Origin of the sequence: Enterococcus sp. DIV0901a, from assembly GCF_051711525.1 — a bacterium.
Taxonomy (GTDB): Bacteria; Bacillota; Bacilli; order Lactobacillales; family Enterococcaceae; genus Enterococcus_B; species Enterococcus_B faecium.
On sequence record NZ_JBIOMW010000001.1, the window covers coordinates 1,189,728 to 1,247,398 of the forward strand.

The 57,671-nt window shown below is 37.2% G+C and carries 59 protein-coding genes and 3 pseudogenes (2 of these 62 cut by a window edge); 45 read left to right on the forward strand and 17 right to left on the reverse strand.

Annotated features, from left to right (window positions below; genetic code table 11):
* The 24 genes from IGL70_RS05620 to IGL70_RS05735 all read left to right on the forward strand — a co-directional run.
* Positions 1-485 carry the end of an L-cystine transporter gene (locus tag IGL70_RS05620; protein ID WP_002295194.1) on the forward strand. The gene continues 907 nt to the left of window position 1, outside the view, so 485 of the gene's 1,392 nt are visible here — the last part of the coding sequence; the start codon falls outside the window, past its left edge; the stop codon is at positions 483-485.
* Positions 486-850: 365 nt separating this feature from the next.
* Complete coding sequence (locus tag IGL70_RS05625; RefSeq protein WP_002296407.1) at positions 851-1,219, forward strand: lactoylglutathione lyase; 369 nt, start codon at positions 851-853, stop codon at positions 1,217-1,219.
* A 180-nt stretch (positions 1,220-1,399) separates the two neighbouring features.
* Entirely contained in the window at positions 1,400-2,341 is a 942-nt protein-coding gene (gene trhO, locus IGL70_RS05630; RefSeq protein ID WP_113792387.1) for an oxygen-dependent tRNA uridine(34) hydroxylase TrhO, read from the forward strand.
* A gap of 68 nt (positions 2,342-2,409) precedes the next feature.
* Positions 2,410-3,141, forward strand: coding sequence for a metallophosphoesterase family protein (locus IGL70_RS05635; RefSeq protein WP_002338777.1), 732 nt, complete (start codon positions 2,410-2,412; stop codon positions 3,139-3,141).
* Between the two features lie 143 nt (positions 3,142-3,284).
* Complete coding sequence (locus tag IGL70_RS05640) at positions 3,285-5,465, forward strand: Tex family protein (RefSeq protein ID WP_104873814.1); 2,181 nt, start codon at positions 3,285-3,287, stop codon at positions 5,463-5,465.
* 19 nt (positions 5,466-5,484) lie between these two features.
* A complete protein-coding gene (locus IGL70_RS05645; RefSeq protein ID WP_104857866.1) occupies positions 5,485-5,967 on the forward strand; it encodes a SprT family protein in 483 nt (160 codons plus the stop codon).
* Between the two features lie 15 nt (positions 5,968-5,982).
* On the forward strand, positions 5,983-6,744 hold the full coding sequence (locus tag IGL70_RS05650) for a YdcF family protein (protein ID WP_104873813.1): 762 nt from the start codon (positions 5,983-5,985) through the stop codon (positions 6,742-6,744).
* Between the two features lie 130 nt (positions 6,745-6,874).
* On the forward strand, positions 6,875-8,209 hold the full coding sequence (murC, locus tag IGL70_RS05655) for a UDP-N-acetylmuramate--L-alanine ligase (protein ID WP_002324015.1): 1,335 nt from the start codon (positions 6,875-6,877) through the stop codon (positions 8,207-8,209).
* A gap of 794 nt (positions 8,210-9,003) precedes the next feature.
* The gene (locus tag IGL70_RS05660) at positions 9,004-9,489 is read left to right on the forward strand and encodes a MaoC/PaaZ C-terminal domain-containing protein (RefSeq protein ID WP_002296398.1); all 486 of its coding nucleotides are present in this window, start codon (positions 9,004-9,006) and stop codon (positions 9,487-9,489) included.
* Positions 9,482-10,165: a Bax inhibitor-1/YccA family protein gene (locus IGL70_RS05665; protein WP_104857490.1), complete on the forward strand. Its 684-nt coding sequence runs from the start codon at positions 9,482-9,484 to the stop codon at positions 10,163-10,165. The genes IGL70_RS05660 and IGL70_RS05665 overlap by 8 nt, the downstream gene beginning before the upstream one ends.
* Before the next feature lie 125 nt (positions 10,166-10,290).
* Positions 10,291-12,936, forward strand: a complete 2,646-nt coding sequence (gene polA / locus IGL70_RS05670) for a DNA polymerase I (RefSeq protein WP_010724176.1) — start codon at positions 10,291-10,293, stop codon at positions 12,934-12,936.
* Between the two features lie 44 nt (positions 12,937-12,980).
* Positions 12,981-13,817, forward strand: coding sequence for a DNA-formamidopyrimidine glycosylase (mutM, locus tag IGL70_RS05675; protein ID WP_002300666.1), 837 nt, complete (start codon positions 12,981-12,983; stop codon positions 13,815-13,817).
* Positions 13,781-14,410, forward strand: coding sequence for a dephospho-CoA kinase (gene coaE, locus IGL70_RS05680; RefSeq protein WP_104874039.1), 630 nt, complete (start codon positions 13,781-13,783; stop codon positions 14,408-14,410). The genes mutM and coaE overlap by 37 nt, the downstream gene beginning before the upstream one ends.
* Positions 14,411-14,459: 49 nt before the next feature.
* Positions 14,460-14,792 carry a hypothetical protein gene (locus tag IGL70_RS05685; RefSeq protein WP_002319136.1) on the forward strand — a complete coding sequence of 111 codons (333 nt, stop codon included), beginning with the start codon at positions 14,460-14,462 and terminating at the stop codon, positions 14,790-14,792.
* A gap of 312 nt (positions 14,793-15,104) precedes the next feature.
* Complete coding sequence (nrdR, locus tag IGL70_RS05690; protein ID WP_002288327.1) at positions 15,105-15,596, forward strand: transcriptional regulator NrdR; 492 nt, start codon at positions 15,105-15,107, stop codon at positions 15,594-15,596.
* A 22-nt stretch (positions 15,597-15,618) separates the two neighbouring features.
* Positions 15,619-16,992, forward strand: a complete 1,374-nt coding sequence (locus IGL70_RS05695) for a replication initiation and membrane attachment family protein (protein ID WP_104857491.1) — start codon at positions 15,619-15,621, stop codon at positions 16,990-16,992.
* Positions 16,992-17,918, forward strand: a complete 927-nt coding sequence (gene dnaI / locus IGL70_RS05700) for a primosomal protein DnaI (RefSeq protein ID WP_002288331.1) — start codon at positions 16,992-16,994, stop codon at positions 17,916-17,918. The genes IGL70_RS05695 and dnaI overlap by 1 nt, the downstream gene beginning before the upstream one ends.
* 128 nt (positions 17,919-18,046) lie before the next feature.
* On the forward strand, positions 18,047-18,487 hold the full coding sequence (locus tag IGL70_RS05705; RefSeq protein ID WP_002323022.1) for a hypothetical protein: 441 nt from the start codon (positions 18,047-18,049) through the stop codon (positions 18,485-18,487).
* Between the two features lie 143 nt (positions 18,488-18,630).
* A complete protein-coding gene (locus tag IGL70_RS05710) occupies positions 18,631-19,332 on the forward strand; it encodes a tRNA (adenine(22)-N(1))-methyltransferase (RefSeq protein WP_002317743.1) in 702 nt (233 codons plus the stop codon).
* The gene (locus IGL70_RS05715; RefSeq protein ID WP_002288338.1) at positions 19,329-20,450 is read left to right on the forward strand and encodes a Nif3-like dinuclear metal center hexameric protein; all 1,122 of its coding nucleotides are present in this window, start codon (positions 19,329-19,331) and stop codon (positions 20,448-20,450) included. The genes IGL70_RS05710 and IGL70_RS05715 overlap by 4 nt, the downstream gene beginning before the upstream one ends.
* Positions 20,451-20,464: 14 nt before the next feature.
* Positions 20,465-21,697, forward strand: a complete 1,233-nt coding sequence (gene pepT, locus IGL70_RS05720; RefSeq protein WP_104874040.1) for a peptidase T — start codon at positions 20,465-20,467, stop codon at positions 21,695-21,697.
* 131 nt (positions 21,698-21,828) lie between these two features.
* Positions 21,829-22,737: a diacylglycerol/lipid kinase family protein gene (locus IGL70_RS05725; RefSeq protein WP_002338327.1), complete on the forward strand. Its 909-nt coding sequence runs from the start codon at positions 21,829-21,831 to the stop codon at positions 22,735-22,737.
* Between the two features lie 34 nt (positions 22,738-22,771).
* Positions 22,772-23,044 (forward strand): DUF1294 domain-containing protein, encoded by a 273-nt coding sequence (locus IGL70_RS05730; protein ID WP_002288344.1) that lies wholly within the window; start codon positions 22,772-22,774, stop codon positions 23,042-23,044.
* Between the two features lie 10 nt (positions 23,045-23,054).
* Complete coding sequence (locus IGL70_RS05735; RefSeq protein ID WP_002288347.1) at positions 23,055-24,101, forward strand: lysylphosphatidylglycerol synthase transmembrane domain-containing protein; 1,047 nt, start codon at positions 23,055-23,057, stop codon at positions 24,099-24,101.
* 105 nt (positions 24,102-24,206) lie between these two features.
* On the opposite strand, the gene IGL70_RS05740 is transcribed toward IGL70_RS05735, so the two are convergent.
* Positions 24,207-25,556 (reverse strand): MFS transporter, encoded by a 1,350-nt coding sequence (locus IGL70_RS05740; RefSeq protein ID WP_002338326.1) that lies wholly within the window; start codon positions 25,554-25,556, stop codon positions 24,207-24,209.
* 130 nt (positions 25,557-25,686) lie between these two features.
* On the opposite strand from IGL70_RS05740, the gene IGL70_RS05745 reads away from it, so the two are divergent.
* The 4 genes from IGL70_RS05745 (at position 25,687) to clpB (ending at position 29,847) form a co-directional block, all read left to right on the forward strand.
* Positions 25,687-26,106 (forward strand): MarR family winged helix-turn-helix transcriptional regulator, encoded by a 420-nt coding sequence (locus IGL70_RS05745; protein WP_002338325.1) that lies wholly within the window; start codon positions 25,687-25,689, stop codon positions 26,104-26,106.
* Between the two features lie 13 nt (positions 26,107-26,119).
* Positions 26,120-26,692 carry a YcdB/YcdC domain-containing protein gene (locus IGL70_RS05750; RefSeq protein ID WP_002338324.1) on the forward strand — a complete coding sequence of 191 codons (573 nt, stop codon included), beginning with the start codon at positions 26,120-26,122 and terminating at the stop codon, positions 26,690-26,692.
* 15 nt (positions 26,693-26,707) lie between these two features.
* Positions 26,708-26,923, forward strand: coding sequence for a hypothetical protein (locus IGL70_RS05755; RefSeq protein ID WP_002338323.1), 216 nt, complete (start codon positions 26,708-26,710; stop codon positions 26,921-26,923).
* A 314-nt stretch (positions 26,924-27,237) separates the two neighbouring features.
* Entirely contained in the window at positions 27,238-29,847 is a 2,610-nt protein-coding gene (clpB, locus tag IGL70_RS05760; protein WP_029485961.1) for an ATP-dependent chaperone ClpB, read from the forward strand.
* 150 nt (positions 29,848-29,997) lie between these two features.
* Here clpB and IGL70_RS05765 read toward each other — a convergent pair whose 3' ends face one another.
* From IGL70_RS05765 to IGL70_RS05775, 3 genes are read right to left on the reverse strand one after another with little or no spacing between them, the layout of a single operon-like run.
* The gene (locus IGL70_RS05765) at positions 29,998-30,684 is read right to left on the reverse strand and encodes a hypothetical protein (RefSeq protein ID WP_179131894.1); all 687 of its coding nucleotides are present in this window, start codon (positions 30,682-30,684) and stop codon (positions 29,998-30,000) included.
* Complete coding sequence (locus tag IGL70_RS05770) at positions 30,662-31,156, reverse strand: nucleoside 2-deoxyribosyltransferase (RefSeq protein ID WP_104874041.1); 495 nt, start codon at positions 31,154-31,156, stop codon at positions 30,662-30,664. The genes IGL70_RS05765 and IGL70_RS05770 overlap by 23 nt, the downstream gene beginning before the upstream one ends.
* Positions 31,157-31,175: 19 nt before the next feature.
* A complete protein-coding gene (locus IGL70_RS05775) occupies positions 31,176-32,396 on the reverse strand; it encodes a GNAT family N-acetyltransferase (protein WP_002288353.1) in 1,221 nt (406 codons plus the stop codon).
* 146 nt (positions 32,397-32,542) lie between these two features.
* Between IGL70_RS05775 and lepA the strand changes: the two genes are divergently transcribed.
* A complete protein-coding gene (gene lepA, locus IGL70_RS05780; RefSeq protein ID WP_002317740.1) occupies positions 32,543-34,378 on the forward strand; it encodes a translation elongation factor 4 in 1,836 nt (611 codons plus the stop codon).
* A 1,308-nt stretch (positions 34,379-35,686) separates the two neighbouring features.
* Here the strand turns inward: lepA and IGL70_RS05785 are convergent.
* The 3 genes from IGL70_RS05785 to IGL70_RS05795 all read right to left on the reverse strand — a co-directional run bounded on the left by IGL70_RS05785 (position 35,687) and on the right by IGL70_RS05795 (position 37,021).
* Positions 35,687-35,989 (reverse strand): hypothetical protein, encoded by a 303-nt coding sequence (locus tag IGL70_RS05785; RefSeq protein WP_002324900.1) that lies wholly within the window; start codon positions 35,987-35,989, stop codon positions 35,687-35,689.
* 419 nt (positions 35,990-36,408) lie between these two features.
* Positions 36,409-36,588, reverse strand: a complete 180-nt coding sequence (locus IGL70_RS05790) for a hypothetical protein (RefSeq protein ID WP_010829649.1) — start codon at positions 36,586-36,588, stop codon at positions 36,409-36,411.
* Between the two features lie 178 nt (positions 36,589-36,766).
* Positions 36,767-37,021 carry a hypothetical protein gene (locus IGL70_RS05795; RefSeq protein WP_104874042.1) on the reverse strand — a complete coding sequence of 85 codons (255 nt, stop codon included), beginning with the start codon at positions 37,019-37,021 and terminating at the stop codon, positions 36,767-36,769.
* Between the two features lie 97 nt (positions 37,022-37,118).
* On the opposite strand from IGL70_RS05795, the gene IGL70_RS05800 reads away from it, so the two are divergent.
* From IGL70_RS05800 to IGL70_RS05820, 5 genes are all read left to right on the forward strand, one after another.
* Positions 37,119-37,334, forward strand: coding sequence for a hypothetical protein (locus IGL70_RS05800; protein ID WP_002298666.1), 216 nt, complete (start codon positions 37,119-37,121; stop codon positions 37,332-37,334).
* A gap of 261 nt (positions 37,335-37,595) precedes the next feature.
* Positions 37,596-37,793 carry a cold-shock protein gene (locus tag IGL70_RS05805; RefSeq protein ID WP_002293041.1) on the forward strand — a complete coding sequence of 66 codons (198 nt, stop codon included), beginning with the start codon at positions 37,596-37,598 and terminating at the stop codon, positions 37,791-37,793.
* Between the two features lie 278 nt (positions 37,794-38,071).
* Positions 38,072-38,425 (forward strand): ArsR/SmtB family transcription factor, encoded by a 354-nt coding sequence (locus tag IGL70_RS05810; RefSeq protein ID WP_002324895.1) that lies wholly within the window; start codon positions 38,072-38,074, stop codon positions 38,423-38,425.
* Positions 38,403-39,080 (forward strand): type 1 glutamine amidotransferase domain-containing protein, encoded by a 678-nt coding sequence (locus IGL70_RS05815; protein ID WP_086300047.1) that lies wholly within the window; start codon positions 38,403-38,405, stop codon positions 39,078-39,080. The genes IGL70_RS05810 and IGL70_RS05815 overlap by 23 nt, the downstream gene beginning before the upstream one ends.
* Complete coding sequence (locus tag IGL70_RS05820; RefSeq protein ID WP_002331713.1) at positions 39,081-40,004, forward strand: NAD-dependent epimerase/dehydratase family protein; 924 nt, start codon at positions 39,081-39,083, stop codon at positions 40,002-40,004.
* Between the two features lie 81 nt (positions 40,005-40,085).
* Here the strand turns inward: IGL70_RS05820 and IGL70_RS05825 are convergent, their stop codons facing one another.
* The 4 genes from IGL70_RS05825 to IGL70_RS05840 form a co-directional block, all read right to left on the reverse strand.
* A complete protein-coding gene (locus IGL70_RS05825; RefSeq protein WP_002323082.1) occupies positions 40,086-40,478 on the reverse strand; it encodes a VOC family protein in 393 nt (130 codons plus the stop codon).
* Between the two features lie 171 nt (positions 40,479-40,649).
* Positions 40,650-41,441 carry a TraX family protein gene (locus IGL70_RS05830; protein ID WP_081156661.1) on the reverse strand — a complete coding sequence of 264 codons (792 nt, stop codon included), beginning with the start codon at positions 41,439-41,441 and terminating at the stop codon, positions 40,650-40,652.
* A 490-nt stretch (positions 41,442-41,931) separates the two neighbouring features.
* Entirely contained in the window at positions 41,932-42,222 is a 291-nt protein-coding gene (locus tag IGL70_RS05835) for a hypothetical protein (RefSeq protein WP_025480068.1), read from the reverse strand.
* Between the two features lie 117 nt (positions 42,223-42,339).
* A complete protein-coding gene (locus tag IGL70_RS05840; RefSeq protein WP_002322258.1) occupies positions 42,340-42,600 on the reverse strand; it encodes a hypothetical protein in 261 nt (86 codons plus the stop codon).
* 162 nt (positions 42,601-42,762) lie between these two features.
* On the opposite strand from IGL70_RS05840, the gene IGL70_RS05845 reads away from it, so the two are divergent.
* Complete coding sequence (locus IGL70_RS05845; protein WP_002336308.1) at positions 42,763-43,722, forward strand: IS30 family transposase; 960 nt, start codon at positions 42,763-42,765, stop codon at positions 43,720-43,722.
* A gap of 79 nt (positions 43,723-43,801) precedes the next feature.
* Here the strand turns inward: IGL70_RS05845 and IGL70_RS05850 are convergent, their stop codons facing one another.
* The 3 genes from IGL70_RS05850 to IGL70_RS05860 form a co-directional block, all read right to left on the reverse strand.
* A complete protein-coding gene (locus IGL70_RS05850; RefSeq protein WP_002299276.1) occupies positions 43,802-44,215 on the reverse strand; it encodes an Hsp20/alpha crystallin family protein in 414 nt (137 codons plus the stop codon).
* A gap of 455 nt (positions 44,216-44,670) precedes the next feature.
* Entirely contained in the window at positions 44,671-45,156 is a 486-nt protein-coding gene (locus IGL70_RS05855) for a hypothetical protein (RefSeq protein WP_002324037.1), read from the reverse strand.
* Positions 45,157-45,294: 138 nt separating this feature from the next.
* Positions 45,295-45,510: a DUF378 domain-containing protein gene (locus IGL70_RS05860; protein WP_002289418.1), complete on the reverse strand. Its 216-nt coding sequence runs from the start codon at positions 45,508-45,510 to the stop codon at positions 45,295-45,297.
* 223 nt (positions 45,511-45,733) lie between these two features.
* Here IGL70_RS05860 and IGL70_RS05865 point away from each other — a divergent pair, with 223 nt between their 5' ends.
* The 7 genes from IGL70_RS05865 to IGL70_RS05895 are packed head-to-tail and all read left to right on the forward strand — an operon-like array spanning position 45,734 to position 51,555.
* The gene (locus tag IGL70_RS05865) at positions 45,734-46,534 is read left to right on the forward strand and encodes an SDR family oxidoreductase (protein WP_002289420.1); all 801 of its coding nucleotides are present in this window, start codon (positions 45,734-45,736) and stop codon (positions 46,532-46,534) included.
* Between the two features lie 18 nt (positions 46,535-46,552).
* Entirely contained in the window at positions 46,553-48,421 is a 1,869-nt protein-coding gene (locus tag IGL70_RS05870) for a BglG family transcription antiterminator (protein WP_081156662.1), read from the forward strand.
* Positions 48,414-48,905, forward strand: a complete 492-nt coding sequence (locus IGL70_RS05875) for a transcriptional regulator GutM (protein ID WP_002299268.1) — start codon at positions 48,414-48,416, stop codon at positions 48,903-48,905. Before IGL70_RS05870 ends, IGL70_RS05875 begins: the two co-directional genes overlap by 8 nt.
* Positions 48,893-49,447, forward strand: a complete 555-nt coding sequence (srlA, locus tag IGL70_RS05880; protein ID WP_002289423.1) for a PTS glucitol/sorbitol transporter subunit IIC — start codon at positions 48,893-48,895, stop codon at positions 49,445-49,447. Before IGL70_RS05875 ends, srlA begins: the two co-directional genes overlap by 13 nt.
* Before the next feature lie 17 nt (positions 49,448-49,464).
* The gene (gene srlE, locus IGL70_RS05885) at positions 49,465-50,460 is read left to right on the forward strand and encodes a PTS glucitol/sorbitol transporter subunit IIB (protein ID WP_002331718.1); all 996 of its coding nucleotides are present in this window, start codon (positions 49,465-49,467) and stop codon (positions 50,458-50,460) included.
* Positions 50,461-50,477: 17 nt separating this feature from the next.
* Entirely contained in the window at positions 50,478-50,876 is a 399-nt protein-coding gene (locus tag IGL70_RS05890) for a PTS glucitol/sorbitol transporter subunit IIA (protein ID WP_002296624.1), read from the forward strand.
* Entirely contained in the window at positions 50,860-51,555 is a 696-nt protein-coding gene (locus IGL70_RS05895; protein ID WP_058140390.1) for a fructose-6-phosphate aldolase, read from the forward strand. The genes IGL70_RS05890 and IGL70_RS05895 overlap by 17 nt, the downstream gene beginning before the upstream one ends.
* Positions 51,556-52,148: 593 nt before the next feature.
* On the opposite strand, the pseudogene IGL70_RS05900 reads toward IGL70_RS05895, so the two are convergent.
* The 3 genes and pseudogenes from IGL70_RS05900 to IGL70_RS05910 form a co-directional block, all read right to left on the reverse strand.
* Positions 52,149-52,859 (reverse strand): annotated as a pseudogene (locus IGL70_RS05900) (peptidyl-prolyl cis-trans isomerase); the annotation flags it as partial.
* Between the two features lie 37 nt (positions 52,860-52,896).
* Complete coding sequence (locus tag IGL70_RS05905; protein WP_043921381.1) at positions 52,897-54,264, reverse strand: ISL3 family transposase; 1,368 nt, start codon at positions 54,262-54,264, stop codon at positions 52,897-52,899.
* Between the two features lie 91 nt (positions 54,265-54,355).
* A pseudogene (locus IGL70_RS05910) lies at positions 54,356-54,553 on the reverse strand (rotamase); the annotation flags it as partial.
* A 184-nt stretch (positions 54,554-54,737) separates the two neighbouring features.
* Here IGL70_RS05910 and IGL70_RS05915 point away from each other — a divergent pair.
* The 3 genes and pseudogenes from IGL70_RS05915 to IGL70_RS05925 all read left to right on the forward strand — a co-directional run.
* Positions 54,738-55,577 (forward strand): CPBP family intramembrane glutamic endopeptidase, encoded by an 840-nt coding sequence (locus tag IGL70_RS05915; RefSeq protein WP_010727724.1) that lies wholly within the window; start codon positions 54,738-54,740, stop codon positions 55,575-55,577.
* A gap of 195 nt (positions 55,578-55,772) precedes the next feature.
* The gene (locus IGL70_RS05920) at positions 55,773-57,044 is read left to right on the forward strand and encodes a cell wall anchor protein (protein WP_104873882.1); all 1,272 of its coding nucleotides are present in this window, start codon (positions 55,773-55,775) and stop codon (positions 57,042-57,044) included.
* A gap of 509 nt (positions 57,045-57,553) precedes the next feature.
* A pseudogene (locus IGL70_RS05925) lies at positions 57,554-57,671 on the forward strand (helix-turn-helix domain-containing protein) (its annotated part continues 107 nt past the right edge of the window); the annotation flags it as partial.

The window sequence follows — 57,671 nt, forward strand, 5'->3', positions numbered from 1 at the left end:
CGTTTACTTCACGTTCAAGTGCTGGAGCTTTGCCATTGAATATCGAGACTCAGACAAAAGCTTTAGGAGTAGATGATGCAACAGCTAATTTCTCAGCAAGTTTTGGTTTGTCTATTGGACAAAACGGCTGTGCTGGCGTTTATCCAGCTATGTTGGCAACGATCGTCGCACCAGCAGCTGGAGTGAATGTCTTTAGTTTGGAATTTATTTTGATGCTTGTGGCAATTGTAACAATCAGTTCTTTTGGTGTAGCTGGAGTCGGTGGGGGCGCAACATTTGCTTCACTGATCGTTTTAGGGGCAATGAACTTGCCAGTAGCAATCGTTGGGTTAGTTATCTCTGTTGAACCATTAATCGATATGGCACGTACAGCAGTAAACGTCAGCGGTAGCATGGTAGCTGGTATCGTGACAAGTGCACGCATCAAAGATTTAGATCGCGATGTCATCAATGATGATTCTAAAGTGATCGATGTGAATGCATAGTCAAAAAGAGGTTGTGATAGAAGTGGTCAGCTTTAAGAAATAAGAAGAAGTTTCCTAAAAATAGTTTCTCATGTTTGTTGAATATTGTGTCTTGTGACCGAGGAGTTGTCAGGAGAACACCGTTTACCAGAGGTTGTGACTTGTTTTTAGTCACGACCTCTTTTTTTATTTATTCCATATAAATACACATTATTTATTCCGAAAAGTGAAAGCGTAAATAACAAAAACAACCAACTTATTTATTATTAAAGAAAAGCGTATTTAAGTAGGACGATTCTGTTGAGAGCTTTCGTAGATTTTCCCATTTTCCTATGGTAAACTGACAAAGTTGAGAATGTTAGAACAGATCGTTTAGGAGGAAACAGATGTTTACGAATGAAATAAAAATCATGCTTTATGTGGACGATGTAGAAAAAAATGCAACGTTTTGGAGAGCAGTTGGCTTTGCAGAAAAAGATCGTCAAGAAATGGATGGGACGCTTATAATTGAAGTAGGAGTTGAGGATAGTCAAACCTCATTTCTGTTATATGATCGAGCATTTGTTGAGTCCCATTCACCTGGCACAGCTACTAGTGCCCCATCTTTGATGTTTTACAGTAAAGATATCTTTGGACTATATAAAAAAATGCAGACGCAATCAGTCACATTAGGTGATATGGTACAGCTTGGAGAAGAATATGTCTTTAACTTTGCTGATCCCGATGGCAACTACTTTGCGGTTACAGGTAAATAATAGAAATAAAGACTTTGTTTTTCTGTGCGAAACAGGAAAGCGAAGTCTTTTTAATTCAAATAATAATATTATGTAAACAAAAAAACTTTCCATGCGTAATTATACACAAGCAAATAAATCGTCAAATGCGAACGCCTTCTTTATAATGTTTAGGAACGAAAAGAAGGAAGGAAGAAATACATGGATTATCAAGTACTGCTTTATTACAATTATACAAAAATCGAAGAACCAGAGGAATTTGCCAAAAATCATTTAGCCTTTTGCAAATCTTTGGATCTTAAAGGTCGTATTCTAGTAGCTGAAGAAGGAATAAATGGTACTGTGTCTGGAACCGTTGAAAACACAACTGTCTATATGGAAGCAATGAAAGCTGATCCTCGATTTGCTGATACGATGTTCAAGATCGATCCAAGCGAAGGACATGCCTTTAAGAAGATGTTTGTAAGATACCGTCCAGAGCTTGTAAGTTTAAAGCTAGAAGAGGACATTGATCCAAACCAAGTGACAGGTGCTTATCTTTCACCGCAAGAATTTAAAGAAGCTATTTTAGATGAACAGACAGTGGTGATTGATGCACGGAATGATTATGAATATGACTTGGGACATTTTCGAGGGGCTGTACGCCCAGATATACGCAGTTTTCGAGAGCTTCCAGACTGGATCCGCGAGCACAAAGAAGAATTTATGGAAAAACGGGTAGTGACCTACTGTACTGGTGGCATTCGTTGCGAGAAGTTTTCTGGTTGGCTTGTCCGTGAAGGATTCAAAGATGTCGGACAGCTGCATGGCGGTATTGCTACTTATGGTAAGGATCCTGAAGTCCAAGGAGAATTATGGGACGGCAAGATGTATGTGTTTGATGAACGGATCGCTGTCGATATCAACCAAGTAGATAAACAAATCGTCGGTCGCGACTGGTTTGACGGAACACCATGTGAACGATATATCAATTGTAGCAATCCTGAGTGCAATCGTCAGATTCTTGCTTCCATTGAAAATGAAGAAAAACATTTAGGAGCATGTAGCATAGAGTGTGCGAAACATCCGCGCAATCGCTATGTTCAAGACCATGGAATCTCTCCAGAAGAAGCAGAACTGCGGTTTACAGCTTTAAGTAAATAGAAAACAATAGTTTTGATTGTCGACCATTTCCAATATGCGCTATACTAGCGTTGAGGATGGTGATCTATATGAAATCATTACTTTATGCTATTGGGGATGTCCATGGCAAATATGAGCTTTTTGAAAAACTTATTCACTATTATGATCCAAAGATCCATCAGCTTGTTTTATTAGGGGATCTCAATGATCGAGGTCCTCGTACAAAAGAATGTTTTTTATTAGGAAAGCAATTAGTCGAAGAAACAGGAGCCATTTACCTCCGGGGAAACCATGAAGAATATTTTTTGCAATTTTTGCAATCACCGGAGGACTGGTATGCGCCTTATATGAGAAATGGTGGAAAAGAAACGTTTGAAAGCCTGCTTCACCCAGGGGCATCGGAGGAATACTCCCCAACTGAAATTTCGATGATGATCCAATCGAGATATTCAGAACTGATTAAATTTTTAGTCCAGCGCCCCTTGTATTATGAATGGGAAAATTATCTTTTTGTCCATGCCGGTGTGGATTTGACAAAGAAAGACTGGCGTAAGACAAGTCCAAGAGACTTTATTTGGATAAGGGAACCATTTCATGAAGGGAAAAACAATACAGGTAAGACAATCGTATTTGGACATACGATTACACCAATGCTCCATGGAGATATGCAGACAACAGACCTCTGGATCCATGATCATAAAATCGGCATGGACGGTGGAGCTGTATTTGGAGGGTCATTGCATGGGGTTGTTTTTGACAAGGAAGGTATTCTTCAAGACATTGAATATCAGAACAACGAAGGACCTTGGCATGGAATCTGACTAATGGAAAGAATGAAGGAGCTGTGACTTTGTTGCGGCTCTTTTTATTTGTATAGAGAATATTGTTTCTTTCAGTAGTTTAACCCAGGATAAAAAGTATGATAGAATAAAGAAGCAATTTTTAGCAGAAAAGAGGCATTTTAATGACGGAAAATTTGAACCAGACGATCATTCAGCTTGTACAAAAAGAGCTTTCAGACTATCGTCCCAAGCAGCTGACTACTGTACTTAATTTGTTAAATGAAGGAAACACTGTTCCTTTTATCGCGCGTTACCGAAAAGAAATGACTGGAAGTCTTGATGAAGTCCAGATTCGTGAAATCGAAGAGCGGTATGCATATCTTGAAAACTTAGAAAAACGTAAAACTGAAGTGATTCGGCTAATCGATGAACAAGGGAAACTGACTCCCGAGTTAGAAGCAGAAATCACCCAAGCCGTGAAAATGCAACAAGTGGAAGATTTGTATCGTCCATACAAACAAAAACGACGGACAAAAGCAACGATTGCTAAAGAAAAAGGACTTGAACCACTCGCAAAGTGGCTGATGCAGCTTACAGATGGAGAGGTGCAATCTGAAGCAGAAAAATATATTGACAAAGAAAAAGAAGTTTCTTCTGCCGAAGAAGCGTTGCACGGTGCTCATGAGATTATTGCTGAACAAGTCAGCGATAATGCAAAATTTCGGACTTGGATTCGGTCTTATACGTATAACAAAGGTATGTATGTCAGCAATGTCAAGGATGAGCAAGCAGATGAAAAAGGCGTATATGAAATGTATTATGACTTTGCAGAACCCGTCCATAAAATGGTTTCTCATCGAATATTAGCTACTAATCGTGGAGAAAAAGAAGATATTCTGAAAGTATTCCTTCAAGTAGATGAAGCAGCAATTTTAGCTTACTTGGATCGCCAAATAGTCAAAAATCCTGCCTCTCCTTCTTCTTCATTCGTCAGAGAAGCCTATCAGGATAGTTATAAACGCTTTATTCAGCCAGCAATCGAGCGAGAACTGCGCAATGAATTGACTGAAAAGGCAGATGAGCAAGCAATCGCTATTTTCGGCGAAAACCTCCGTAATCTTTTGTTGCAACCGCCACTAAAAGGTAAAGTTGTCCTGGGATTTGATCCGGCTTATCGTACTGGATGTAAACTAGCAGTCGTAGATGCGACAGGGAAAGTTTTAGCAATCGAAGTTATTTATCCTCATAAACCTGCAGCGCAAGCAAAAAGAGAAGCTGCTGGACCAGCTTTTATCCAATTAATTAATAAATATCAAGTAGATATGGTAGCTATCGGAAATGGTACAGCCAGTAGGGAATCTGAACTTTTTGTGGCTGAGCAGTTGAAATCCGCCGACCATAAAACCTATTACGCTATCGTCAACGAAGCAGGCGCTTCTGTTTACTCCGCTAGCGAAATTGCACGAAAAGAATTTCCGCATCTACAAGTTGAAGAAAGAAGTGCTGTTTCTATTGCCCGTCGCCTGCAAGATCCTTTAGCTGAATTAGTCAAAATCGATCCTAAAGCTGTCGGAGTAGGCCAGTACCAACATGACGTTTCTCAAAAACGTTTGGCTGAACAATTGGATTTTGTTGTGGAAACAGCGGTTAACCAAGTAGGCGTGGATGTGAATACAGCAAGCCCGCAGCTCTTGCAGCATATATCAGGATTGAATAAAACAACTGCCCAAAACATTGTCATTTATCGTGAAGAAAACGGAGAATTCACCGCACGAACTCAATTGAAAAAAGTGCCACGCTTAGGACCAAAAGCATATGAACAAGCAATCGGATTCTTGCGAGTCCCTGGTGGGAAAAACATTTTGGACAACACAGGTATCCATCCCGAAAGCTATTCTATTGCAAAAGAAATATTAACTTCAGTCCAACTTTCAGAAAAAGAGCTTGGTACAGAAGAAGCAGTAGAAAAATTGACACGATTATCCGTAGAGAAACTGGCTGAAAGCCTATCAGTCGGAGAAGAAACGTTAGCCGATATTTTAGCTGGGCTGACACAACCTGGACGAGATATGCGTGATGAGATGCCAGCGCCCTTATTACGTACAGATGTATTGAGTATGGAAGACTTGAAACCAGGGATGGAATTGACTGGAACGGTCCGTAATGTCATTGACTTCGGCGCATTTGTTGATATCGGTGTGAAGCAAGACGGACTTGTCCATATATCGAAACTCAGCAAAAAATTCGTCAAGCATCCTACAGATGTCGTGTCAGTAGGAGATATCGTAACAGTTTGGATAGAACAAGTCGATACGAAAAAAGGCAGAATCAGTTTGATGATGCTTTCCCCTTATGAAGAGTAACAATGAGGAGTAACAAAAATTGACACAAGAAGAACTGCAGCAGTTAGTAGAAGAGATATCATTAAAAAGCTTCCAGCTTCCTTTCAAGCACCAAGCAATGTTCAATCCACGCTTACGTACAACTGGCGGGCGCTATCATTTAAACGATCATCATTTAGATTTTAATGCGAAGCTATTTGAAGAGTCAGACGAAGAGACGATTGCAGGAATCATCAAACATGAACTTTGCCATTATCATCTTCATCTAGCTGGAAGAGGGTATCAGCATAAAGATATGGATTTCAAGTATCTTTTGAAAAAAACAGAAGGGTTGCGCTATGCGCCAGCCTTGACGAAAAAACAGATAAAGATGGAGTATTATCGATGCCAAGATTGTTCTGCCACGATCTGCCGCAAGAGAAGAATCGATGTACGCAAATATCGTTGTGGAAGATGTCATGGGGAAATCAAATGGATTGAGACAAAAAGAGAAGACTTTAATGAAGCACAAAAAATCAGATGAAAGGATGGAAGGCCTTTGGAAAAAAGTGAGCAGAGGAATCTAAAAGACTGGAATCAGCTATTAAATTTTTTAGCCGCACCTGAAGAGGGAAATTTTGAGGAACTGACGGCACCTACACTTATTTTAGCTGGAAACTGTCTTCCTATCTTAGCTGATAAAGCAGCACAAATGTATGTAAATGGTCAAGTAGAACGTTTATTTTTGGTCGGCGGTGTGGGTCATGCGACTAGGATCCTTTATGAGAATTTTGAAAAGCAAGGATTTCATTTTGAAGAAGGCATGAGTGAAAGTGAAATCTGTCGTCAGTATCTAAAAGAAGTCTATGATTTGCCCGATAAGGCTTTCCTGATAGAATCGAAGTCTACAAATTCTGGAGAGAACGCCACTTTTTCACTGGAGATTCTTCATTCCTTAGGAGCTGTACCAGAAAAAATCTTATTGATGAATGATCCGACACTGCAACGCAGGACCCGAGCAACTTTTGAGAAAGTATGGCAAAATGAACAAACTGTTTTCGCGAATGCTGTGCCATTTGTGCCGGAAATCCTTCACTTTTCTGAAGAGATCATCTTTACAGCAAAAGAACTGAATCATCAATGGCCTAAGGAATATTTCCATGCGCTAGTATTAGGAGAAATGGAACGACTCCATGACGATGAGAACGGCTATGGTCCGAAAGGAAAAGATTTTATTCCTCACATTGATATATCAGACGAAGTTTGGTCTTCTTACACCAGAATTAAAGAGTCAATAAAAATGGATTTTTCCCGTACGTGACCATTTTAGCAAGCGAATCCTCCTTTCCAAATAAATTTGGTTGAAATTTTCAATCGTTTATAAGATAATGAGGAGCGTGTTGAATGTAATAGCTAAAAGAATGGACGCTAGATAAGAGAAGAGGATTCAAATGGAAAATCAAAATAAATTGTATCATTTTGTTGGTATCAAAGGTTCAGGAATGAGCTCCTTGGCTCTTGTTTTACATGAACAAGGTCTAAATGTCCAAGGATCAGACATTGAAAAATATTTCTTTACACAAAGAGATTTAGAAAAAGCAAATATCACGATTCTGCCATTTAACGCAGATAATGTAAAACCAGGGATGACGATCATTGCAGGAAATGCATTTCCTGATTCACATGAAGAAATCCAGCGAGCAAAAGAATTAGGTTTGGAAGTGATTCGCTATCACGACTTTATTGGTCATTTTATCCAAAACTATACGAGTATCGCTGTAACAGGCTCTCACGGAAAAACAAGTACGACTGGACTGCTCTCTCATGTATTGAGTGGTGTCCGTCCAACAAGTTATCTAATTGGAGATGGAACAGGACATGGTGATCCGCAAGCGGAATTCTTTTCATTTGAGGCCTGTGAATATCGCCGTCATTTCCTTGCCTATTCACCAGACTATGCAATCATGACCAATATCGATTTTGATCATCCGGATTATTATACAAGTATCGACGATGTATTTACAGCTTTCCAAACAATGGCTGGACAAGTGAAAAAAGCTATTTTTGCGTATGGTGACGATGCTTATTTACGCAAATTAAAAGCAGATGTGCCGATTTATTATTATGGTGTCACAGAAAACGATGATATCCAAGCACGAAACATCGAACGCACAACTTCTGGTTCTGCTTTTGATGTCTATCATGGAGATGAATTTGTTGGGCACTTCACTGTACCAGCATTCGGTAAACACAATATCTTAAATGCTTTAGGTGTTATTGCAGTAGCTTATTTCGAAAAACTGGATCTGAAAGAAGTTGCAGAAGAAATGCTGACTTTCCCAGGAGTAAAACGTCGATTCAGTGAAAAGATCGTAGCAGACATGACCGTAGTCGATGATTATGCGCATCACCCTGCAGAGATCAAAGCAACGATTGATGGCGCACGCCAAAAATATCCAGATAAAGAAATAATTGCAGTTTTCCAACCCCATACGTTTACGCGTACGATTGCATTGATGGATGAATTTGCAGAAGCACTTGATTTAGCTGATAAAGTTTACTTATGCGATATTTTTGGTTCGGCTCGGGAAGAACAAGGAAATGTTAAGATCGAAGACCTTGGAGCGAAAATCAAAAAAGGTGGAGAAGTCATCAAAGAAAATAATGTATCTCCATTGTTAGATTATCATGATGCAGTAGTAATCTTCATGGGTGCTGGAGATGTTCAAAAATTTGAACAAGCGTATGAAAAACTTTTAAGCAGCACGACGAAAAATGTACTGTAATACAATTACTGCAGTGTCCTTATAAAAATAGAAAGAGGGGGAGTGGCAAAAATCTTGCCAAGCTCCCTTTTTTGCAACTTATGATAAACGGCGTTCAAAAACTTGCATCTGCGGTAATAAGTCCAGCCAAATGAAAAATATGAGGAGCTATTTTTATTTGACCATTCTTATTACTTGATGCAGGGCAGCTTTTTCACAACCTCTGATAAACGGTGTTCAAAAGCTTACATCTGCGGTAATAAGCCCAACCAAATCAAAAACATGAGAAGCTGTTTTTTCTTGACTGTTCTTATTACTTGATGCAGGACAGCTTTTTCACGACCTCAGATAAACGGTGTTCAAAATCTTGCATCTGCGGTAATAAGCCCAACCAAATCAAAAACATGAGAAGCTGTTTTTTCTTGGCTGTTCTTATTACTTGATGCAGGGCAGCTTTTTGACGACCTCAGATAAACGGCGTTCAAAAGCTTGCATCTGCGGTAATAAGTCCAGCCAAATGAAAAATATGAGGAGCTATTTTTATTTGACCATTCTTATTACTTGATGCAGGGCAGCTTTTTCACGACCTCAGATAAACGGTGTTCAAAATCTTGCATCTGCGGTAATAAGCCCAACCAAATCAAAAACATGAGAAGCTGTTTTTTCTTGGCTGTTCTTATTACTTGATGCAGGACAGCTTTTTCACGACCTCTGTAAACTATAGGAATCTGTTAAATCAAGGGAGCAGAACTTGCCTTTTACGCTACTTTTGGTACAATAATGTATGATTAAAAATAAACTGGAGGGTTTCTATCTTGAACATAGGTAAGCCGAGAAAACTAGGAAAAACAATAAATGAAATCGAGGAAGGCGACTCGTTATCCTTAACAGAATCTATTGAAGATAACCAGCTTTTGCTGTATTTGGGATTGACGAATGATGCAAATCCTTTGTATATCCAACATGACTTTGCACAAAAAACAGAATATCAACAGCCAATCGTTCCATCAGTGATGCTGATGGGGATCATCACAAGTGCAATTTCAAAGCATCTTCCTGGACCAGGATCACATGTTGTCAATTTTTCTGTCAATTTTATTGAACCGGTTTTCCATTATGAAACACTGACTTTTCAGTTTGAGGTCATAAAAGTAGATAAGATGAAGGATGTGGTGACGATTTCTGTAGAAGCGGAAAATACGAACGAAGATCGTGTGTTGGATGCTGTCGTTATGGTCCAACCGCCACAAGTTCCTGAATTGGAAATAGCAATCGAAAGTGAAGGTGAATTGAATGAATAATCCAAGTACATCAATGTCAGGTATCAATCGTTTTTATGCAAAAGTTTATGGATTTTTAGGTATGGGACTTGCCCTTAGTGCAGTTACTTCTTACTTGGCTCTTTGGGTATTTCCTTTGCAATTAGCAACTTTTATCAATAATTTTCCACTAGGCTTTGTGGGTCTGTGGATCGTTGAACTGATTTTAGTAATGGTTCTAGGCGTAAAAGCACAAAAGAATCCGAGCTTAGCAATCGGTGGATTTATTGCCTACTCTCTTTTGAATGGCATAACATTAGCGGTTACTCTTGCATACTACGATATTGGAACAGTAACGCAAGCTTTCTTGACAGCTACTTTGATGTTCATGGGGATGTCTGTTGTCGGAGTAACAACAAAAAGAGATCTTAGCGGGGTTGGAAGAGCAGGACAGGCAGCTTTAATCGGAGTGATCATTGCACTAGTCTTGAACATCTTCATTTTGAGAAGTAGCGCAGTTGAGCTGTTCATCTCCCTACTGTTAGTCATCATCTTTGCAGGGATCACAGCTTATGATAACCAAAGCATCCGTAATATCTATGTCCAGACAAACGGAACAGCACATAGTGGAATTGCTGTATTCATGGCATTGAAGCTGTATTTGGACTTTATCAACTTGTTCTTGGCGTTTCTGAGAATCTTTGGACGGAACAACTAAAAAAGAAAAAAATTCATCAGTTGGGGCTATACCGAATTATTTGGTATGGTCCCGCTTTTTCTTTTCGCATTCCGCAGGATTCTTTGTTAGAATGAATAAGAACTTTACAGTAAGGAGTTAAGAAGATGACAAAAAATAAATTATTACTCGTTGATGGGAACAGTGTGGCTTTTCGCGCATTCTTTGCGCTTCACAATTCTCTTGAACGTTTCAAAAATAGAAACGGTCTTCATACAAATGCAATCTATGCATTCAATACGATGTTTGAAAGTGTTATGCAAAAAGAGCAACCGACTCATGTTCTGGTTGCGTTCGATGCAGGAAAAACGACTTTTCGGACAGAAATGTATGCGGAGTACAAAGGTGGAAGATCCAAAACACCTGGCGAATTCAAAGAACAAATGCCATATATACGTGATTTGTTGACAGGACTAGGGGTACAGTATTACGAATTGCCCAATTATGAAGCAGATGATATTATCGGTACTTTGGCAGAAAAAGTAGACAAAGATCAATTTGATGTCGTCGTGCTTTCAGGTGATCGGGATTTGACTCAATTAGCTAGTAAAGAAGTAAAAGTGGATATCACTGTAAAAGGTGTCAGCGATATCGAAAGCTATACACCAGAACATGTAGCGGAAAAATATGATGGGTTGACGCCAAAACAGATTATTGACATGAAGGGACTAGCCGGAGATGCCTCTGACAATATCCCCGGTGTGACTAAAATCGGTGAAAAAACAGCTATCAAGCTATTGAAACAATATGGCTCAGTCGAAGGAATTTATGAACATATCGATGAAATGAAGCAAAGCAAAATGAAAGAAAATCTGATAAATGACAAAGAGCAGGCTTTCTTATCGAAAAAATTGGCGACCATCAATACTTCAGCGCCTGTGGATGTCTCTATCGACTCATTGAAGTATGAAGGGAAAAATCTCGATAAACTCGTTCCGTTTTATAAAGAAATGGATTTCAATCAGTTCCTTTCTAAATTGAATATCGTAGAAGAAGAAGTAAAAATGGATGATATTTTGTTTGAAGTCGTTCATGAATTCAAAGAGGAAATGTTTACTACGGATATGGCGTTGTACGTGGAAATGATGGGCGACAATTATCATACAGAGGAAATCGTCGGAGTAGCGTGGGGGACAGAAAAGAAAATTTATGTCACGAACGATCTATCTGTATTCGAAAACCGAGCGTTCCATTCTTGGATCACTGATCCGACTCGGCTGAAAAAAGTATATGATGCGAAACGAACTTATGTTGCTTTAAACCGCTATACTGGAAAAACGAAAGGAATCGATTTTGATGTCTTGCTAGGTGCATACCTTCTCGATACGAATGAAAAAAGCACAGATATCGAAGGAATAGCTGCTCATTACGGATACAACGATATCCAATCAGATGAAGCTGTATACGGCAAAGGGGCGAAAAAAGGTTTACCAGAAGAAGAGGAACTCTTTTTTGCTCATTTAGCGCGAAAAGTAGCTGCAATCAATGCGTTGACACCAAAATTGAGCCAAGAACTGGCAGATAAAAACCAAGAAGATCTTTTCCGGAAAATGGAACTGCCATTGTCTATCATTTTGGCAGAGATGGAAATAAGCGGGATCAAAGTAGATGCGACTCGCTTACAAGAAATGAAGGGCGAGTTCTCTGCTCGCTTAAGAGAGATCGAACAAAAAATCTACGAAGAAGCCGGCGAAGAATTCAATTTGAATTCACCAAAGCAATTAGGAGTGATCTTATTTGAAAAAATGGGATTACCCGTTATCAAAAAAACAAAAACTGGATATTCCACAGCTGTAGATGTACTGGAACAGCTTCGTGAACAAGCACCAATCGTAGAGGATATCCTCACCTATCGTCAAATTGCAAAAATTCAATCTACCTATGTCGAGGGACTGCTGAAAGTGATCCAATCAGATGGAAAAGTGCATACCCGTTATGTCCAGACATTGACCCAAACAGGACGATTAAGCTCTGTTGATCCTAATTTGCAGAACATCCCGATTCGATTAGATGAAGGGAGAAAGATACGTCAGGCATTTGTTCCTAGAGAAAAAGACTGGCTGATTTATTCTTCTGACTATTCACAAATCGAGTTACGCGTACTTGCGCATATCTCAAATGATGAACATTTGAAAGCTGCCTTCCTAGAAGGTCAAGATATCCATGCCAGCACAGCGATGCGTGTATTTGGAATCGAAAAGGCAGAGGATGTCACACCAAATATGCGTAGGCAGGCAAAAGCAGTGAATTTTGGTATCGTGTATGGCATCTCTGATTACGGACTTTCACAAAATCTAGGAATCAGCCGAAAAGCAGCACAGCAATACATCGATACGTACTTTGAAAAATACCCAGGTGTCAAAGAATATATGGAAAGAATCGTACGCGAAGCAAAAGATCAAGGCTACGTCGAAACGCTGTATCACCGCCGTCGATATCTGCCAGACATCAATTCAAGAAATTACAATATCCGTTCTTTTGCGGAACGAACAGCTATCAATACACCAATCCAAGGAAGTGCTGCTGATATTTTGAAAATCGCGATGATCGAATTGGATAAACGATTAAAAGAAACAGGTCTTCAAGCTACGATGCTGTTACAAGTTCATGATGAACTTGTCTTCGAGGTACCGGAAAAAGAACTTGAATCATTAGATAAATTGGTGAAGGAAGTTATGGAACAAGCTGTTTCTCTTCATGTACCACTGATCACTGACAGCAGTTGGGGAAAAACGTGGTACGAAGCAAAATAAACATTGTTTAAGACAGAGCAATATAATGAAGGTGAAAAGAAAAAATGCCAGAATTACCAGAAGTAGAAACCGTTCGTAAAGGATTGGAACGGTTAGTAGTAGGAAAAACGATTCAAAAAGTTCAGGTCTTGTGGCCCAAGATCATCGAGCAACCAGAGACACCCATCTTTGAGGCTTCTCTTGTTGGCGAAACCATCCAATCCATTGGACGTAGAGGGAAGTTTTTAATTTTTCATCTCGATCATTATGAACTGATCTCACACTTGCGAATGGAAGGAAAATATCAATTTACGAAAGAAAATACACCAATCGATAAACATACGCATGTACTTTTCTTTTTTGAGGATGGAAGCCAACTTCGCTACAACGATGTACGAAAATTTGGTCGTATGACAATCGTCGAAAAAGGAGCAAGTGCAACTTACCGAGGAATCATGAAATTGGGACCTGAGCCTTTGCCAGATAGCTTCTTATTAGCAGATTTCGCAAATGGACTGAAAAAGTCCCACAAAGCAATCAAGCCATTGCTGCTAGACCAACGTCTGGTGACTGGTCTAGGTAATATTTATGTAGATGAAGCATTATGGGAAGCGAAGATCCATCCAGAACAACCGGCGAACACACTGCGCCCCAAAGAGGTAGAACAATTACGTCTATCGATCATTGATGTTTTGGATCGTGCAATAGAAGCCGGAGGTACCACGATTCGCAGTTATTTGAATGCATTAGGAGAATCAGGCGGATTTCAAGTAGCACTGCATGTCTATCAGCAAACTGGCAAACCATGTATACGTTGTGGGACGCCGATCGTGAAAACAAAAGTGGCACAAAGGGGGACGCACTATTGTCCGAATTGTCAAAGGCTAAAAATCGCAAAGTAGGATTTGTTTTAGGTTTGACGGGTGGAATAGCTACCGGTAAAAGTACGGCAGCCAAAGTCTTTCAGTCTCATGGATTTCCTTTGATCGATGGCGATGTGATTGCCAGAGAAACTGTTGAGCCTGGAACGCTTGCTCTGAGGAAAATTGTATCAGTGTTTGGCCAAGAGGTATTGCAGTCTGATGGTCAGCTAGATCGAGTGAAACTTGGGATGATTGTTTTTCCATCAAAGGAAAAACGGCAAAAACTTGATCAGCTATTAGATCCGTTTATCCGAAAAGCGATAAAAGATCAAATCGCCTCTCTAAGTTCCAATCATCCTTTAGTAATTGTAGATATCCCATTGCTCTACGAAGGTCATTATGACCACTATATGGATGCAGTAGCTGTCGTTTATACTACGCCAGAAACTCAGCTTCAGCGTTTGATGAAACGTAATCAACTGACGCTAAAACAAGCGCAGCAGAGAATTAGTAGTCAGCTTCCAATCGAAGAAAAAAAGCAGCGTGCGGATATTTTGTTCGACAACAATGGAACAAAAGAAAAACTTGTGGGACAAATCGAAAATTGGCTTTTTGCTAATCGCTTTCTTTGAGTATCTGTGTCAATTTTGCTATCCTGAGTATAGAAAGTGAGGGATAGCGATGGGATCATTAAAAAATCAAAAGGATAAAGTCGTAGGTAACGCAAAAGAAAAAATCGGCGAGATACTCAATAAAGAAAATCTAATCGATGAAGGTCGTACGCAATCAGAAACAGCAGAAGAAAAAGAAAAGCAGTACCAAGCAAGAATCGATGAAATAGAAGACCAGCAGGCAGAAGAAGAAGCGAAGCGGCAAGATTTGACTCAAGAACGAAAAAATCCGACACCTGATCGTAGTAAAACACCGCTCCCAGAAAGTGACCACATTCCCGATGAGCAAAAAATCGAGGAACAGCGAATGAAACACTATACAGGAATCGAAGAGAAGTTATAAAATAGTAAAAAATCGAGATGTGACTTGAAGCAGATGAGAAGGTGTTCATCTGCTTCAAGTTTTTTGTGCTAGATGACTAAATCAGCTTTTGTGTAAGTTATTTCTCAGTAATCAAGGTGATCAGTATTGGAAAATTGAAATTTGGTAAGGACAGGGGACACAATTACGCATGAAAGTAGAAAAAATTGTTCTTATATCCGTGTTTTTTGGGTAGGACAGTCGCGTTTGTGATTTGTTTCGTGTTATAATACAACTAGTTGTAAAGAAAGACACATCCTTTATATAAAAATGCGATGCAAGAGGTGAGACAAAATGAGATGTCCCAGATGTCAACATAATAATTCACGAGTAATCGACAGCCGTCAAGCAGATGATGGACGTGCGATCCGTCGCCGTCGCGAATGTGAGAATTGTTCGTTCCGATTCACTACATTTGAACGAATTGAAGCTGCTCCGTTATTAGTAATCAAGAAAAACGGGGAACGCGAAGAATTCAATCGCGATAAAATTTTAAGAGGACTCATCCGTTCAGCAGAAAAAAGACCTGTAGCTATGGAACAAATGGAACAAATCGTCAACCATGTCGAAAACCGCGTACGCAGTCTCGGAGAAAACGAAGTATCGACGAATCTAATTGGTGAATATGTGATGGAAGATTTAGTTGATTTAGACGAAATCGCTTATATTCGTTTTGCAAGTGTTTATCGCCAGTTCAAAGATATGTCTGTTTTCTTAAAAGAATTGCAAGATATCGTGGATAAAGCAAAAGAAAATAATAAAGAGAACAATAAAGAAAACAATTAAGAAACAAAAAGGAGGCATTTCCTTGGAAAATGCTTGGAAAGAGCTTCAACCAAAAAATATTTACCAAGGAAGAAAAGCGGCTCCGCTGAGAGAAGACAGCAAGAACGCCTTGCTGTATCTTTATCAGCCACTAATCGGCGGAGAAGCCTTGAGTATCTATTTCACCCTGTTATCAGAAATCTCTCAAGAATCTGGCAAAGGTCCTGAAGGGATGCATGCAGATCTGCTTAGTAGTCTAGGCTGTGGTATCCCGCAATTTTATGATGCAAGAAAAAAGCTAGAAGGAATCGGCTTACTGGATGTTTATTTTAAAGAAGATAGTGATCTGGGACCTCGTTTTATTTATGAGCTGTTAGAACCACTCATTCCTAAAGCATTTTTCAAAGACTCTGTTCTGGCTTTTCTTCTTCTGGAAAAAGTTGGTGAACGACGATTCCAGAAGCTTACCAAATTGTTTGAACCTAAAAGGCATACAGCAGAGGGATATCAAAAAATCACAAAAAAATTTTTAGATGTTTATCGCTTCAATGAAGCAGTGTACGCTGCTAATCAAGAAAACATCGAATCACTGAATAAATCTTTTGAAGAATCTGAATCAGTAGCATTACTTGAAGCAGATTCGACATTCGATTGGCAGTTTTTGAATGATTGGCTGGCAAAAAAACATATTGCAAGTCTTGATGATCCAATCATCAAACAAGTCGACATGTATCATCAGCTTTACGGTTTCGATGAATTGACACTTGGCGAACTGATCAGTCAATCTTATGACTTTAGTGAACAAAAAGTATCTGAAAAAGAACTGCAAAAAGCCATTTTGGCAATGCAGAGACGTCCGGTGAAGCAAACAAAAGAAACAGTTGCGGTTTCTGAAAACAGTAATGAACCCTCGTCAAACGAACATTTGACAAACGCAGCGCTTCAGCTGATAAAAGAAGCACAGAGCATTCCACCGATGAAATATCTGGAAGCAATCAAGTCAGAAAAAGGCGGATATGTTTCTAAACAAGAAAACTGGTTACTGCAAGATCTTGTTTCTCAATCAGGTCTTTCCAGTAGCGTGATCAATGTTTTGCTGAATTATGTACTAGTGATCAAGAATAATGCTAGCTTAAATGCCAGTTATGTAAATACAGTGGCAAATGAATGGGCACAAAAGAAAATCGCCACAGCAGAAGAAGCGATCCAGCACATTCGGGAAATAAGTAATCAAGCAAAACAATCAAAACAAAAGAAGCAAACAAATTATCAAACTGGCAAGCGAAATGTTCGACGGGAAAAGCTTCCTGATTGGGTCAACCAGCCAAAAGATGAAAAACAGATCAGCAGCGAGAAAAAAGCAGAGATTGACCGCCGTTTTAAAGAATACCTGGCAAAAAAGGAGGGTGACATCTAATGGAAGACGTAGGCAAAGAATTGAAGAGGATCATCAGCAAACGCAATTATCAAGAAAAGTATGCTGAAATGATCGCTGAAGTCTTAAATGATGCGGATGTTCAAGCTTTTCTAAGCGCACACCAAGAAGAATTGACACAAGCGGATATTGAAAAAAGTTACGCTAAATTGTATGAATTCGTGCAAGAAAAGCGTAAATATCAAAAAAACGATCCAACGATGATCGCTCCCGGCTATGAGCCGAAGCTGACGTTGAATTTTCATTATGTGGATGTCACTTATGTACCAACGGAAGCATTGTTAGCACGGCAAAGACAAGAAGAAATCAGAAGCCGAGTAAAAGCAATGGATATGCCAAAAGATATTCAATCGGCTTCTTTTGAAAACTTTGAACGTACAGATGGACGAGGATATGCGAGCTTAGAAGCCCTAGATTTTGTAGAGAAATATACTGCTGATCCAAAAGGGTATCATAAAGGACTGTATCTAGTAGGAAGTTTTGGTATTGGAAAAACATATTTATTAGGAGCAACAGCGAGAGAATTAGCGATTGCTGGATTCACCACGACGCTAGTCCATTTTCCGACATTTGCCGTTGAGATGAAACAGGCAATCGGAAAAGATCAAGTGGCAGAAAAGTTAGATGCAGTGAAACGTTCACCTATTTTGATGATCGATGATATTGGTGCAGATGCGATGAGTAGTTGGATACGAGACGAAGTATTCGGTGTTATCCTTCAATATCGGATGCAGGAACAGTTACCAACCTTCTTCTCATCGAATTTTACAATGGATGAATTGGAACAGCATTTGTCCGTCACTCAACGTGGAGATGAAGAGCCACTAAAAGCGAAACGAATAATGGAACGCATACGTTATTTGACAAAAGAAATCGAAATGACTGGTCGCAACCGACGCAATGGTTGAACAGTTGACAAGTCCAACTGACATTTGACCTAGTAGTAAAAGCAGGTCAGCGAATCATTATATGGACAGAAATGACCGGAGACAATCACCGCAACAAGTAATGCAGAAACTTAAACGGAGGATTTTTTATGAGGGCTATTTTTTCTAGTATATCTGTAGTTGGTCTATTTTTTCTTTTAGCAGGCTGCGGTAGCGCAGATAGCAACACAGGTTCTGTTGATTCGATTGATGCGGGTCAAACAGTAAAAACAAGCAGTACGAAAACGGAGGGACAAAGCATATTTGTCGGAACGATTGAAAGTATCACTCAAGTAGAAGCAGAAGAAGAAACGCTTCAGTTGAAACTCGTCGATGTCATGGCCAAAGAAGATCCAGCGAATATGGGAACGTCATTCAGCAATGACGGAGTGATCTTAAATGCTACTGCTGAAAAAATAAGCGTGGACATAAATGAATTGAAAATCGGTGACAAAGTCCAATTTACATTAGTTGAGATGCCGATCATGACGATGTCTATCCCACCGCAAGTTCCTGGAGATTCGATTATTGATGTTTCATTGAACAAATAACCAATAACATTTTTTCAAAAATAAGAAAATGTTGTTTTATAGAACGAAAAGGTATATTTTTTAAGGAGATATGGGAATTTTTTTATTCCTAGTCTCCTTATTTTATTTGGAAAATGCTATAATTATCTAGAAGGAGTGAAGCTATGAACCATTTAGATTTATCTCAGCGCTTAGCCGCAGTGGGTGACTTTGTCCCTGAATCCGCTCGTTTAGCAGACATTGGATCAGATCACGCTTACTTACCCGTTGCATTGATATTAAGAGGAAAAATCGAATATGCAGTTGCTGGTGAAGTCGTTCAAGGTCCTTATGAATCAGCACGTAAGCAAGTCAAAAAAGATGGATTAGAAGACCGTATCACCGTACGCCTTGCAAATGGTCTAGATGCTATCCAGCCACAAGATGGTATTACAGCTGTCACGATTGCGGGTATGGGAGGTTCACTGATCCGAGATATCCTAGAAGCTGGCAAGTTGAATCAACGCTTAAGCGGACAAGAACGTTTGATCCTTCAGCCAAACATCGGAGAGCGTACATTACGATCTTGGCTGCAAGAAAATCAGTATAAAATCCAATCAGAAAAAATACTTGAAGAAAATAAAAAAATATATGAAATCATTGTAGCCGAAAAAGAACAAAAACCAGTTACTTACAATGAAATGGAGCTGATGTTCGGGCCATTTCTGCTTGAAGAGAAAAGTGAGATCTTCAAATCAAAATGGACAAGAGAGCTTCAACAAAGAAAAGCTATCCGTGAACAGCTCAAACAAGCAGCTAATCAAGAGGCACGTCAAAAACAAATCGAGCAGGAAATCCAAATGATTGAGGAGGTTTTAAAGACATGACAATCAGCGGACGCACCTTCATCCAAAAGTTTGAAAGCTATTGTCCTCAGTGGCTAGCTGAAGAAGGAGACCCAGTCGGACTGCATATCGGAACATTGGATAAGCCAATCCAACGAGTAATGATGACATTAGACGTTCGTCCAGAAGTGGTCGAAGAAGCAATCAAGAAAAAAATCGATTTGCTGATTGCTAAACATCCTCCAATCTTTCGTCCTGTAAAACGGCTGGTTACTGATCAGCCACAAGAAAAAATGTATGCAGATTTGTTGAAACATGATATTGCCGTCTATGCAGCACACACGAACATGGATATTATTTGGGATGGACTGAATGACTGGTTTTGTGAACTTCTCGGTATTGAAGTGGAGAGTTATTTAGTAAAGACTCATGAGATTCATTATAAAAAACTGGCCGTTTATGTACCTGTGGATCATGCACAGAAAATGCGTGAAGTATTAGCTGCAGCTGGTGCTGGTACACAAGGTGATTATACCGGTACAAGTTTTACCTCGATTGGACACGGTCGATTTACTCCGGAAGCTGGTGCACAACCAGCGATTGGGAAAGTAGGGAAGACAGAACAAGTTCAAGAGGCAAAAGTTGAGGTTATTTTGCCGGAAACTATCGAAAAACAAGTGATTCAAGCCATGCGGTCAGCTCATCCTTATGAGGAACCTGCTTATGATCTTTTCGCTATAGATGAACCAGTCGAAATGTTTGGGTTAGGACGAGTAGGTGAATTGCCGCAAGAAATTTCTATAGAGGCATTTGTAGAACAAGTAAAAGAAGCGTTCCAACTAGATGGACTGAGAATAGTCCAGCCAAAAAATGCAAAATCCTCTGTGAAGCGCATTGCGATTTGCGGTGGAAGCGGTGAAAAATTTTATCCGCAAGCAATCGCCCAAAGAGCAGATGTCTATATCACGGGAGATATCTATTATCATACGGCTCATGATATGCAAAGCGCTGGGTTGATTGCAATTGATCCCGGTCATTATATTGAATCGTTATGCAAGCAACGATTTATCGAGAAATTTGAATCTTGGAAACAAGAAGAAAATTGGGATATTAACTTTTTCGTTTCTGAAACAAATACAAACCCATTTCAATTTAATTAAAAGGAGAGAATACTATGTACGAAAATCTTTTGCCACGTTTTTTACGATATGTCAAAACAGAAACACGCTCCGATGCAACAAGCAAAACGACTCCATCGACTCAGACACAAGTTGCTTTTGCGCAAGAATTGAAAAAAGAATTAGAAGAGTTAGGCTTAGCTGATGTTTTCTATAATGAAGATAACGGATTCGTTATGGGAACATTACCAAGCAATGTTGATCATGAAGTGCGTTCCATTGGATTTATTTCCCACATGGATACAGCAGATTTTAATGCAGTAGGAGTCAATCCACAAATCATTGAAAACTATGATGGCGAGTCTACGATCGTACTAGATGCGGAAGAACGCTATACATTGAATACAAAAGATTTTCCAAATTTGAAAAATTATGAAGGCCACACATTGATCACAACAGATGGCAGTACATTACTGGGAGCAGATGACAAAACAGGGATTGCGGAAATCATGACTGCAATGGAGATCTTGATCAATAATCCTTCTATCCCTCACGGTACCATCAAAGTGGCTTTTGGTCCTGATGAAGAAATCGGTGTCGGAGCGGATAAATTCGATGTTGAGCAATTCGATGTAGATTTTGCTTATACAGTCGATGGTGGTCCTTTAGGTGAGTTGCAGTATGAAACGTTTAGTGCTGCTCAAGCAAATATTACGATCCAAGGGAAAAATGTACATCCAGGGACGGCAAAAGATACAATGATCAATGCTCTACAGTTAGCAATCGATTTTCATAATCAGCTTCCAGCCGATGAAGTTCCAGAAAAAACGGAAGGATACGAAGGTTTCTTCCATTTGATGGCATTGGATGGGAATCCTGAAGAAGCTTCTATGAGTTATATCATTCGCGATCATGATCGTGAAAAATTCGAAGCACGCAAAGCACAAATCACACATATCCAAGAAGAGTTGAATCAGCGATTTGATCAAGAACGAATCAAAGTAGATATGTATGATCAATATTACAACATGAAAGAAATCATTGAAAAAGATATGAGCATCGTGGAATTAGCGAAACAAGCAATGATCGAGCTTGGTATCTCTCCAGTGATCGAACCAGTTCGTGGAGGAACAGATGGTTCAAAAATCTCTTACATGGGTATTCCGACGCCAAATCTATTTGCCGGAGGAGAAAATATGCACGGACGATTCGAATTTGTTTCTTTACAAGTAATGGAAAAAGCAACAGACGTGATTGTAAAAATTGCAGAATTGAACACAAAGAGTTAAAATCGAAAAAGAACAGCTTATGACAAGGCGTTCGTCCCAATGATGGAATGTCATCTGTCTAAGGCTAAAGGGCAGGACAATGGAATTGGTTGTCCCGCCCTCTTTTTTGAAGAGTAAATAGGAGGTAAAGAATGGAAAAGCTGCTAGTTTTTTATAACAAAAGTTCAGGGAAAGATGAGGGTGAGAAATTAGCACGCTGGTTTCAAGATTATGTAAAAGAAAAGCAGCCAGAATTATATGTAGAACTAGCTGAAACTGGCCCATCGATTGATGATGCGGAATTAGTCAAGAAAGCAGAAGCCATAGAAGCTGATACTTTAGTAATTATAGGTGGAGACGGCACGATTCATCATATCGTCCAAGCGTTCCAAAAAACATTATCTCAATACCATGTCGGATTACTTCCAGGTGGAACTGTCAACAACCTTGCACGTGTTCTTGAGATTCCCCTCAAAAAAGAAGAAGCTGCTGACGTGATCCTGGAAGGCAATGTACGGAAAATAGACTATGGTCAAGTCAATGATGAAGTCATTATCTCTACACTGACAATCGGAATCTTAGCAGATACAGCAGTTTGGATCAGTCAAGAAGAAAAACAGCGTTACGGCTCGTGGATCTTTATCAAGAAGTTTTTTAAGTTATTGCTGAAGAAGAAAAAATATCATTTGGATTTAGAAACAGACGAGGAGCATTGGAAAGGAAAATCCCAACTATTGACAGTCACGATGTCTAACTCCGTGGGCGGTTTTACAAATTTTGACGACTCAGCGACCCCAGATGATGGAAAATTTCATGTAACGATCGTACCTTCCTTAGATATTTTCCGATTTATTTTTTATTTGCCTAGAATCATGAGAGGCAAATTCTATACGATCCCCGGCATTACTTATTTCACAGCCAAACGCATGAAAATCCAAGCGCAGGAAAAATCTGTGGGCACTCGAACGGATGGAGACACGACAGATGATCTTCCAGTTGAATTATCTGTTGTATCAAAAGGATTAACAGTTTATTCACCAAAGAAAGAAGAAAAAGCTTAGAAATAGTAGTTAACAGAAAGTTGGAAGAAGAGTAATGGATGTATTGTTACACAATCCTTTGTGGTTTTACCTTTTCATTGTGAATTTTTACTTATTTTGTCTGATGGGGTATGATAAACATCAGGCTAGAACTAGCGGCTGGCGTGTTCCTGAGAATAATTTGATATTTGTCAGCCTGTTAGGCGGTGGTTTGGGAGGATTGATCTCTCGAAAAGTTTTCCATCATAAAACTCGGAAAAAGAAGTTTACTATAGGATTCGCTGCAGGTGTACTTGTTGATTTGATTCTCATTTATTTTTTCCATTAAGGAGCAGGAGATGTCGTCTAAAGGAACGAAAACTAAAATCATTCTGAATCTGCTTTTGCTGATTGTGATTTTTGCCATTATTTATTATTTAATCAATCAATCATTTGCAGATATCTTTGCCGAATTGCTGTCTACCAGTGTTGTTGTTTTGGCAGCCGCTGTTATATTAGGGACAGTTTACCAAATCGCTGAAGGGCGCTCAATCAAAGAAATTGCTGAACCTTTCGCGCCGAATTTTACAACGAAAGATGGGTTCTTGACCTCTAGCTATATTGCGTTTTACCGAATCGTTTCATTTGGTACAGGAACGCTGATCTCGGAGATTTATTTTTATAACAAAAAAGGAATGAAGCTATCCCAGGGAGCAGGGGTGACAGCACTCCATATGATTATGTACAAACTGGCAGTGATCACTTATGCATTAGCTGGCTTGGTCATCCAATTCTCTCTTTTTTATTCTAATGGTCCGTCAATGATCTGGTTTATCATCGCTGGTATCCTTTTGACGATCGTGATTGTTGCCTTTTTATTGGCGATGTCCGTCAGCTTGAATGTCCAAATATTTTTTGTCAGCTTATCGAATAAGTTATTTAAGAGTGAGCGTTTGCGAAAATGGGTGGATACATGCAATCAGCAGATCTATTCTTTAAGGGAAACGGTCCAAACCATTATCCAAGACAGGACTGCGCTATTGCGGATTTATCTATGGAATATGTTAAAACTTGTATTTTGGTATGTACTTCCCTATTTGATTCTGATTGAAAACCATCCTAAAATAGATTTTCTACTGACCATTTCGTTTATCAGCTTTGCAGTAGTGCTTTCAGGGGTTATTCCTACGCCTGCTGGTATTGGTTCCTTTGAATTTGTCTATTTGTTATTATTCAGACCAGTTGTTGGAACAGTTGACGCAGTTTCTTCGCTTTTACTGTATCGTTTCAGTTCCTTTATCTTGCCATTTCTCTATGGATTTGTGTATGTGATTGCTGAACGGCGAAGAGTGATCAAAGAAGAAATAATAGAAGTAAAAAAAGAGAATAAAGAAAATCAAGGGTAGGTCTTTTATAAGATCTACCCTTTTTTTTATAAAAGAAAAACATTAGGAAGCTATGTCACTTGAACATGTAAAACATTTTTTCTTGAAGCAACTCTACCAATGCATTTATTCTTGACTGTCTTTTTTTAAAAGAACCATTAAGATACTTAATAGAACAACAAACAAAGCAGAAAAAAATACTCCCTGATAACCATCAATTGAAAAAGTACTTTTACCAAACAATTGGAATACGATACCAAAAAAAGTGATCATGAAGCTTTGACCTAGATTTCTGCAAAGGGTGATGAAACCAGATACCGTACTGATATTTTTATCTGTAGCTAAAGCTTGTGCAGACAAGACACTTGTAGTAACCGTTGTGCCAGTACCAAAACCTGAAAAAGAGGCTAAGATAAGGAGAACGAAATAAGGCGTCATTTGCGGTAGAAATCCTAAAATAAGAAAAACTAAACCATTCACCCCCATACAAAAGGTTAACAAACGTTTCGTTCCAAAATATTTTCCTAATGGCACAGCAATCATCGATCCAGTAATAAAAAAGACAGAGGAAGGTAAAAGCGCTAAACCACCAAGGCTAGGAGATAAAGAAAGTTGCGTCTGAATCCATAACGGAAGATATACCTGAAACCCCATCATTGCTCCATTCATGAGAAAAGTAACGAGGTTAAACAAAAGAAAGTCAGATGATTTCAATGTTTCGACAGGCAAGACTGGTTCCTTTACTTTATTTTCATAGGAAAGCAAAATGAAAGAAACAAGGATGCCAAAAAGGAACACGCCGCCACCAAGTATAAAATGATCTGGTAATATCTGGATACCAACTAGTAAAAGAAATAAAACTGTGATCAGAAAGAGATATTGACCCAGTTCTTGATAAGAAAAAGAGACAGACGGACGTTTTTCTTCATCATAGAATAAAAGTAAGATCAGAATCGTTATTAAGCCAACAGGAATGTTTATAAAAAACACCCAGTGCCAACTAAAGTTTTCGACCAATAGCCCTCCTAAAAGAGGAGCAGCTAACGAAGCAATCCCCCATGCTGAATTATTCAATCCCATTATTCTTCCGCGAGATTCATAATCAAATAAATCACCAATCAGAGAGAAAGTAATGGGCATGATTCCTCCCGCACCTATTCCTTGAATCATCCTAAAAAATACCAGAATAAAAAATGATTGGGAAATACCGCAAAGAAAAGTACCTGTCATAAACAAGAGCAATCCAATGATAAAAATCGGTTTCTTTCCATACTGATCCGCCAGACGGCTGAATACAGGTGTTGACAATGCACTGGAAAATAAGTAACTAGAAAACAGTAAGGCAATCGGGATTTCACGACCAAAACTATTAGCAATAGCATTAGCAGCTGTGATGACGATCGTGGATTCGACTGCAGTCATAAATGTAGCAAGATAGATTGCTAGTAATATCCATCTTTTTTTTGGTTGACTCATCTTTTTTCCTCCTAAAAATCTTTTTAAGCATCCTACAAATTGACAAGTTCAATTATTTGTTTTAGAATATGCTTGCGCACGCAATTATATGCCTTGCGAGAATAGTTTGTCAACTAAAAGGAGGAGAAGAATGGAAAACAAAGGCGAAAGCAATTTAAAGTGGTTAGCCAAATTGACCCGAATTTATCAAAAAGAATTAGACCAAGCACTAGCTCCGCTCAAATTAAATTCAACGAATTATTACTTTATTGTGAAAATCCATGATTATCGCCAATTGAAACAAGAAGAATTAATCAAATTGACCGGATTGGATGGAAGCAATGTCACCAGAACAATACAGAAGTTGACGAAGATGGGGTTAGTGACAAAAGAAAAAAATACACAAGATCGAAGAAGTTTTCTTTTAGAATTAACTGAAAAAGGACAAGAACTTCACGCTCAAGTAGTAGAATCTGTAGAAAATGCTCAGAAGAATTTTCTGTCAAAATTGACAGCGGATGAGCAAGGAACATTTGAGTATCTGTTAGGAAAGTTGGCACAAGAAGAATAGAAGGGTGATCCTCATGGAAAATACATCCAATGTACTAAAGGGACTAGTAGAAATTCCTAATCATTACGAATTAGTCAATGAATTAATAGAACAAAGAAACAAAAAGAAAGTCAACATCATCCGTTATCAAAATCAAGGAATCTATCTTCATAATGGACCAAGAATCATTGAAGTCATGGAAGGAAAGCATTTAGTCAGTTTTAAGAATCTGACCGAAATACCTGAAGGAAAATTGTTATCAATCGAACGTGCCAAAGCTTTAGCTGAAAAGATATTTCATAAGTTCAATCCAACCTATGCGAAAGGGTTGACATTTATGCGCATAGAGCAACAAAAACGTAGCTTTATAGATGAAAACAGCGTGGAACAAACATTTCCTGTTCAATGGATCAAATTTGCTCATCGAAATGGAAGCTACAACTGGGTTACATTAGGAGCCAACGGCAAACTCATTGAGATGGAAATCGACTCAAGGTGGGATTATTTTCACGGACGCCGACAAACGGAAATGTGGGACAATGACGATTGGGTATTAGCTCGTGAAGGAAAAGGGCCTCAGCTTCCAAGTCCGAATGCATTAGCCTAACAAGGAGGGACAGAAATGAACGCGAATGGACTATATGATGAATTTGATCTAGAACTTTTAGGAAATCTAAGAAATCGGCTCCAGAGACTAGAAGATACAGACTATATGACTGCCTACTATAAAGGATACAGTGCTAGTGGCATGACACTAGACGAAATAAAAGAAGAAATAGAAGAACTGTCTCACACGATTCGAGAATTAGAAGATCGTATGGAAGAAACACAGTGGTGAAAAATATAGTTATTAAAAGCAAGTATTTAACGTAAATAATCAATGAAAAAAGAGTCAAACAGCTAAAATATTATTCTTCTATTGAAAAAGAACGCTTGCCAAATAACCATATTGGGTAAGATGATTTTACGTTTGTTTGGCTCTTTTTTTGTATACATACTATCAATTTTGTTTTTTTAAGATTTATATAAGACGAGAAAAAAAGTCAAAAAACTATGTGTATATTTTGACCAAAATTGACCAAAGCGATATAATAGTTTTTGTAAAGATCAAAGAAATAAGTGATCTTACCTTTAATTAGGAGGTATACCTGTATGAACATTGAGAAAATGACTACGACGCTTCAAGAAGCGATTGCTGAAGCTCAACAGATTGCGGTCACTCGAAAACACCAAGATATCGACATTGCCCATATATGGAAAATCTTTTTACAACCTAATCATTTTGGTCGAAATTTCTATACGGATGCCGGATTGGATGTCGAATCTTTTGAACATGAAATTGATCGTCTACTGGATGAGTATCCAGTTGTTTCTGGTGGAAACGTCCAATATGGACAAAACCTCAGCCAGAATTTCTTTCGATTATTGAATGAAGCAGACCAAATACGTGAAAGCTTCGGCGACGAGTTTCTTTCAACGGAAGTCGTTATTTTAGCGTTGATGAAATTAAAAAATTATCCGTTAACTGTTTATTTGAATAAAAACGGATTATCTGAAAAAGAATTGCGTAAAAACATCGAAGAGATGAGAGGAGGAGAAAGAGTGACCTCACAAAACCAAGAAGAACAATACAAAGCATTAGAAAAATACGGCGTTGATTTAGTACAGCAAGTCAAAAGCGGAAAAATGGATCCAATCATCGGTCGTGATGAAGAAATCCGTGATGTCATCCGTATTCTTTCACGAAAAACAAAAAATAATCCTGTTCTGATAGGAGAACCCGGTGTAGGGAAAACGGCAATCGTTGAAGGGCTTGCTCAACGTATCGTACGCAAAGATGTGCCTGAAAATTTAAAAGATAAAACGATTTTTTCATTAGATATGGGTGCATTGATCGCTGGAGCAAAATTCCGCGGTGAATTTGAAGAAAGACTAAAAGCAGTCTTGAAAGAAGTCAAAAAAAGTGATGGACGTATCCTCTTGTTCATCGATGAAATCCACAATATCGTAGGGGCAGGAAAAACAGAAGGAAGTATGGATGCCGGAAATCTGTTGAAACCAATGCTTGCTCGCGGTGAATTACATTTGATCGGTGCCACAACTTTAGATGAGTACCGTCAATATATGGAAAAAGACAAAGCGTTGGAACGTCGCTTTCAAAAGGTATTAGTCAAAGAACCAACAGTGGAAGATACGATCAGTATTCTGCGTGGATTAAAAGAACGTTTTGAGATCCACCATGGTGTTAACATCCATGACAACGCATTAGTAGCAGCAGCTACTTTATCTGACCGTTATATTACTGATCGGTTCTTACCGGACAAAGCAATCGATTTGATTGATGAAGCCAGTGCAACGATTCGGGTAGAAATGAACTCTATGCCAACGGAATTAGATCAAGTTACTAGACGTTTGATGCAGTTGGAAATCGAAGAAGCTGCACTGAAAAAAGAATCAGATGATGCAAGTAAAAAACGCTTGAAAAATTTGCAAGAAGAATTAGCTGAACTTCGTGAAGAAGCAAATGCGATGAAGATGCAGTGGGAAACAGAAAAAGAAGAAGTCAATTCTGTTTCAGCAAAACGTGCTGAAATCGATAAAGCAAAACACGAATTAGAAGATGCAGAAAATAACTATGATTTGGAACGCGCTGCTGTATTGCGACATGGTACGATACCTCAATTAGAAAAAGAATTGAAGGAATTAGAAGCTAAAGCAAAAGACAGCGAAATCAAGATGGTTCAAGAGTCCGTTACCGAAAATGAGATTGCTCAAGTCGTTGGCAGATTAACGGGTATTCCCGTAACGAAACTTGTAGAAGGTGAACGAGAAAAACTAATTAAATTGAATGAAACACTTCATAAACGAGTGATTGGTCAAGATGAAGCAGTTGATGCGGTCAGTGACGCGGTAATTCGTTCACGGGCTGGATTGCAAGACCCAAATCGTCCTCTAGGTTCTTTCCTTTTCCTAGGACCAACTGGTGTCGGAAAAACCGAATTAGCGAAAGCGTTAGCTGAGAACTTGTTTGACTCAGAAGATCATATGGTACGGATCGATATGAGTGAATATATGGAAAAACATGCTGTGTCTCGTCTAGTCGGAGCTCCTCCAGGCTATGTAGGTTACGAAGAAGGTGGTCAATTAACGGAAGCTGTCAGACGAAATCCTTATACAATCGTCTTGTTGGATGAAATCGAAAAAGCGCATCCCGATGTCTTCAATATCTTGTTACAAGTCCTAGATGACGGACGCTTGACTGATTCAAAAGGGCGAGTAGTAGATTTCAAAAATACGGTTCTGATCATGACCAGCAATATCGGTTCACAGTTACTGCTGGAAGGCGTGACTGCTGATGGAACGATTCCAGAAGCAGTGGCTGAACAAGTCAACACGCTATTACGTGGAAACTTCAAACCAGAATTCTTGAACCGAATCGACGACACGATTTTATTTACACCATTGAGCCTAGACAACGTGAAAGGAATCGTTGACAAAATGGTGGCGCAATTGGCACAACGTCTGGAGCATCAAGAAATCCTGCTGACAATCAGTGATGAAGCCAAAACGTGGATTGCTGAAAATGCTTATGAACCAGCATATGGTGCAAGACCATTGAAACGATTTATCACTAAGGAAGTAGAAACACCACTAGCTAAAGAAATCGTTGCAGGACATGTTATGCCTAAATCAAAAGTAACGATTACTTTACTTGATGGACAACTTCATTTCAAAACAGAAGAGCTAGAAGAAATCGTCTAATCTTCCATTGAGACTATAAAAGAAAAAAGGGGTCTGACACAACTAGTGTCAGACCTCCTTTTTTCAAATAAACAGTGTTCCAGAAGTAGTTTCTTCGAAAAAAAAGCCGAAATTTCTTGAAGCTGCCCGCTTCTGTCACAACCTCTTTTATTAGGTATTTTTCACTTTTTCTAATTTATAACTTTCAAAGTAACGCTCATCTTTTTTACTTTGAGACCATGCAAACAATCCCATTAAGGCAGCACCTATCGTATTTGTCAGCAAGTCGCCCATCGTATCCATCAATGCTGCTCGTCCGACAAACAGTGTGCCATCAGAAGCAGCAAAACGTTGAAGATTCATGCCTAAGAACTGGTCGCATAAGAATTCCCAGAACTCCCAAAACACGCCGCAAAGTCCAGCAAACGCAAAGCCGAATAAGAGGAACAACCAAGGACTGGTTTTTGATATCTCAGCATCTTTCATCAAGTAACCAATCAATCCATAGCCAAGAGCTGTCAGGACCATTGGACTCACAGCGTGTAAAATTTTGTCCCAAAAAGAGATGATACTGATCAAATGCATCCCTGTGCCTAAAAAGACAGAGATGAACAAGAAAAACCAGTAAAACAAAACAATTGCTGCTGGTATTTTAAGTTTGAAAACTTTCAAAATGACTTGTGGCATGAAAATCAATGCAATCCCTAATAAAGATTCCACGATAAATGTGATTCCTTGAGAAGTCGAATATTTTTGTGTGATAAATTCATAAAAATTATAGCAGACAACGAATATGCCAAAAGCAAGTAAAGCTATTTGCACCTTTTTGATTTCTTTAATCACTGAAAGTCCCTCCATCTAAAAATCTTTTTACTTCTGAAAGCAACTCAGTTTCTGAAGAAACCACTTTTCCGTTCAATTTGATCAGACCTATTGTATATAAGTTCAGGTAGTGAAATTGATTTTCAGCTGTTTCTTGTAGTGCAGCGATTTTTTTCGGGTGGGTTCCGCCTTGCTGTCGAGTATCAGTATATAAGCCGATCACTGGGATGCCTTTCGCATAAGCCACACCGATTTCCGATGCTACCCCGACATCGATCGTCAGCCCATCTAGTAAAGCAATCATTAAATCACTAGCCAACACTTTTTCTGTGTCAGCAAGAGCAATCATTCGACTGTCTGCATAAGCAGTTTTGTCATTGATTGCTTCATTTTCTTGAGGAAGATAGATCGAAAGCTCAGAAGAGAGCTCTCTGATTTCTTTAACTAACTGTTGGTTATATAACAAATCACTTTTAGCAAACATTGGTGCGGCAAAATAAATTTTCATCTAAACATCATCCTTTTTATCAAAAATAATCGCTAAAGTAAGCTTCCATGTTTGGAATGATACGCTCTAGTGACTTCAGTGTTTCTTCATCTGTTTCTAACCGTTCGATTCTTGCCAAATAAGAAGCACGGCGATAATTCATCATCAAGCAAGTCAATGTTTGGATATCCAGTCGAACGGATTTTCCTATAGGTTCATTTAAGACACGGACTTGTCCCTGTTCATCCCATGTTAAAGCGAAGACACCATTATTCCAAGGAGCGACAGGATCTTCAATGATGAAATGAAAAGCATCAGCTGTTCCAACAAACGGAAACCGTTGAAGGAATTCTTTTACATCAACGATCCGAGCCATAAAATATGGTTCGATCTGCTCTTTGATCTGACTATCTTCAATCAAAAATGCTAAAGGCTCATTTTTATAAATATCTCCATGTACCCAGTAGATCATGGAAAAATGTGCGGAAATAAAGTTCCATAAGCCATTTCGAGCTTCTTGATCAAGATAGAACATTTCTTTTACGTGAAATATTTCTTCAGCTACCCAGTAGAATAGAACACCTCTTGGTTCATGGTTGCTATCGTAGTAGACAGCGGCTGTGCGCTCATCTTCATTTTCGAAACGCCAATACTCTTCCCAATGAAAATCACTGCGGAATAAAGCACCATGGTTTTGTTGGGCAAATTTGTCATAAACGGAAAATACGTCTGGATGATCAACTGGTAATCGCTCAACCATACCACTTACTGGGATTTGTTTAGGTAGCTGTGTATCTCTGATTTTAAAGGAAAGTTTATCAGACATGATTTCCCATCCTTTACGCCGATAGTAGGGGATACTGTAAGGATACAAATAAGAGATCCATTGCTTATTCTTGCGCATATTATCCAATGCAACGATAATTAGATCTTGCATCAATCCATGGTTAGCATATTCTGGATAAGTTCCAACTCCAGTCACACCACCCATTTTATAACGTGCACCGTGAATATTGACTTCACAAGGATAGATAGCGATTTGAGAGATCAGTTTATTTTCGTGGAACCATCCGAACACTTTCGATACTTCCAAAATCGGTTTTTTGGAACGGATAAAAGCTCGTTTATTCTCAAACCCGCTTTCCTCGATATCTGCTTCAGTCACTTGGAACACATAGGAAAGCAATTCATTGAATTGATCGATATGTTCTTGAGTGACCGGTTTTAATTCAAGATTTTCTCTAAAATCTTTTTGATCCATTTTTTCATCTCCATTTATTAGCTTGATAACAGTATAGCAAAATTCTACAAAAAAAACTTCTATAGCTGACTAATTAAAAACTCTTTAAATTACTGCTTTTCGTTGGTATAATGGAAAGTGCTGATTATATGAAAAGAGGAGACGCTATGGATATAAAGAAAATGAAAGAACGCCAAGAGCAGATTCGTAATTTTTCGATCATCGCTCATATCGACCATGGGAAATCTACATTGGCCGATCGTATTTTAGAAATGACGCACACTGTGACGTCTCGCGAAATGCAAGATCAGCTGTTAGACTCGATGGATTTGGAACGTGAACGTGGAATCACGATTAAATTAAATGCTGTAGAACTCAATTACACAGCGAAAAATGGAGAAACATATATCTTTCACTTGATTGACACCCCAGGGCACGTCGACTTCACCTATGAAGTCTCTCGAAGCCTTGCTGCCTGTGAGGGTGCCGTTTTAGTGGTCGATGCAGCACAAGGAATCGAAGCACAAACATTGGCCAATGTTTATTTAGCGTTAGACAATGATTTGGAGATCCTGCCAGTCATCAATAAAATCGACCTACCCGCAGCAGATCCCGAACGTGTCCGTCAAGAAATCGAAGACGTAATCGGAATCGATGCTAGTGAAGCTGTATTAGCTAGTGCCAAATCAGGGATTGGGATTGAAGATATTCTCGAGCAGATCGTGGAATATGTTCCTGCACCAAGTGGAGACTTAGATGCACCGCTAAAAGCTTTGATCTTTGACTCTATTTATGATAGTTACCGCGGTGTTGTTCTAAATGTCCGAATCACGGACGGTATGGTCAAACCCGGAGACAAAATCAAACTGATGAGTAATGGAAAAACATTTGATGTTACAGAGGTCGGGGTCTTCTCGCCAAAAGCAGTTGCTAGAGACTTTTTGATGGTCGGTGATGTCGGTTATATCACAGCAAGTATCAAAACTGTCCAAGATACACGAGTAGGGGATACAGTAACGTTAGCAGACAATCCTGCCGCTGAAGCTTTACCAGGTTACCGAAAAATGAATCCGATGGTTTATTGTGGTCTTTATCCAATTGATACTTCTCGTTACAACGATTTGCGGGAAGCTTTAGAAAAACTGCAATTGAATGATGCTGCTTTACAATTCGAACCAGAAACCTCTCAAGCATTAGGTTTTGGGTTCCGCTGTGGATTCCTCGGACTTCTTCATATGGATGTCGTCCAAGAACGCTTGGAACGGGAATTCAATCTAGAATTGATCACGACTGCACCATCCGTTATTTACCATGTTAATAAAACGGATGGTACGACTGCTACAGTAGATAACCCGGCAGATTTTCCTGAACCTGTAACGATCCAGGATGTAGAAGAACCATTCGTCAAAGCACAGATCATGGTCCCAAATGATTTTGTCGGTGCAGTAATGGAACTTTCTCAACGAAAACGGGGAGAATTCATTACGATGGATTATTTAGATGATTACCGAGTAAATGTCGTCTATAATATTCCGCTTTCTGAAATTGTCTTTGACTTTTTCGACAAATTGAAATCAAGCACGAAAGGCTATGCCTCATTGGATTATGAAATGTCTGGTTATCAAAAAAGCAAGTTAGTGAAGATGGACATCTTGCTGAATGGAGAAAAAGTCGATGCATTAAGCTTTATCGTTCACCGAGACTTTGCCTATGAACGTGGAAAAGCAATCGTTGAAAAACTGAAAAAACTAATCCCACGCCAACAATTTGAGGTGCCAATCCAAGCAGCTATTGGACAAAAAATCGTTGCCCGTTCAGACATCAAGGCCTTGCGTAAAAACGTCTTGGCTAAATGTTATGGTGGAGATGTTTCTCGTAAACGTAAACTCTTAGAGAAACAAAAAGAAGGGAAGAAGCGGATGAAACAAATCGGCTCCGTCGAAGTTCCGCAAGAAGCCTTCATGGCCGTTCTGAAAATGGATGAGGAAGAAAGTAAGAAGTAGCAAGGAATTTAGGAGTTTCTTAGCTTTCAAAATTTGTGAAATTCAAAAATATTCGCCCTATGTTCGCCCAAGTTTTTACTTGGGCGAATTTTTTGCATTTTAAATCAAAGATCTTTTCAGACGTTGGGCGAAAATATCAACAGCTTCATTTTTCATTTTTTGGTTACATGTGCGTAAGCATCCATAGTAGTAACTAATCTAGAATGACCAACTCGAGCCTGGATTTCTTTTGGGTTTGCCACCGGATTGTTACCGGTGGCTTTTTTTGGTAAAATTCAAGAATTTTTTCTTAAATTCTCCATGATATCTATCGTTTCAGTTTTTATCTTATTTGTCACATGAGAATAGGTGTACATCAAATAATGCCTTGGATACCTTGGAATCAGTGGATGAGTTGGAAACAACTTTGGATTAATCAAAAGAATACATGTATAAACTGAGTTATGCCGTTTAAGTTAACGCAGAATCCCTAGCTATTTAAAAAATGGTTTGGCTAAGATCTCTCAAAAAGAGTATTTATTCAAATAACTTTTTAGAAAAATAATTAGGCTAGAAACAAAAGAAGCCAGCTACAAGAGCTGGAAAAGTTAATTTTTTGTATTCAGATAAATTAATATACAAATAAAAAATACTATCGAAAACACTAACCCAACTAAATAATTGGATAAAAAAAGGGGATCAGAATCTGAATCATCCCAAATCTTGATCATGAAATAGATAAATGGGAGGAATGAGACGATCAATAAACAATCTTTTTTACGCCATATTTTCAAACAACTTAGAACAATAATTTTATATGCACAAGTAACCCAGAATAAGATTTTACTAATAAATAACAAAGTTATATCCCCTTTATTTTTTCTCTTTCCCAATATATTTATTTTATCACTATTTATTTATTATGAGAAAGAAATGAGACTAAGGGGAGAAGTCACAACAAAGTTTCTGAAGAAGAAGTATATAAAATGGCAAATCGACGTATTGTTAATGCGAGTGAAGCTATTCGTAAGTTTGGATTTCTATATTAGATAATGATCGTCAATGGGAGGGAACGGAATAAAAATAAAAGACGGATTTTACGATAGTAGTCATGGTATTGATGGTTAAATACTAGATATGCCGATAAAGTACCCTAATTAATTCGGATTGAAAGAATGATGAAATGCGATAGACAGCAACGGTTGAAAAATAGTAAGAACAATTAGGAAGAGTTGAAATTCACATCCTTGTTTTTACTATTTCCGTTGCTGTCTATCAATTTATAAACATCAAAGTTATGTTTACTTAAAATATATCAATTGCTTATTGTCAAAGATAAATATAATACGCATCAGCTTCCGAAGTAACAGAATTTACCTTATGGAGTCCTTCTAATTTGATGTGGAGTTCATTGGCAACTTCTTCAATATATTTGTTAAATATCCTATTTTCTAATTTTAAATAATTAGCAATCTCTATAGAAATAACTTTTTTACGTTCTTTTCCTATAAACTGAATATTAAAATTCCTTATAACGTTGTTTCTATCACTTTCATTAGGAAAGCTACTTCTCATTGATACATATTCTTTTATAGATGCAAGAGTGCTTTTTATCATTTGAAATTCATCCATAACTTCACCTTCTCTAATTATTTTAATTTTAATTTAATTATACATGATACTTCTGTTTCTAGCTATTTTTTTGCTGAAGAGAAGATTGAGGTCATTATGCAGGAGAAGAATGAAGAGGCAGCTAATTAGTCAAATGAAAAATTTGATAAAACAAATCAAACACAGACTACAATAAATGTCGTTTTTGCAGTGTGATCGTGTAAGATTTGTAAAATAATAAAGCTAAGATCAGCACAGCGGTTTCTAACAAGGTGTATTATGAATTGATCCACAACAAGATAAATCAGAATTTTATTTAAATGAGTAAAAAAAGAGAAAATAAGGCACTTAAAGTCTAGCGACTACCGTTAGGGGAAAAGATAAACAGATTCTTTTCATATTTTTTAGTTACATAGACATTCAGAAAAAAAGACAATCAACTAGTGATCGTCTTTTAGAAGGTTACCAATTAATTTTATAATATTGCTAGAAAATAAGATAAGAGCAAGACCTAAAATATTTACAAAAAAATTGAAATCTAAAAAAATAGCATTAAGAATAACAAGAATCATTCCGGTGTATAAAAATATATTAGCATTAAGTTTGTTGATAAGCGTCATTTTTCTTCCTCCTATCACTTTTAGATAAGAGTATCTCTTATTTATTTTATAGTCAATACCTTAATAATAAGTCGACAGAAACAAGAATTAAGGAGAAACAGTTGGATGTCAATTGATAGTACTAGTATAAAGACAAAAACAACAAGTGAGAAAATTTATAGTTATAAAAGCAGAAAAATTAATAATTCTTATAAAGATATCGCAAAACAACGACAAAAAGAATAAGAGATAAAAACAACCCTACTACGTAAAAATTTAATGCTGAAAGCGATTGATAAAATGTATGTTTTATTATTTTTATTATAAAAAACGCAGATGGTAAAAAAGAAAGCACTAATATAATCGCTTTTCTAGAACGTTTAGTGAAGTAAAAGAAAGAGATGACACCAATACAGACTGGAATCCAAAATAAAAGCATACTAAATGTGACCACAGTATCATCTCCCATATAGTCTTATATCAATTAGGATAATAGCATTTTATCAACTAATAGCCAACTAATAACCAAATAATAAGAAGAATAGTTTCGAATGAATCACAGATACCTCAAATTAACAAAATTAAGAAAACACGAACTAACCGCAGCGAAAGCAAAATTAAAAAAAGAATACGGAGCTTCTGCAGAAGAAACATATAAAGTTGCGAAAAATTGTATTGCTAATATAATCACACTGCAAACATTTTGTTTAAAAACGGAAGTAGTTAACGAAGAACAAAAAGAAACTAGATATTACTCGATTAATTGATAGAGAGATCATTCATTGAAGGTCTTTCGCGTTGGTTAATCAATTATTGTGATTTTCTGAAATTTCACATCTTTTTATTTATATTTAAGCCGTATATCGAGTGATTATCCTTGTGTTAGCATTACATCCGTGTTATAGTAAATAAGTAATCTAATTTGAAACGTAATCTGAGCGATATATTCACACTATAAAAACTCCTTTTACCAAGTAATATTAATTGCAATAAAACACGTATTATATACGTATCAGGAGGAAATATATATGAATAACGGTACAGTAAAATGGTTTAACTCAGATAAAGGTTTTGGTTTCATCACTGGTGAAGATGGAAATGACGTATTCGCTCATTTTTCAGCAATCCAAGGAGAAGGCTTTAAGTCTTTAGATGAAGGCCAAGCAGTTACTTATGATATTGAAGAAGGACAACGTGGTCCTCAAGCAGTAAATATCGTAAAATAATGTTGAACGTTAACCGCCTCATATGAGGTGGTTTTTTTGTTTATGTCGGTAGAAAAAATTCCTCACCGTAATATTAGGTGAGGGATTTTTTTCGTTCATTAATTAATTTTAACATTATTTTTTGCTTCAGTTTGGCTATTTTCTGACAGCCAGTTTTTACCTGCTTTATCTGAAATTGTCGAATCGTAAAGAAGCTACTTTTTTGAGCAAAGGAATTTACATATTTTATTAAAAATGGTTTAATGGTTTAAACTAATAAATGAAAGAGGTAGATCACAATGAATGGACACGATCGCTTAAAAACAGAACTAGAATCATTAAGTGATTTTTTAGCAGCTTTAGGTGACAGAAAAAGACAATTGATTTTGATTAGATTATTAAATGAAAAAAGCTGTCATGGTTTGCAAGTAGGAGAACTAACTGACGATACAGGTTTATCAAGACCAGCAGTATCGCACCACTTGAAAATTTTAAAAGACGCCGATTTATTAGAGGTCAGAGAAGAGGGAACTAAAAATTTTTACTATTTAAAACACGAAAATAAAAATATATATAAACTAAGAGATTTTTTGTCTGACGTAATAGATGAAATAGAGGAGCTAAAAAACAGTGAAGAAAATTCTGATAGTTGAAACAAATGTCAATCAATACAAAGGAACAAATAAAGCTACTGGGCTTTGGCTAGGAGAAACAGTAGAATTTTTAGCAGAAATCTATAAATATCAATTTGAAGCTGATTTTGTCAGTCCGTTAGGAGGTTATGTACCGATTGACCCTCGAAGTATGAGAAATCTAGATTCTGATGTAATAGACCTTTATTCTAATAAAGCTTTTATTGAAAAAGGTTTGAGGAATACGTTGTCTCCTGCAAACGTAAAGAGCAAAGATTATACTGCTATTTACTTTACTGGTGGGCATGGTGTCATGTGGGATTTTCCCGAGAATAGTGCATTACAAAAAATAGCTAGTGATATTTATGAATCAAATGGATATGTGTTATCTGTGTGCCATGGTATAGCAGGTTTATTTAATATCAGACTTGCTAATAATGACTATTTAATAGCAAATAAAAAATTGACTGGTTTTACTAAAACGGAGGAATTATTGGCGATGAAAAGCAAAGTAGTTCCTTTTGATAATGAAGAGATGACTGTAAGGAGAAAAGGATATTTTATCAAGAAGCGTTTCTTTAAGAGTCATGTGGTAAAGGATGGACATCTGATTACTGGACAAAATCCGTATTCAACAAGAGAACTAGCACGAACATTCATCAAGGAGGTTATCTAAATGCAAACAGTTATTGGCAGTAATGGCCAAATTGGATACGAGTTAGCAAAAGAACTTAATCAAACTTACGGGAAACAGCTTCGCTTAGTTAGTCGAAATCCGAAATCAATCAACGATACAGACGAACTAATCTCAGCGGATATTTTAGATCGTGAGGCAACTATTCGCGCTGTAGCAGGAAGTGAGATTGTTTATTTTGCTGCAGGATTACCGATGGACTCCGAACAGTGGAAAACAAAATTTGAAATCATGTTAGAAAACGTCATACAGGCTTGTAAAGAAACAAAGGCGAAATTAGTTTTTTTCGATAATACTTATATGTACGAAAAAAATGACACGGAACAATTTGAGGATAGCAAATTTATTTATGATGGTATCAAATCCACTGTTCGAGCTAAAATGGCAGACCGGCTAGTGACTGAAATGGAGAATCCTGACATCGATGTGATGATTTGTCGCGCTCCTGAATTTTATGGACCTAATAAGACGCAAAGTATTACAAACAGTTTATTGTTTAACCGAGTGAAAAATGATAAGACTGCTTTGTTGCCAATTTCTGATCAAACATTAAGGACCTTAATATGGACACCTGATGCTAGTAAAGCCATGGCGCTTTTAGCAAATCAGCCTGACACTTATAACCAAACCTGGCATCTACCTTGTGATGTAAGTCGAACATATGAAGAGATGATAAAGTTGATGGAAGAAAAATTGCACAAACCGGTAAAATATAAAGTGATCAAACAATGGATGTTTGATCTTGGCTCTATATTCAATAAAAATATGCAAGAGCTAAAAGAGTTATTACCTAGATATCATTATGACAACAAGTTTAATTCTGATAAATTTAAAAAGAAATTTCCAGATTTTGAAATAACAACATTCTCAAATGCATTAGACGATTTATTCAAGTTAGAAAAGTAATATTACTCGAGAGAAAAAACGATAGTTGACTTTCCATATTTAATGGATGTCAACTATCGTTTTTTATGTTTTATCTCATGCTTAGAATAACAATTGCCAAGTAAAGCCAAACTTGTCAGTCACCCAGCAAACTTCCGTATACTTCTCATAGTTTTTTTCATGCATCATTACAGTTCCGCTATCTTTTAATGTATTAAACGCCTGATCGAATTCTGCCTGATCATCTACTTCAATCAAAATGGTAGATGCCCAGGTGGAGGCAGGTGCAGGGAAATCTTTTGACATATCCAAAAATCCAATTACTTGATTGCCTAATTTAAGTTCGCCTTCAAGTATAAGATCCGGTTCCTCTTTACTGGTATCTCCATACCGATTCAACTTAGTGATTTCGGAGTTAGGAAAAGCTTTGTGATACCAATTGATTGCTTCTTCTGCTTGACCATTATACGTCAAAAACGGCAATATTTGCTTCATCTTTTTCCCTCCAGATTCCTTTTTGTGAGATCGATTGCAAAGCGATTGTAACATAGAATGGGTAAAAAAGACTAAGGAAAGGAACTAAATCGAAATGGTGAATTCTCCTGCATAAGTTTCATGGGATTCTTTAAGTGTTTATGACAAGTTTTTCTTTCATTAATAATCAGTCTAGTATTTATATAAAAACGCGGATAGCAAATATAATAGGGCAATATGTGCCGGATAAAAGATATAGAAGAAATATTTCATTCCTTTTCCTTTTTGTCCGTTATATAACAATATCGGGATGACTGAAAAGATCATTATCCACTGGGTCGTACCCAAGAAGAAGTATATGCCGGCAACGATTGAGATAATAATACATTGAATGCTACGGTGATTTCTTGCTAAATAAAGTAAAGGAATCAAAAGAACCATAAAATTATTTTCTGCTAAAAGCAGTGCAGGTAAAAATGACGTAATCAGCATAAAAACAATTTTGTTTTGAACGATTACTGGACTGGAAAATAACAAGGGAATAAATAGTGAGAGTAAGATTGGTAAAATGAACAAGAAAATACTTGTAAGAATCTTTTTCCAACTTCCAGTATTTTTTCCATCAATGAAAAGATCAATTGCATACATCATGACCGTACCAATAAACAAATCTCTAAAAATATTATTTATCAATACCACTTCATCATAATGAACGATATTACCCAGAAAATAAGTGAAGAAAGCCATAAGAACCATTGAGAAATAAAGTCGCTGCATATATTTCTTTTTATCATGTGTATGTGAGAAGCCTACAACGCTTATAAAAAAGAACAAAGTAGCAACTGGCCTACCAAACCAATCCAGCCAATCGGGAGCACCAAACGGATAAAACATTTGATGAATGTGATCGATAAACATCAACGTAATCCCTAAAATTTTTAGATCAAAGGTAGAAAATCCTTTTTTCAAGCTAACAGTATTCAAATTTTTCCCTCCTAATTAAATAAATGAAACAAGTGACAGTTGTATTATTAATAAAGTTGAGCAAGAATCACAATCGAAAAAGCTAACACTTTTGTCATATGATTTTCTATAATAATTAACGAGATGGAGAAATCATCTTTGAAATATTAGTGAATGGGAGATAAAATAGAGTGTAACTATAATTAAATTATGTAAACCTACAAACTGCAAGTAATTTCTATGCCAATGTATCACGAAACTAGAAGTACTCCAATTTGTCTAAACGTTTATCTATAATAAAAAAGTGCGAAATGCCGCACTCTTTATTTAGTTTTTATGCAAAAAATCAAGTTATAAGATAAAGTAGGTGGGATTTTGTTACTATGAATAACATAATAAGAAAGTAAAGTGGATTGATTTGAGATCTTTTTATACTTCAAAAAAGATAACACCCAACTTTCAAAAATATGTTTTGGAAGTTGGGACAAACGAGTTAATACATTTTAATACATTATTTTTTATTCAAAAAAAATAGCACAATGGCAAAGATCATAAGAGAGATCATAAGCCCCAATGAATGACTAAAAAGAAAAGCAGAATCACATGCCATATCATCCCATATTTCTTCAAGAAAATAAATAAGCGGGAAAAAGGGAAGGAATAGTAGAACATCGATCCAGCACCATTTTTTTCTTCTTTTGAAATAACATAAAACAATAAACATGAACGTGCAGGGAAGTAAAAACAAAGCTTTACTCATAACTAACAAAATACCAGCTCCTTTTATTTTTTTCTCCCCCACATTCAAAGAGTAACAATGGTATGTACTTAATAATAGAAAAATGGATCAACTTGTATGAATAACAGCTGAAAAGATCTGCACCAAATAAAAAACTTCCAGCCAAAACTGACTGGAAGTTTATTTTTTTCTGAAATATTCTAACACAAATATGAAAAAGATGGCCGAAGCTAATAAGCCGATTTCGTAGCAAAACAATGAGATACCAGAGTCGTAATAATAAAATCCTCTAATCTTATGGATAAAATAGATCATCGGACAAGCAGATAAGAGTAAGTATTTGTTAGGCCTTTTGAATAAGTAAAAGAAAGCACTGGTCATTATGATAAATGGTATCCAAAACAAAAGTTTACTTAAGACAATCAAATGATCAACTCCCATATTTTTTACCAAGAGAGATCATAACATCTTTATCATAAAAACAAAATATTTTTTTGCTCATTTTGAAAACGCCGATTGTAAAATTAAGCTAGACAACTAAAAAAGTCATTTGTGCTACACTCAAAATAGTTCCGACCAAAGAATTATAAGGAGTGAGTACAAATGACCTATACCCATCTTACAACGGATGAACTTGTAATAATAGAGTCTTATTTCAAAATTAATCAATCTGTTGCTAAAACTGCCCATTGCTTGAATCGTTCAAGACAAACGATCCATAAAGTATATCTGTTCTTCAAGCAAGGAAAATCAGCCTTAGAATATTATCAACAGTATAAGAAAAACAAATCAAACTGTGGTAGACGTCCGCTTGTTTTACCCGAGGAACAATCAGAATATATTCAAAGAAAGGTTGTTCAAGGATGGACACCCGATGTGATTGTTGGTCGTGCAGCGTTTCCTATTAGTTGTTCTGCTCGTACCATTTATCGTATGTTCAAAAAGGGGCTATTTGATTCTTCTGACTTACCGATGAAAGGCAAGCGTAAACCGAATGGACATCAAGAAAGACGTGGAAAACAAACTTTCCGCCGCTCTATTCATGAACGTGAAAAGGATTATAGCCAATTCTCAAATGAGTTTGGTCACCTTGAAGGTGACACTATCGTAGGTCTGAAACATAAAAGTGCTGTAATTACCTTAGTTGAACGATTATCAAAAGTTATCATCACATTGAAACCGTGTGGTAGACAAGCGATTGATATTGAAAAAAAATTAAATCAATGGTTTGAATCTGTACCGAAAAACCTATTCAAATCCATCACTTTTGATTGTGGAAAGGAATTTTCAAATTGGAAACAGATCAGTAATGTCAATGATATTGCCATTTATTTCGCTGATCCAGGAACGCCGTCTCAAAGAGGCCTAAACGAGAATTCTAACGGATTGTTACGTAGAGATGGTTTATTGAAATCTATGGATTTCAATTCAGTAGATGAATTTTTTATTCAATCTGTCGCATCTAAACGAAATAATATTCCTAGAAAATCACTGGATTATCGAACACCTTTGGAAGTATTTTTGAGTTACGTAAGTATTGATGATCTGTCTAACTTAATTTGACAATTAAGAAAATTTAAACATACTCGTTCTTATCCAAATATATAAAAATCGCCCCTCATTCATCGAGAGGCGATAAGTTCTAATTTAACTCAATTTTTTTTGTTTCTTTTGGCTGATGAGCTGTTTTAGGTAATACCAATTTCAGCACACCGTTTTTAAAGGTTCCAGTGATTTTTTCTTCATCAACATTAGGAAGATAGAATGAACGTTTGTAAGAGACCGAATGTCTTTCTTTCCGTACATAGTTGCCATCTTCTTTATCTTCTGTATGGGACTCATGATTGGCGGAGATCGTCAAAGTATTATCTGAATATTCAACTGTCGTGTCTTCTTTGTCACAGCCAGGCATATCAGCAGTTAGTTTGTATTCTTTTTCATTTTCGACTAAATCTACTTTTGGATAACTTGAAACACCTAAAAAATCATTGAATGCTGGACTAAACACGTCATTGAAATCAGGGAACATGTCGCGAATGCTAGGTACATTTGCCATTTTTGATCATCCTTTCAATAAGTATTTTTTATTTATCCCTATTTACGTAATAACTCTATTTTGAAAAAAATGCAAGTATAATGGTTAGCTTTGTGAATATTTCATCTAATATGATACAAAGGCTATCTTTCTAATTTGAAAAAGGGATCATTAAAATAATAAGAAGAAAATATGTCAAAAGGTAAAAAAGTAAATTCTTCTATCCAAATATAGAAAAATTGAATCTAGAAAACCGCCCGACAATAAATTTCATTAACTCAGTTGACCGAAAATGAAGTAGATACCAAAAATTTATCAAGAGAGCAAGTAGAGAAGTGAGTATATTCATAAGAGAAATAGCTGTAACGAATTATTAGGTTAATGCAAATGCTTATTTATACTCCGTATAACTTTCTCAGAAAAAATGATACCAATAATGACTTGCTAGTACTGTAAATCCGTATAATATCATCTAATCAAAATGGTGTTCCATTTGCATCTGTCATCGTAATCGATCCTTCGGGTGACACTCGATAAAAACCAACGCTTCCAGATCCTCCTTGGGAACGGATTTGTTTGCTGGAAGCTGTGAACAAATAATCTCGATCAATTTTTTGATAAAAGCTAATAACAATATCGTCACTTTGTAATTCGGAACGGTGGGCAATAAGAAATAGAAGTGCTTTGTCAGAGTTTTCTAATGGAAGAGAAGGTACAGTGCTTTCTTGCATTTCAGATGTTGAAGAAATGCTAGACGACTGAATACTTGATTGGCTATGTTGCGAATCTACATTACCAGTAGAAGTATTAGTAATGGAAGTAGTAGAAGTACTTTTAGTTGAACCAACCTCAGTTGTTGAAATGGCTGCTGAAGATTCTTTAACAGAATTCTTTGTTTTATATCCACAGGCAGAAAAAAGTATTACAGTTCCCAACAAGCCTGCGTAAATCCCTTTATGCATGATAGCTCCTCCTAAAATAGATTATCTTTATTCAGTATATCACTTAAACAAAGAAAAGCAGATGGTTTAAAATGAAAAAACCTTCCCAATAAAGGGAAGGTTCATGAAGATAATAACTTTTTTAATAATTATAGCTTTCTAATATCTTTCATCAACTTTTCTAGTAATCATTGGGAAAAATTTCAAGCAGTAGATCGCACAAATACCTACGACGATATAAATGATCTTCGCAAAAATAGTTGTTGAACCACCAGCAATCATAGCTACTAAATCAAGTTCGAACAAGCCTACCAACAGCCAGTTCAACCCTCCCACAATCAATAAAGTTAATGCAATAGCATCTAAAGTTTTCATTAGAATTCTCCTTTCTTAAATGATAAAACAATTATATATCAAAAAGAGAAACATTGCTTATATAACGCTCAGGAATTTTAGCAATCTATGCAAAAAGATGAAAATTTTTTTTGCTCTTCCATTAGTACACATTTTTTAGCTGAAGCTGTAAATTTCATGTCTTAATTTTTTTTAGTGAGCTTTTATACTGGATTTGTAAGAAAAAAGAAGGAGAGGATCACATATGTCGGATTGGTTGGATATTGCAGGAAAAGTAGTAATTGTAACTGGAGGTTCCTCAGGAATTGGAAGAAGTATCGTCGAAAATTTGTTGAAGCAGAATGCACAAGTAGCGAATTTTGATGTAACTGAATGCCGTATACAGCATGAAAACCTACTATCTTTAAAAGTCGATGTGTCTTCTAAAACGGACATAGAAGAAGGGATATATAAAGTAATGAAACATTTCAAGACGATCGATGGTCTAGTCAATAATGCAGGAATAAATATTCCTTCTCTTCTAATAGATAGAAATCATCCAAAAAGCAAGTATGAATTATCAGAACAAGTTTTTGATAAGATGATCGCTGTCAATCAAAAAAGTGTATATTTGATGAGCCAAGCAGTTGGAAGAATCTTGGTGCAAAAGGGATCAGGAGTGATCGTGAATCTTTCTTCTGAATCAGGATTGGAAGGATCAGAAGGACAGAGCTGTTATGCTGCTACAAAAGCAGCGATGAACAGTTTTACTCGTTCTTGGGCAAAAGAGTTAGGAAAGAGGAATGTTCGTGTGGTAGGTGTTGCACCAGGGATACTGGAAGAAACCGGTTTGAGAACACAAGAATATGAAGAAGCTCTTTCTTATACGAGAGGTATAAGCGTCGAACAGCTGAGAAACGGTTACAGTCGAACAAGTACGATCCCTCTAGGAAGGAGTGGTAAGCTGCAAGAAGTGGCGGATCTAGTCTGCTATTATCTTTCAGAAAGATCAAGTTATATCACTGGAGTCACGACTAATATTTCAGGAGGTAAAACAAGAGGATAAAGGATAGGGGGGACGCACGTGACGCTAGTAAACAGATGGTACCAATTATTGAAATTACTAGTCACTCACAAGAAAGTTTCAATCCAGGAAGTGCAAAAAGAAATCAAAACCAGTAATCAAACCATAAAAAAAGATATTGGGGAGTTGAATGAAGAAATTGCCGGTATTGCAAAAATCATCCAAAAAAACAAATATTTTGAACTTGAAATTTATGATTTTGATTTTTTTGATGAGATCATGCAAGGAAAATTGAAAACAGCCAGTGATTTCAATTCGGCATCCAAAAGAATCGCTTATTTACTAAATAGGCTGATCGAAACAGAGGATTTCTTACGTATGGATGATTTGTCTGAAGAAGTCGGTGTCAGCAGAGGAACAGTGGTCAAGGATCTAAAGACATTAAAAGAGATGATCAATGATTTTGATGTAAAGATTACAGGCACACCAAATAAAGGACTAAGAATAATAGGAGATGAGCTAGAATTACGACTACTTTTGTTTTATTTTGTTTCTCCCTACTTTTCAGAGACGAAAACAGAACAGGTTCTAGAAGAAAAACAAGCAATCAAACATTTTCAGAAGAAGACGAATGCTAGTAAACAAGAAATCACCCTTTTGACGAAAGTTATCGGTATTTCTTTGAATAGAATCTCTAGTAACTATCTGTTGAAGAAGCCCATCAATCGTTACAGTGGGTGTTTTGAATATATCCAAGAATTCAATGAACTGATCAATCGGTTGGAAGAAATCTATGAACTAACTTTGAGCCAATATGAAAAAGATTTTATCAGTTTTCCTTTGAACATCATCAACACAAGTATAACGATGATAAGAAAAGCTAACTCTGATTTGCGCTTATATTTCGACCCCATGATGATGCGTATTCGACGATTAGATCTCATTGATCTGGATGAGTCCTTCTTATATCAAGAGATGAAACAGCACCTCTCTTTATTGATAAATCGGGTAATTTTTCGTTATCGATTGACTGATTTATTTTATGGTGAGATAGAAAAAAAGTATCCTTTTTCTTACCAAATCGCTAGCGAATGCATACAAGCATTAGAAGCTATCTTGCAACATAAGATCTCTAAAGTAGAGATCAGCTACCTAACGTTGTATTTGGAGTTAGCATTTCGATATCAAAAAGAGCATTTTTCCTCTAAAAAAGTAGCCATTGTTCATACGACAGGAAAAGGAACAGCATTAATGATCCAAAGACAAATCAAAAGGATATTGGGGAGGGATATACAAATAACACATGTTTCAGAAGAACAATATGAAAAAGTAGATCTAAACAAATATTTCGCTGTTTTTACAACGATTCCGTTAAAAAATGTAAATGAAGAGACACCGGTGATCCATTTGACTAATCTTTTCGATGACTCTTGGTTAAGGGCACAATGGCAAAAAGCAAAAAAAAAGCGATTAGTCGGGTTTCATTCTACTGTTTTTTTCTATCAAATATGGAAAGAAAAAAAGACGTATCAAGAATATTTAAACAAATTAGTCGCTCCTTTGATCAGAGGCTATTATGTGGATGAAGAATTTGAAAAAAGGATCTTGAAAAGAGAATCTCAGCAAAGCACATTTGTTAACAAAGAATTTGCTTTTCCTCACACAACCAACCAGCTATCTCAACACATTGTTTTATCAGTAGGGCTAATAACTGATCAAGGTTTAGCAGAAACAGGAGGAAATGGAGTTATTTTTTTATTTGCCATACCTGAAGAAATGACGGCTGAAGTTGAAAATGAATTATTTGAGCTATACGATATCCTATTTGAACTCATAAAAATGGGAATAGATGAGTTTATTGAATTAGCACCGACACAGGAATCATTTTTAAAACTAATCAAAAGTAAAGGAGAGAGACTTCATGAATGATATGTATCTATTCATAGTTTTCGCAGCTTCAGCTTATGTGCTGCAAGCAGTTATCAGTTGGAAGCAACTAAAGCATTTCAATCAAACATATAGCGAACTGCGAAGAAAAGGAAAAGTAGCGATTGGTAAACGACCTGGGAAAATCCGTTCAGGCACGATTGTTATGCTAGCTATAGACGATCATGATCAAGTTTTAGAAGTCAGAAAAATGCAAGGGGTTACATCTTTGGCAAAATTTCATTCATTACCTGTCTATGCGGGTGAAGATATCCATTACATCGATCGTTACCATCCCTCAGTTCGAGCGGAAGATCGTTTGACACAAGCAGCTTTAGAAAATGCCAGAGAAGTATACTTACGAATAGAGGCAGGAAATGAAAAAAGTGAACAACCTACATTGCCTTTTATTGCTATGCTCAATAATTTTCGGATATGGAAAAGTACGATCAAAGAAAAAAGGAGTGACAAACGATGGATATCATAACAAAATTTGCTGAGGGATTTATGAGGCTGTTCCAAACAGGTGCAGAAACATTCATAAGCTGGATGACAGGAATCGTACCAGTTGTCTTGATGCTGATGGTTGCAATGAATACGCTGATTGCTTTTTTAGGTGAAGACCGAGTAACGAAAGTAGCCAAATTATCAGCGAAAAATCCGCTTACTCGTTACCTTGTGTTACCGTTCTTATCTGCTTTTATGTTGGGAAATCCTATGTCATTTACAATGGCTCGTTTCCTTCCAGAATACTACAAACCAAGCTATTATGCTGCTCAAGCTCAATTTTGTCATACGAGCAATGGTGTATTCCCCCATATTAATCCTGGAGAATTGTTTGTATGGATGGGGATTGCTCAAGGGATCGAAACCTTAGGGCTAAATTCGATGGAGCTGGCTATCCGATACTTGCTTGTGGGACTGCTGATGAACTTTATTGGTGGTTGGATAACTGATTTTACTACTGGATTTGTATGCAGACAGCAAGGAATCGTTCTTAGCAAAAAAGTAGAGCTTTCAGTTGATTAGAGAAAGGAGAGTTTTAAATGTATAGTGATATCAAGATCGTAAAAGGAAACGGCGGGTATGGAGGTCCTTTGATTATTAGGCCGACAAAAGATAAACACAAGTTCATCTATGTCACAGGTGGAGGTGAGAGGCCAATGATCGTAGATAAAATAGAAGAACTGACAGGTATGGAGTCTATCAACGGGTTCAAAACATCAATACCTGATAGTGAAATCGCGCTTGCAATCGTTGACTGTGGAGGGACTCTTAGATGTGGAATTTATCCTAAAAAAGGGATACCAACCATCAATATCGTTCCCACAGGAAAAAGTGGCCCATTAGCACAATATATCACTGAAGATATTTATGTTTCAGCAGTAGGGTTAGAACAAATACAGCCACTAATGGAAACTGATGATAACAAAGAAACAGTAAATACTGCATCTCCAGATAAAAAGTACAAATATGATACTTCTAAAAAGATAACCGAGCAAAAAGCAGAGCAGCAAAACTGGATAGCAAAAATTGGAATGGGCGCGGGAAAAGTAGTTGCTACATTCAATCAATCAGCAAGAGAAGCAGTAGATACGATGATCCGGACAGTGATCCCTTTTATGGCTTTCGTTTCCCTTTTGATTGGTGTGATACAAGGTTCTGGGATCGGTAATGTATTTGCTAACATTATGGCACCTTTAGCAGGAAATGCAGTTGGATTAACAATCATTGGATTTATTTGTTCACTGCCATTTTTATCTCCTTTGCTTGGTCCAGGGGCAGTTATTAGCCAAGTGATTGGAACATTGATCGGTGTAGAGATTGGGAAAGGAAATATTCCTCCCCAATTAGCATTACCGGCACTATTTGCTATCAATACTCAAAATGCATGTGATTTTATTCCAGTCGGTCTAGGTTTGGAAGAAGCAAAAGCTGAGACAGTAGAAGTAGGTGTACCATCAGTTCTTTATTCAAGATTTCTTAACGGCATCCCACGAGTTATCATTGCTTGGGTAGCAAGTTTTGGATTATATAGCTGAGTTTAGGAGGAACAGAGATGACGATCTTTGAAACGGTTGTAACAGATGTTGGTATAGAAGCAGAAGTATTCAGGAAAGAAAAAATAATGATTTTATTTGGAGATGAAGCACCGGAAACATTAACAGATTATTGTTATAAGATTGAATTGAATCAGGTAAGAAAAGAAATAACTTGTGATATGAAGCTCTGTTTTGATAAACAAATGTATGTAATCACAGCAGTAGGAGATGTTGTCCAAACTAATTTGAATGAATTAGGACATATCACGATAAAATTTGATGGATCTCATGAGCCGGAACTTCCAGGAACAATGTATGTAGAAGATAAGGAAATGCCGCATTTAAGAAAGGGGACAATCATTAAAATCGATCAAGAGGATCAGAATGGGGGAAAGCTATATGGAAATCATGCTTGATACAGCAAATACAAAAAGTATTTATTCTTGTCAACAGTTTTTGAATTTAACAGGCGTAACAACAAATCCTACAATTCTGAAAAAAGAAGGAGCGTCAAACTTCTTCTCGCATATGAAAGAAATCAAAAAAATAATCGGACAGATTCCTATCCATATTCAGACAATAGGAAGAACGGAAGAAGAAATGATAGAGGATGCTCGAGTTATCATAGAAGAATTGGGAAAAGATACGTTTATCAAGGTGCCGGTGAATCAAGCAGGCCTTCAAGCGATCAAAAAGTTGAAAAAAGAAGGTTATTTGATTACCGGTACAGCTATTTACACAGAATTACAAGGGTATTTAGCTATTAATAATGGAGCAGATTATATTGCACCTTATTATAACAGGATGCAAAATCAAGGCATTGATGCTATGAAAGTGATTGATTCGTTGCGGACTGAGATCGAACGTACGCAAAGACCAACAAAAATATTAGCAGCTAGTTTCAAAAATTGTGAACAAGTCACTGCAGCGATTCGATCTGGAGCTCATGCGATAACGTTAGGTAAAGAGCTACTAGATCAAGTATTAGAGATGCCCTCGATTGATAAAGCAGTGAGGGGCTTCCAAGAAGATTGGGTGCAAACTTTCCAAGCAGAAACGATTGGTGAACTAAAAAAGGTCGCTGATTACTTCTGAATCAATTTCTCCATAAAATAAACGATAGCCTTCTCGAAAACTCGAGAAGGCTATCTGACGATTCAATATTCATTAATTTAAAGTTTGGGTGACTATTACTAACTATTACTTATTTCTCATTTAAACGATGTATTCCCTAACCTCTAATACATCCTTGTAACTCTGAAGTTACGCCAGTTTTGAATAAATTTCATAAAAACAAATGAAAAGTGTCGCATAAAAATATCTTTCGTGTTTCTCTAGTATAACAGAATAAGAAGAACAAGTCCAGAAGGGATATTTTTAGTCTTTTTTAAAATAACTTTTCAGTCGAGTTTGAGTTTATGATAGTTGTTTTTGAAGCGATACGGCAAGTGAAAAAATAGGGAAGCATGAAAGAATCTACTTAATGGCGCATTGATTCATGTGATAGAAATAAAAAACTTTTTTAAATTATATCCTCATGATTGTAACAAATCCAGTGATTTGTTTTGGTACAAATAAAAAAAGACCCCGATGAAGTTGTGGCAAAAGTGGTTTGCCTCAAAAATAAGAAGGAATTTCCAAAAATCACTTCTCAAATTTTGCCACATCCCCAATTGGGTCAAATTTGTTTATTTGAATATATTTTTTACATAAGGATCTTTAATAGTTACATTGTCTTTTTTCATCACTTTACGGATTGTTTTATCCATGAATTCCGTATCAAGAGTTTTTGCTTCGGTAGCAATTTTTTCTAGCTCAGATTTGTATTTGTCTTTATTAGAACCTTTATCCTGTTTTTTTACCATTTTTACTAGATAATAGCTTTGCTGATAAGTCGTTGGATCTGTTACAGGAATGATATCAGAAACTTCCCCGTTGTTTAATTGAAATGCTGCTTTTTTTACTTCAGTAGGAATCTCTGGATTGGTTGAATCAAAATTCATTTTTCCATCAGTTTCCTTTAATGTTTTATTTTTTCCATAAGCTTGAACAAGCTTGGAGAAATTTTCCCCTTCATTTGCTGCTTTTTTTGCTTTATCTGCTTCTTCTTTAGTCGAAAATAGAATGATCTGTGTACTAACTTCTGGATAGAATTCTTTCCAAGCAGTGTCTAGATCTTTATCTGTTAATTTTACATTGGCTTTCAAACCGTATTGGAAAGCCAGCATCTGTTTAAAGAGTTTCTTATATGTCTCTTCTGTTTGGCCAACTGCTTTTAATTGTTCCTTGTAGTTTGGACCGAGTTTTTTGATTTGTTCATTATATTCTTTTGTAACTTCCTTTGAAGAAATCTCTTTTCCGTATACATCATCAAATGCTTTGAAGACAATCATTTTTTTGGTTCAGTATAAATTCTTGTGTAAACGGCTGTGAGATTTAGGATGCCTTTCGGGATATTTCCATTAATCGCAGAAAGAAGTATTCATCATCTGGATACCCATAACCCTTACGTCTCTCAGTCTTGATCTTATTGTTGATACCCTCAAGTTTGCCAGTTGATATCCCGTATTTGGCGAACGTGTAGATCCCTCTCAAATGGTTATTTAAGAGACGCGCAAACCAAATAAAGTGGCTATTCTCAGTTGCCTTGCAGATGTCTATGATCCCTTCAAGTCTAACGCACATTTCCACCTCGTCATGTGAGTTGTATGCCTGGTCTAGCAAGTCTTTGACGAGGTCTATTGTGAAGAAGAGCTTGTTTTCTTCCAACAGCTCGTCATACCATGCTTCATTACCGCCATAAGCCTTTATTTCTGGTGTATTGAATATTTCACCAGCAGTAGACACTAGCTTGCCTTGACGGGCATCCTCGTCCTTCTGAACTAATGTGGACCTCTTAGACATCAAGATGTAACGTGAGTTCTTAAGCAACTTAGCAGCCTCTGGAGAGCCTTCTTCAGCCAGCCGTCTTTGTTCATCCTTTCTGATCTCTGAAACCACTTTATCGTTGAAATTCTTGATAATGTGGAAGCGATCATAGACGATGTCTAGCTTGGGATAGCGCCCTTTAAAAGCTTCTTCGAAGTCTGAATTCATGTCGCAAGCCACCGCCTCAACTTTTGACATCCACTCATCGCCAACATGATCCATAAACTCGAAAACAACGGCTTTCTTCTTGCCATGGGCTAAGTAGAGAATATACCCTGTTTCCCAGTCTATGATTGCGGTGGCGTACTTATGGCCATCGTGGAGCTTAAACTCATCAATGGCTAAGTATTTTGCCTGCCTTTCAGGTTTTATGAGTGTCTTGCCATCAGTTGTAAATTTAGACAGTAGAAGAGACTTGTGAATTGACTTTACAGTCATCTTGTCCAAGCCAGTAAGCCAAGCCACTGCCTTTAGAGTAAGGCCATAGCTTAACAGTTTCTCAGTGTATTCTTTTAAAGGTTTGGTGATGCGATAACCATCAGCTTTAAAAGGGATAGACTGGCTTCTAGTGTTGAATTGGCAATCAATGTTAAGACAACGAAAACGTGCATAGGACACTCTGATATTGGTGTGTACTCCACCAATAGCGACGTGCTTAAGGGTAGATTCTAAAGACCCATTTTTAACTAGTTTTCTTGAGCAATTAGGACAGAAGGTATCACCACGCTCATCTAGCTTTCCTACAAAGGTTAATCCACCTTCATTTTGAATTGGCTCGCCAACTTGAATAAAGTCGGTAAGACCAGAATTAAAGGATAAGACACCTTTGTTAGGCATAACATCTTGAGTAGTAACTGACAGTTCTGTATAATTCATAGTAAGAAGGGCTCCCCATGTTTTTGTCGTTATTAACATTGTAAGGGACAACCCTTCTTTTTTTGTTATCTAATTTCTATTTACACAAGAATTTATACTGAACCATTTTTTTTAATAGTGTTTGATTATTTGATTTAACTTTTGGGTTATCATAAAAATCCTGAACTGTAAGTGTTCCACCTTTAAACGTTGCAATTGTTTCATTGGACTTGCTACAACCTGAGAATAGTAAAATTGCACATGCTGAAAGGCACATAATTAGTAGTTGTTTTTTCAAAAAATTTCCCATCCTTTCCTTATTAAAAACAGTCTAACAGAAGAATTAGGGAGACAGTCTTTCATTTTCGTAAGGTTGCTGTAGATATTCTTAGTTCGTAAAAATCTATTCTCTCTATGATGGAGAACATTTATATAGTTTTCACGAGACAAGAAAGAAAAGGGTTGTTAAACTTAATATAAAGGAGGGATGAAAGATGATCAGGATTATTCGGTTGATTGGATCTGTTTTAATAGTCTTAGTTGGTTTTGTTTTAGGAATTCTTGTCAATAATGCACTTGCGGATATATTTATTGGAAATAGTGAATGGATTGGAGCAATTGCCGGTACGGTCGGACATTTAGCTGTTTTTTTACTAGCTTTATTTCTTGCTAGTAAGGTCGAAGGAAAAAGAATAGAAGATTACGGTGTTTCTGTTCGAGGAAAAGACTGGGGGTATTTAGCGGGAGGTCTCGTTGTTGGAATTGGAGTGTTTCTGCTTATTACTAGTCCATTATATTTGACGGGGGCGTATCGGTTAGATTCAGGAAACGCAAACATTGTGCCGCTGATAACGAGTTTTATTTTATTTATTGCAGTGGGGGCATCAGAAGAGCTTTTATTCCGTGGCTTTTTTCAGCATCAGATGCTTAGATTTGGTCCGTTAATAGCAATGATTGGATCTGCTGCATTATTTGCTCTTTTGCACGGATTGAATCCTAACATGACATTTCTGGCAGTTTTCAATATCTTTTTAGCAGGTTGCTTTTTCAGCGCACTTATCTACAGTACAGGAAGTTTATTTACGGCTATTGGTGCTCATATTACTTGGAATTGGACACAAGGAGCTATTTTGGGTATACCAGTCAGCGGAACGCAAGAACAAGGTTTTTTCTCCACTCTGATCCAATCGCAAAATACAATAATTACTGGGGGAAACTTTGGGGCTGAAGCATCTATATCGACTACATTATTCTTGTTAGTCTTGATTGTTGGTTTGTTACTCTATGCATATAAAACAAAGCGGATGAAGAAATACACTGCTGTTTATCAATAAAAGATGAAGAAAGCAAGGCTGATATCGGTCTTGCTTTTTTAAGTCTGTCATTGATTAAACGAAAAAGTAAACAAATTCAAGCGAATACACGACATCTTTTGTTAGATTTTCACAACTGACTGTCGTGTTCTCATCATTTTCATTTTATATAATTCCTTTATCAAATAGAAGGTAATTATATGGAGAGTGATAGAAATGAAGAAAACAGCGACCGTATTATTTGTTATTCTTGGGCTGAGTATAATTGCAGCAATGATTGGAATCAGTACGTCTGCAAATGAACGGGCAAATGAGAATCTTTCATTTACTGTGAAAACTGATCGGATTGTTTATGACATGACACAACAAGTCATTACTATTCCAGTCAAACCAAACAAAAGCGTGAATGCTAGTGATGTACATGCTGTTCTAACATATGGTTGGGATGGTAATGGAAGTTCAGAAAAAGTTATTGGGGAAGTTTATTTAAAAGACGTACAATGGACCGCTGGTATTGAGTATACAATAATGATTTCTGCAGAACTATCGATTGATGAGATCAAGAGTAAAGATAAAGTTGATTTGATTGTTTTTTATAATGGACAGATGACGATTACGGAGAATTTGAAACCAAGCAGTTGGACAGTTGTTGGACCGCCAAGCAGTACGGATAGCACAAGTAGTGAAAGCAGTACAGAAAACACGAGCGGTGAAAGCAGTACAGAGAGTACGAGCAGTGAAAGTAGCACAGAAAACACGAGCAGCGAAAGCAGTACGGAGAGTACGAGTAGTGAAAGTAGCACAGGAAGCACGAGCAGCGAAAGCAGTACGGAGAGTACGAGTAGTGAAAGTAGCACAGGAAGCATGAGTAGTGAGAGTAGCACAGGAAGCACGAGCAGCGAAAGCAGTACGGATAGCACAAGCAGTGAGAGCAGCACAGAAAGTACGAGCAGTGAAAGTAGCACAGGAAGCACGAGCAGCGAAAGCAGTACGGAGAGTACGAGTAGTGAAAGTAGCACAGGAAGCATGAGTAGTGAGAGTAGCACAGGAAGCACGAGCAGTGAAAGCAGTACGGATAGCACAAGCAGTGAAAGCAGCACAGAAAGTACGAGCAGTGAAAGTAGCACAGAAAACACGAGCAGTGAGAGTAGCACAGGAAGCACGAGCAGCGAAAGCAGTACAGATAGCACAAGTAGTGAAAGCAGCACAGGAAAAGTAAATAATGAACTTGATTTGGTACCAATCATACCAACTAAGGAACAAAAGAGAAATGCAGGGAGCAACCTAAAAAGTGTGCTAAAACAGCCTGATTTTGTTTCTCGTGGAATTGATCATCAAGAAAAAGCGAAAGAAACAGATAATAGAAAAAGCGATTTACCAGAAACTGGTAGTAGAACCTTGAACAAGCTAAATACATGGATGGGTGTGTTACTCATTTTGATTGTAGGAGCAAGCTATTTTCGTTCTCTCTTCCATCGAGTGAAATAAAGAATAAAAGCAACAGATCTAAAATTGAATAAAAAACGATAGATTTTTGAGTGAATATTTCATTCGAGAGTGCTGTATTGCCTGGCGAAGTTGTAGCTTTGCCAGGTCTATTTTTGTTTACTAACATATTTGAGAAACAGGAAATAACAGGAACACAAATGGAAAATAAGAGCAAGAATAATTGACAATGCACACTGCGCATGGTAGTATCTCTGAAAAATCAGTAACGAATCTATTTGTACGTTATTCATGTAGCTGTCGGAATAAGTCTAAATAATAGATAAAAAGGAGTATGTACTTTGTTTGAAGAATTTATTGATATCAATGAAAGGCAAGTATATCAATTTTTGAACTATTGTTATGAAAGAGACGAGAAATTATATGTGGTGAAGGATATCGCTTTAGATCTAAACTACACCCTGGCTAAGATGAATTCGGTGATTCAACAAGCAGAATCGTTTTGCGAAAGGTATCCAGAATATAAATTATCTTTTCTTTCAGAAAACAAGATGATAAAAGTCGAGTTTTCTTCTCAGTTTTTACTGAGTAAAGTTTATTCTATACTGTTAGAGGGAACGATTGGTTATATTTTACTGGATTCACTTTACAAAGGTACTTATCAATCCT

Excerpts from the sequence above, each read along its gene's own strand:
- IGL70_RS05840 (WP_002322258.1), bottom strand. The coding sequence starts at position 42,600 with ATGGGAGTTGATCATTTGATTGTCTTAAGTAAACTTTTGTTTTGGATA.
- IGL70_RS05855 (WP_002324037.1), bottom strand. The coding sequence starts at position 45,156 with ATGCATAAAGGGATTTACGCAGGCTTGTTGGGAACTGTAATACTTTTT.
- srlE (WP_002331718.1), top strand. The coding sequence starts at position 49,465 with ATGTATAGTGATATCAAGATCGTAAAAGGAAACGGCGGGTATGGAGGT.
- pepT (WP_104874040.1), top strand. The coding sequence starts at position 20,465 with ATGTACGAAAATCTTTTGCCACGTTTTTTACGATATGTCAAAACAGAA.
- IGL70_RS05895 (WP_058140390.1), top strand. The coding sequence starts at position 50,860 with ATGGAAATCATGCTTGATACAGCAAATACAAAAAGTATTTATTCTTGT.
- IGL70_RS05785 (WP_002324900.1), bottom strand. The coding sequence starts at position 35,989 with ATGGATGAATTTCAAATGATAAAAAGCACTCTTGCATCTATAAAAGAA.
- IGL70_RS05715 (WP_002288338.1), top strand. The coding sequence starts at position 19,329 with ATGACAATCAGCGGACGCACCTTCATCCAAAAGTTTGAAAGCTATTGT.
- IGL70_RS05810 (WP_002324895.1), top strand. The coding sequence starts at position 38,072 with ATGAATGGACACGATCGCTTAAAAACAGAACTAGAATCATTAAGTGAT.
- IGL70_RS05685 (WP_002319136.1), top strand. The coding sequence starts at position 14,460 with ATGGGATCATTAAAAAATCAAAAGGATAAAGTCGTAGGTAACGCAAAA.
- murC (WP_002324015.1), top strand. The coding sequence starts at position 6,875 with ATGGAAAATCAAAATAAATTGTATCATTTTGTTGGTATCAAAGGTTCA.
- IGL70_RS05865 (WP_002289420.1), top strand. The coding sequence starts at position 45,734 with ATGTCGGATTGGTTGGATATTGCAGGAAAAGTAGTAATTGTAACTGGA.
- nrdR (WP_002288327.1), top strand. The coding sequence starts at position 15,105 with ATGAGATGTCCCAGATGTCAACATAATAATTCACGAGTAATCGACAGC.
- IGL70_RS05825 (WP_002323082.1), bottom strand. The coding sequence starts at position 40,478 with ATGAAGCAAATATTGCCGTTTTTGACGTATAATGGTCAAGCAGAAGAA.
- IGL70_RS05820 (WP_002331713.1), top strand. The coding sequence starts at position 39,081 with ATGCAAACAGTTATTGGCAGTAATGGCCAAATTGGATACGAGTTAGCA.
- IGL70_RS05890 (WP_002296624.1), top strand. The coding sequence starts at position 50,478 with ATGACGATCTTTGAAACGGTTGTAACAGATGTTGGTATAGAAGCAGAA.
- IGL70_RS05625 (WP_002296407.1), top strand. The coding sequence starts at position 851 with ATGTTTACGAATGAAATAAAAATCATGCTTTATGTGGACGATGTAGAA.
- polA (WP_010724176.1), top strand. The coding sequence starts at position 10,291 with ATGACAAAAAATAAATTATTACTCGTTGATGGGAACAGTGTGGCTTTT.
- IGL70_RS05725 (WP_002338327.1), top strand. The coding sequence starts at position 21,829 with ATGGAAAAGCTGCTAGTTTTTTATAACAAAAGTTCAGGGAAAGATGAG.
- IGL70_RS05755 (WP_002338323.1), top strand. The coding sequence starts at position 26,708 with ATGAACGCGAATGGACTATATGATGAATTTGATCTAGAACTTTTAGGA.
- IGL70_RS05775 (WP_002288353.1), bottom strand. The coding sequence starts at position 32,396 with ATGGATCAAAAAGATTTTAGAGAAAATCTTGAATTAAAACCGGTCACT.
- IGL70_RS05915 (WP_010727724.1), top strand. The coding sequence starts at position 54,738 with ATGATCAGGATTATTCGGTTGATTGGATCTGTTTTAATAGTCTTAGTT.
- IGL70_RS05640 (WP_104873814.1), top strand. The coding sequence starts at position 3,285 with ATGACGGAAAATTTGAACCAGACGATCATTCAGCTTGTACAAAAAGAG.
- IGL70_RS05745 (WP_002338325.1), top strand. The coding sequence starts at position 25,687 with ATGGAAAACAAAGGCGAAAGCAATTTAAAGTGGTTAGCCAAATTGACC.
- IGL70_RS05710 (WP_002317743.1), top strand. The coding sequence starts at position 18,631 with ATGAACCATTTAGATTTATCTCAGCGCTTAGCCGCAGTGGGTGACTTT.
- IGL70_RS05730 (WP_002288344.1), top strand. The coding sequence starts at position 22,772 with ATGGATGTATTGTTACACAATCCTTTGTGGTTTTACCTTTTCATTGTG.
- IGL70_RS05635 (WP_002338777.1), top strand. The coding sequence starts at position 2,410 with ATGAAATCATTACTTTATGCTATTGGGGATGTCCATGGCAAATATGAG.
- IGL70_RS05765 (WP_179131894.1), bottom strand. The coding sequence starts at position 30,684 with ATGGAGGGACTTTCAGTGATTAAAGAAATCAAAAAGGTGCAAATAGCT.
- IGL70_RS05800 (WP_002298666.1), top strand. The coding sequence starts at position 37,119 with ATGAATCACAGATACCTCAAATTAACAAAATTAAGAAAACACGAACTA.
- IGL70_RS05920 (WP_104873882.1), top strand. The coding sequence starts at position 55,773 with ATGAAGAAAACAGCGACCGTATTATTTGTTATTCTTGGGCTGAGTATA.
- IGL70_RS05845 (WP_002336308.1), top strand. The coding sequence starts at position 42,763 with ATGACCTATACCCATCTTACAACGGATGAACTTGTAATAATAGAGTCT.
- trhO (WP_113792387.1), top strand. The coding sequence starts at position 1,400 with ATGGATTATCAAGTACTGCTTTATTACAATTATACAAAAATCGAAGAA.
- IGL70_RS05905 (WP_043921381.1), bottom strand. The coding sequence starts at position 54,264 with ATGAATTATACAGAACTGTCAGTTACTACTCAAGATGTTATGCCTAAC.
- IGL70_RS05850 (WP_002299276.1), bottom strand. The coding sequence starts at position 44,215 with ATGGCAAATGTACCTAGCATTCGCGACATGTTCCCTGATTTCAATGAC.
- mutM (WP_002300666.1), top strand. The coding sequence starts at position 12,981 with ATGCCAGAATTACCAGAAGTAGAAACCGTTCGTAAAGGATTGGAACGG.
- IGL70_RS05740 (WP_002338326.1), bottom strand. The coding sequence starts at position 25,556 with ATGAGTCAACCAAAAAAAAGATGGATATTACTAGCAATCTATCTTGCT.
- dnaI (WP_002288331.1), top strand. The coding sequence starts at position 16,992 with ATGGAAGACGTAGGCAAAGAATTGAAGAGGATCATCAGCAAACGCAAT.
- srlA (WP_002289423.1), top strand. The coding sequence starts at position 48,893 with ATGGATATCATAACAAAATTTGCTGAGGGATTTATGAGGCTGTTCCAA.
- IGL70_RS05705 (WP_002323022.1), top strand. The coding sequence starts at position 18,047 with ATGAGGGCTATTTTTTCTAGTATATCTGTAGTTGGTCTATTTTTTCTT.
- IGL70_RS05805 (WP_002293041.1), top strand. The coding sequence starts at position 37,596 with ATGAATAACGGTACAGTAAAATGGTTTAACTCAGATAAAGGTTTTGGT.
- IGL70_RS05665 (WP_104857490.1), top strand. The coding sequence starts at position 9,482 with ATGAATAATCCAAGTACATCAATGTCAGGTATCAATCGTTTTTATGCA.
- lepA (WP_002317740.1), top strand. The coding sequence starts at position 32,543 with ATGGATATAAAGAAAATGAAAGAACGCCAAGAGCAGATTCGTAATTTT.
- IGL70_RS05750 (WP_002338324.1), top strand. The coding sequence starts at position 26,120 with ATGGAAAATACATCCAATGTACTAAAGGGACTAGTAGAAATTCCTAAT.
- IGL70_RS05860 (WP_002289418.1), bottom strand. The coding sequence starts at position 45,510 with ATGAAAACTTTAGATGCTATTGCATTAACTTTATTGATTGTGGGAGGG.
- IGL70_RS05875 (WP_002299268.1), top strand. The coding sequence starts at position 48,414 with ATGAATGATATGTATCTATTCATAGTTTTCGCAGCTTCAGCTTATGTG.
- clpB (WP_029485961.1), top strand. The coding sequence starts at position 27,238 with ATGAACATTGAGAAAATGACTACGACGCTTCAAGAAGCGATTGCTGAA.
- IGL70_RS05770 (WP_104874041.1), bottom strand. The coding sequence starts at position 31,156 with ATGAAAATTTATTTTGCCGCACCAATGTTTGCTAAAAGTGATTTGTTA.
- IGL70_RS05790 (WP_010829649.1), bottom strand. The coding sequence starts at position 36,588 with ATGACGCTTATCAACAAACTTAATGCTAATATATTTTTATACACCGGA.
- IGL70_RS05735 (WP_002288347.1), top strand. The coding sequence starts at position 23,055 with ATGTCGTCTAAAGGAACGAAAACTAAAATCATTCTGAATCTGCTTTTG.